Below are 57,509 nucleotides of genomic sequence, written 5' to 3'. Positions count from 1 at the left end.
TGCCGTTGGTCAGATGAAGGACCGGATGAAAGCGGAAGAGAAAGAAGGGCAGCTCTTTTACGTTGACGATCTAATCCGTCCGCCGCAACTTTTCACTGAACATTTGGCTGTGAAGGTGAGCTACCGTTGGCGTTCAACGATCGAGGATCAGTGGAATCGGGCGTGCATCACCTTCACTCACGATGTCGACTCGCGGACCGATTACACCACGCCCCCGTCAAAGCGAAAACCAAGCGCTGCCAAACAAGCGCTGGATCGACAGGAAAGACTGTATCGCGAATGGGGCCATCTAATGAAATTAGGGCTGCATTCGGTCAAGCAGTATTTTAGAGAAGGCGGTGACGGAACCGAAATCCCACAAACGTTTCAAGCCAAAGTCGATACATATACTAGACGTTTAAACAATTTTAGCGCGGATTTCTGGCAATAGTTTCCTAGCGACATGGACGTTGCCGCGCCCGATCGAGGTGACACGAATGGCTTTGCTGAGTTCTGATATGGCCGGGTCAAAAGCAAGGCGAAGCCGCACCGAGAGCTGGAAGACCTAACATCTCACAAGGACACTGGGGTTCACCATGAGGCATCCAGACATAGTGCTGAAGGACGATGAATTGGCACTCCTCTCACGAATCAACTTCAACTGGGGAAATCTTGGCGGCATCCGGGCCTCGTTAGAGCCAATGTACGAACTAACAATTCGCCTTCTCAAGAGGAAAGCGGTGCCCGAGGCGCGCATCGCTTACTTCACCAATCCCGATTTTAATCCCGGTGGGCGCGGCAAGTCGCGCGAGGACATCTTTAGGAAGAATGGAACGTCCGGCGATGAAATTCTCCGCCACCCAAACTTCCTCAGGTATCTCGAGTACTTCATCTTCGGACCCAAGCTGCCGCCCGCCGTGATAGACAAGTTCAGAAGCGAATCCTCCTTCTCAGGGTACTTAACTGGTGGCGACATCAATGATTTGACACCGTACGCCAGATCTTGCGTTCGGCTGTATGGTCTCGACCCGCAAGACGCCGCCGAAGAGTTCTATAAGTTGGCGACGGAACATGGCGCCATGCCTTCTTTCGCAGAGACAATGCGAAGGTCGGTTCGCGCAGTCAAAATTGGCTAGTTTGAGTGCGGTGCGTCTACCCGCTAAATCTTGCACTTTAGGCGGACACTGGACTATGGCGAATGGCCCGTGTTATCGGAGGTAGGGGAGGGGCTGCTCTCGACCGGAGGCGGACGTTAGGCCAGAGTGATTACTCGCGAGGCCACATCTTAGGCATCCATTGTTTGGACTGCATGCTCGATTCGTGTCCGGGCTTGGACCGAGACCCGCCTGATCCCGAAGATTCTTGCCACTTCCAGCGCCTGGTCGTCGGCCGAAATCGAGCGAGCGGCCGCCCGAAGCTCGTGCAGTGAGATCTCCTCAATCGAGCGCTGCTCCTCGTCCACTACAGGGATTCGGTAGCGATCCCAGCCTTTGAGATCTTCTGGGTTGATCCAAACAAAGGAGCCCTGGAGAGGGTCTGGCTCAATAAAGTGATTGCGTTCGGCAATCGCCAGGACGCGTTCACGAATGAGGCGCCCAGCTCGTTGGAATCCGTGCGCGCGTGCCACACGCTGGACTAAAAGCGTATCCAGAATCGGCGCCTCTTGGCGCAGGATGCAGTGGATCAGGGTCGCAAGCTTCACTTCATAGCTTGGCTCGTGAAAGTTGTCCGGATCCAGGCCGCTCTCCAGTTCGGTGTAAGAGGCCACACGATAGGGTTCACGCTGGGTGATTTTCGTCGCTGGAGCGGTGAAATCCGCGAAACGGGCGGTCTTTTCTTCAGCTGAATTGATGAGCATCCCGGCTTGATTTGGTACCGCGACCGAGGTCGCTCCTGTCACAGCTGCAACAAGATCAGCAGGAGCCGATTGCTCGAAGCTCGAGTTCGCCGAAGCTTCATTGGAGGCCTCGGCTTCCTTGGCTCGTGCGGCAGCCTCCAAAGCTCTTGACGCTTGTAGCAACGCTGTAATTTCCCCATGCAGACGCTCAAGAGCACCAAGGCGATCCACCCACCACTCGGTGGACCAAACCCTGACCAATTTCCAGCCTAGCCCATGCAGGATCGCGCTGCGCACTTTGTCACGATCACGCGCTGTGGCAGCGCTGTGATAGCTCGCGCCATCGCATTCGACGCCCACAAGATAGTCGCCCGGCCGGTCAGGATGGATGACACCAAGGTCGATTCGAAAACGGGAAACGCCAATCTGGGGAACAACATCCCAACCCTTTGCGCGGAGGCCGTCGGCGACAAACTGCTCAAATGGACTGTCATAGGAACCAACCGATCCGCGAATGGCCTCGCCCAAGGCCCGAGGGCCTCGCTGCGCGAAATCAATGAAATGGCGCAAGTCGCGAACTGCGCGCGCCGCAGTGCGGTTGAGATCGATCATCGACGGGTCAAACGATGTAAAGACAAGCAGCTCCTGACGAGCGCGCGTGACCGCCACATTGAGTCGTCGCCAACCACCTTCACGGTTGAGCGGGCCGAAGTTCATCGACATGACCTTCGCTCCTGGTGTCGTCGGACCATAACCCACTCCAAGGATGATCACGTCGCGCTCATCGCCCTGAACGGTCTCAAGGTTCTTCACGACAACCGGCTCTGTTCGTTCCAATTGAAAAAACGGCTCGATCTCGGGGTGTTCGGCACGGGCCTGGTCGAGCAGGTCACTCACGAGCTTTTGCTGCTCGCTGTTGAGCGTAATGATGCCAATGGACTTGCCCGAAGCGATGAAGGCTGGATCTCGTATGCGCGCGACCGTCGCCTCGACAACGGCCTTCGCCTCGATCTGGTTATGCCTACCTTTGCCTTGCGCGTACACGCCGTCCACCCGACACCATTCCACGGCGCTCGGGCGCGTTTCGGCCGCCGGGAACGTGATAAGTTCACTGTCGTAGTAATTATGGTTCGAGAAGGCAATAAGACTCTCGTGCCGACTGCGGTAGTGCCACGTCAGTCGATGGCTCGGAACGCCCGCACCCAAACACTCATCGAGGATGCTTTCCAGATCCTCTTCCGTATCATCATCGGCGGCCGATCCCCGGCTGAAGAAGCTGGTGGGCGGCATTTGGCGCGGGTCCCCCGCAACCACGACCTGCTTGCCCCGCGCTATGGAACCGATGGCATCCCATGGCGCGATTTGCGAGGCCTCGTCGAAGATTACCAAGTCGAAGGGTGCTTGATTGGCCGGCAGATACTGAGCAATGGAAAGCGGACTCATCAGCATGCAGGGCGCCAGTTTGGGCATGGCATCCCCCATCTCCATGGCAAGCTGCCTCACTGGCTTGTGGCGACGCGACTTCTGAAGCTCATGCTTGAGTACACCAAACCCGCCACTCTTCGGAGCCTCATTCTTGTCTGGGATAAGGCCACACAACTTGGCGCGAATATACCGACTCGTCAGCGAAGCAAGCTTCTCATCCACGCGTCGATAGGTCTCGATATCGCTCATGTGCTCGGCTGACACAAAGCCGCGCAGCAAGGGCTCACCATCGATCACATTGATCGCAAACCAGCGTGCGTAAGCGACCTCGAACAGATCGTCCACCGAATGGTGTTGTGCGCTGCCATCGGTGATCGCTTCCGCCAGCGACGACAGCCCCAGATCCACCGCTTCATCCCTGACACGACACCAGTCACACCAAGGCTTAAGCAGCGGCTCATGGCCCAGGACGTCCTGCGCGGCTTGCTTGATTTCCGTCAGCGAGGCGGGTGTCTCCTTTGTGCGCGATAACTCCGCGAACTCGCGAAGCGTCTGCTGCATGCTCTCGTGGGCTTTTGCAAGCGCACCAGCCGCGGTCGCGATATTTCCATCCGCACCCAGCAGGTCGTTGCCATCCACGAGCAATAGAGCCGCGGCGCGACGCAAGAGAACTAAGTGCTCGGGCGCCTTGGCCATGGTTGATAGGTTGGCGCGAAACTCGTCCGCCAATCGCAAAGCGTCCGCCAATTTCGCACTGTTCGTTGCGAGTCCCGCCCAGCCGGGCATGACTTTCAGCTCGCTTTCCAATGAATCGATCTGGTCGAGCAACTCACGCAACTGGCGCAACTTTGGAAGGTCAGCACCCACATCCGGCAAGCCCTGAGCACCGCTCGCGATGGCGAGTTCCAGGGTCACTTTCTTTTTGGCTATCTTCGCAAGGAACCAGAACTTCTGTGCGGCCTCGCCCCAGCGACGTTCCAGACCGTCAAGGTCGAGGCGGCGCAAGGCTGCTCTGTCGTAGCGGACGGACAGTCCACCTTCGACACCGCTGTAGTCCCGCACCAATCCGAGCCCTTTTTTGGCGGTCGCCTGTCGAGTGGCCACATCGGGCACAAAAGCAAAGCTCAGATCCATCCCGTACGCGTCCGGCAGCAAGCGGGCGAAAGTCAAAAGAGCAGCAATGGCCGCGTAGTCCTCGCGTTCGATCGGAAGCTTGGTGAGTTCCAGAACACGAACAAAGGCCGCATGGCACTCGTCCATGGTACGGGTGACCTCCCGCGCGTTCGTGGCCAACGCGGCTTGCCAGCTATTCGACCAGTCCGGTTGCTTGAGTGCCAAGAAATGGCTCGGCGCGGTTTCGGCTGCTCGCCGATTGAGCTCGAGGCGCCTGGCAATATCACGCAACCGGCTCATGTGCGTCGCGTCATGCGCCGTACCGGCGACCCAAGTGAGCCGAGGCGTGGTCGGTGACGCATCCCGAATGACCCGACCCATCGCCTGGTGCACGGTCAACCCGTTGGGCCAGCGCCTATGCAGTACGTTAACCACGCCATTGAGCTTCGCGCGAAGCTCGCTAATCCGCGCTGTCTCGGCGTGCCATTCTTCTACCGTCAGGGCGTCGCGCGAATCCCAGGCGCGCTCCAATTGTTTCAGCACCTCCACTTTGGAGGCCTTGCTCGAATGAAGCTCAAGACAAAACTCGCCAATGCCTTTCTCGTCCAGACGGCGCTTCACCACATCAAGCGCTGCCATCTTCTCTGCGACAAACAGAACACGACGTCCCAAGGCAAGGTTGTGAGCAATCATGTTCGCGATGGTTTGCGACTTGCCTGTGCCCGGAGGGCCATCCAACACGAAGCTGTGCCCGCTTGCTGACGCCACGACAGCTGCCAGCTGCGAGGAGTCGGCCGGTAGCGGCGTGAAGAGGTCGCGAGGCTCGACCAAGGCGTCGAGCTGCCCTGGACGAGGAAAGTCTCCAGGCGTCTGGAAGCTTTCGCCCCCGACCTTGCGCTCTAGCAGGTGGCGAACCATGGCGCTCTGCATGAGTTGCTCGGAACGATCCGTCAGGTCCTTCCACATGAGGTATTTGGAGAACGAGAACGTGCCCAATACAAGTTCGGGTGCGACCTCAAAGCCCGTCATGTCGCGTACTGCGCGTCGCACGGTGTTCCAGATGTCCGCCACATCGATACCTGCGTCGTCCGTAGGGAGGTCGCCATCGAGCCCCGGGATGCTCAGTTCAAAGTCGTGTCGAAGCAGCTCCAATAACGTCAGGTTGAATCGCGGCTCCTCATCCAACATGACCATCGTGACGCCCGACACGGCGCTCTTCCGCTCAAGCTTCACTGGCAGCAGAATCAAGGGTGCCGAGTAGGACTTAGGGTCGTCCGCCGCTTTCTTCCACTTAAGGAACCCGATCGCAAGAAATAGAGTGTTGGCACCGCCTTCGTCCAGGTCACTACGCGCCTTTCGGTACATGTCCACCAGTGCAGCATCGAGTTTGGCCTGGTCTTGCGCCACGAGGACTTCGCCACGCTTGAGGGCGTTGAGTGCATACGCTTCGCGCAGACTCTCCCGATTCTGTTGTTGGTAGAGCTCCGTATCGCGACCGCCGGCCTCAAGATTCGGCAGGGCGACGATGCGGATGCGCTTACCTTCCGCCAGTTGGTCCTCGAGGGCAGCAGGGTCAGGGCAGAGCAGTCGAATCGCCTTGGCACTCTCCGGCACGTGCAGCAATCGATTTCGAGTTGTCAGGTCCAAAAGCTTGCGCTGCCACAACTGCAGCTTTCCCGCCGGCGTCTCGGGCTCTACGGCCACTTCGACATCGAACCCCGGAAGGAGTGGCGCTTCCTCCAGCGCTTCTTGCCCGGTGGCGCTCATCGGCATCGCGGCCTCGCTGGGATGGGAGGGGGAGGCAGCCAACGCCAATGGACGAATGCGTTGCATGCGGGCGCGACGAATATCAATCGCCATCAGAAAGGCGTCGTCATTCACCTCGCGTCGCGCGAAGTCGACCGCATGGCTGAAGCCCGGCGGCGGCGACTGCGTCGCCAACGTGGTCTCAAACACGACCAACTCTTTGAGCTCAATACGCTTGCGTAGGGACGACGCGTCTTCGGTGATGAGTTGCGCGAACTCCTGAGGCTGCAGCCAGGCGCCCACCAAAGCGTGGCCCTTGGTCAGGATCAGCAACGGGTTGAGACCGGCTTGTTCCAAGGCTGCCGCAAACAGAAGCGCCGTGTCGAGGCAGGTACCAACCCCGCCGTCCACAACAGCGGAGGGTGTGCGAATCTTTTGCCCCTGCGTCTCAAAGCTCGCCGGTGGTAGGGCATAGCTGATACCCAGGTTGCAGACACTGGACCAAAGGGCCGAGACGAGTTCCCATGTTCGCGTGCGTGACTGTCCCGTATAGCCGTCCAGAGCATTCTTTTTGCTTGCGCGACGAAGCACCTCGGACGCGCCCTTCAAAATGCGATCCGTGGCGGGGTCATTCGGTAGGCAAAACGCCGCTAGGAGTTCGGGCATAGCATAAGCGCCGCCCCACTCATGCTTCGCCAGCAGCTCAACGGCGTAGCTCTTTTCTGCCACCGTTTGGCCATTGGCGTTGACGCGAATCGTCACGTCGGCCCGCACGCTCTCGGAGATATCCGCGAGGTACCCAGCTTGCAGCCTGATGTCGCGATCATCGATTCGAACGCTTGTTGCTGGCAGTAGCAGATCGATATGCCACCGTTTCGTTTCCAGAAACGGCAAGCTGCCGATCAATTCGACCGTGAATTCAGCGTAGGGTGCATCACCCTCATTGGAAATACTCAGTTCGCGAAGTAGGGAGGCGGCATTCTGATGCGACGCAAAGCCGATCTTGCTTGCGACGATTCCATCGATTGCAATTCCCATAATTTCCCTTTGACCTGATTCATTCCGCATCGGAAGGACTATTATTCTTGAGCTCAGCGAACTTGGCCGCCATCGTCGGGTTGCCCTTATTCAGCTTCTTTATCGTTACGTCTTGTGCTTTGTCGTTCGCAAGACGAAGGTTCCGATCTGTGCCAAGCAGGGCTTCCTTTGTCTTCTGTAGGTGATCGATCGACTTATCGATCTCATCGATTGCCGTTTGGAAGCGCCTGGAAGCGAGGTCGTAGTTCTTCGCGAAAGCGGTCTTGAACGTCTCGAGTTCGGTCTCGAAGTTCGTGATATCTATGTTCTGCGCCTTAACGAGTGCCAGCTCCGACTTGTACTTGAGCGAGTTCATCGCCGCATTCCGCAGAAGCGTAATCATTGGAAGAAAGAACTGCGGTCGGACGATGTACATCTTCGGGTAGCGGTGAAACATGTCGACAATCCCGGTGTTGTAGAGCTCACTGTCAGGTTCGAGCAGGGAGACCAACACCGCATACTCACATTCCTTCTCGGTACGATCCTTGTCTAGCTCCTTCAGGAAATCCTCGTTCTTGTTCTTCGTCGCGGTGCGATCGCTCTCGTTCTTCATTTCGAACATGATCGAGACGATTTCAGTGCCAGCCTCATCCGAGTCGCGAAAGATATAGTCGCCCTTACTGCCAGTCCGCGCGTCGTTGTCCTTCTCGAAATAGGCCCTCGGAAACGCTGTCGATCGAATGCGGTTGAACTCGGTCTCGCAGTGTTGCTCGAGAGTTTCACCAACCATCTTGGTCGACAGGCGAGCCTTCATATCTCGGAGGCGCTCGATCGCGTCATCGCGATCCTTGATCTGCGTCTCATACTTGTCCTTGAGCGACTTCTCTGCGAGCTGCTTCTCAAGCTCCGCTCGCTCGAGGCTGTTCTTCAGTTCGTCGCGCTCCTTCTCGACCGCACTCACGGCCTCGGTGATCGAGAGCTTCTGCGCAACCTCAATGGTATCGATCTTGGCGTTCAGTCCTTGGATCTCAGCGTCTTTTTTAGCCGTAGCTCTTTGCAGTTCGTTCACGAGCTTCGCCTCGGCTAGCTCGGAAGCAGCCTGCTTGTCTTGCTTCGCCTTCTCAAGTTCGTTGGCGAGCGCGTCCCGCTCTTTTTCGACGACGCTTAGGGCCTCGTTCACGGCGAGCTTCCGTTCGACCTCAACGGCATCGAGCCTAGCCTTCAGGTCCTGAATCTCCGCGTCCTTCTTAGCCGCAGTACTCTGTAGTTCGTTCACGAGCTTCGCCTCAGCTAGCTCAGAAGCGTCCTGCTTGTCTTGCTTCGCCTGCTCAAGTTCGTTGGCGAGCGCATCACGCTCCTTTTCAACGATGCTCATGGCCTCGTTCACGGCCAGCTTCCGCTCGACCTCGCCGGCATCAAGCTTGGCCTTCAGGTCCTGGATCTCGGAGTCCTTGGCTGCAGCAGCCCTCTGCAACTCGCTGGCGACCGTAGTCTTGGCGAGCTCGATAGCGTTCCGCTTGTCCTGCTCGGCTAGCTCAAGCCGCTCGTGCAACTGCAGCTCAAACTCGCTGTCGTGGACCTGTTTCAAGATGTCCGCATATCCGGCCTCATCAATCTTGAATGCTTTCTTGCAGTGCGGGCAGATAATTTCATGCATGACTACTTACCCTTCTACTTGGACAGAAAGTCCAATGGTTGTCATGACTTGCGCTCGAACGCTTTCTTACGCGCAGTATTGCGTTCCGCGCGCTGTGTGTTGTAGTCCTTTTTTCGGCGCGCCGCATTGGCAAGCAAGGTCTGAAACGTTGCAATATCCTTCAATAGTTCTGAGACTTCTGGTATGGCTAGCTGATGCTCACCATTGGTGTCATGTGCATCGGTGACCTCGCAGCAGCGTTCGTAGATCTCGTAGATGCTGTCCCATTCTGATTGGGGATGACCAATCACGGCCCCGAAGTTGTCTACTGAGACCTCGTCGGAATAGGGCTTGATGGTGCTATTGAGGAAGACCTCACGCACAGCGCGTTCGATAGTTCCGCGCAGCTTCGTGTAGGCAGCCTTCACCTTTTCCTGCGTCTGCGCATCCATGTGATCGCCGATCTGCTTCCTGAGCTCCGTCGCTGCGACCTCTAACTCTTGGGCGCGCGCGTTGACGTCCATCGTCTCCCAGGTCAGTCCGGGACTGACCAAGCCTGGATCGCTCGTGTCCCAGCCCACGGTTTGATAAGAGACAGATTGCTCATTTTTCCTCGCTGCGCGATCGATCTCAGTAAGTAAGACGGCATCGTGAGTTAACATCAGAACGGGACGCTCCTGAGCCAACTTTGCCAAGCGCTCAGCAATACGACGTCGGTTGCGATGATCCAAGGATGTCGCTGGGTCATCGAAGACTATTGTGGAAGCGTGACCGCTCAAGCGTGCTTCGGCGATAAAAAGCGCCAGGCCAACCGTGCGCTGTTCGCCTTCGGAAAGGACATCATTGGTGCCAAACCGGCAATCTTTCAGTCGCAGCGTCACCATCGTATTGCCAACATCCGTGCGTCCGGCAATGTGTGCCTCTTTCTTGCGATATCCCAACGCGATGAGTTCTGCGTTCAATGCCGAGGCCAGCGCTTCTGTTACGTGAGCCTTAGCCAGCTCTGTCATTTTCACGGAGACACGTCGCGGGTTGAGGGCAGTCGCGCAGGCATTGAGGTTGTGGTGCAGGCTGGAATCAGCGACGTATCGCTCAATATCACCCATACGTGACCCAAGCGCCTGCCTCGCCTTCAACTCCCGTTGCTCTTGCTCTAGTGCCGCCTTGGATCTGGGATCTTGGGACTTTAAGAGTTCTCCGGCCTGGTTGCGTAGCACTTGACTCTTGCTCAGCAGTCTAATTTCGAGCGTGTCACCCTCCGGCAACGAAGGCCGCGCGGTCGACCACTCGCCCGAGGTCACTGCCGCCTGTATCCATTCTCTGCGCGCTTTCCAACTGTCGATTGTCGTCTTGACGAAGGCGTGTAGGTCGGAATCGAGTGTAGCCAGCTCTTCCATCGTCGGCGCGTCTATTGGATTGAGATTGGCTTGCGCAATCTTTTCCATGGTCGTCGTTATCTGGTCGCTCGCATCGCTCGCTGCCTTCGACGCTTCGTTAGCCACGAATTCGCCAAACCGCACCATGCGGGCCTTGGCATCTGCTGCGAGCGGCGACTGGCACAGCACACACCGGGCGTGGTCATCGACGTTGGGATGTGCATGCCCGGGATACGCCTGCTCAGTGGAGAACTTCTCTGCAGCTTCAAACAGCGCCTTCCAGACATCGCTGCCCGTACCAGGGAGCAAGCCAGCATCTTCACCGGACTCGGATTGATGCAGTTTCTGTTGAGCGATGGCCCACACGCTCTGTGTGGTTTGTTGGCGATCCTTCCGCTTTTTCACCTCATCAAGGGCTACCTCACTGACCCATCGTTGAGCTTCGCGCGCCAGGTTGGCGATACCCTCGATGCGGTCAGCCAATAGGTTGGCAGTTCGCGCAGCGGGCGCGGGGTCCATGGTGTTTAGCGTGGTCGTGATCCCCTCAATTCGCTTCAATTCCACTGGTGTCAACGTGCTGAGCGCGCGCAATCGCTCGAGGTCGGTGGTCCTGCTGAGACTCGACAATAGGTTCCCGACTACAGTGTCGCCTTTGAGGTCGGCAAAAGCGTTCGGATCCACGCGGACCTGATTACGCTCTTTTTCGATTTCTTGCTGCATGTGCCTTTGAAGCGCCGCAAGCCGATTGAGATGTGGCAACCCATAAGGTTGGTAGTCGCTCGCGCCTTCCTTCGCGGTGTAGTCAGCCCCGCACGCGGTGTCGTAAACGGCAACGCTGGCCAAGGCACTACTGCTGTCGCCGCCTTGCTGCCACGCCACGGTCTGCGGGGTGCCGTTGTCCACGGAGAAAGTGACCTTGGCCGACGGAACAGGGGGTGGCTCAGTCGAATCGAACGCGTTGGGCAGCACAGGTTGCCGGGTGCGCGCTCGACACGCATTTTTGAGGACACGCGCGTAACCCGATTTGCCGGCCGCGTTCTCCCCAAAGAGAACGCTTAGTCCCGTCGCCGCGAAGTTCGCCTCTCGGCCGGTTGGGAAGCGGTTGACGTTTTGAAGTTCCGATAGCCCAAGCAAAGTGATGGTCGAGCGAATGCCCGCATGCGGGATGTGGCTGAGGTCAAGGGGCAGGGGCTGAACCTCGGCGACCGAGCCTTTGCCGTGCTCCTGTTTGACCATGGCGATCAGCTCTTGAATGTCATTTGCTGACAATTTTGCGCTTTGGAAGAGCCGCCGAAGGGCGTCGCGCTGCCATCCCGGCAGGTCCCTGGACCATTGATAGATATCGTCGAGCAACGTCATGCTCCCTCCCGTTTCCCTACGTAATGGAGTTACGGTCCTAACACGAGCTATCGGCTTGTGCGGAGCCATTTCGATGGCCAGCAGGGTTCGTGCCAAGGATGCGTCGGGCAATCGGCGCCTTGGGCTCCATCCGGGGAGGAGAGCGACGAATCACTACGTGCAATCAGCGCGGCAAGGGCGGCGGAAAACCCGCCAAAGGCAGCCACGGCACGACGAGGGTGGTGATGGACCAGGCATCTGTACCTTTCGAGTTGCTCTCCGGCGGCCAGGCTATCCGGCTACCGATTAGTTGTTGTCAAGCAGACGCGCTGCGGGATTATCCACCGCGCTGCCCGTTTGAAAATACCCCATCACGCTGGCCACCGCGCGGTGCTCGGTCATCGCCATGATCGCGGGCAGCGACACGCCCTGGCGACTGGCTTCGGTCACGAAGCCCGAGCGCAGGCTGTGCCCACCAAAGTCCCCCTCCAGGCCCGCCAACCGTGCCCGCCGCTGCACGATCTCACCCACCGCCGCCGGCGACAGGGCAGGACCCACGCGCTGCTTCCATAGCCGCCGAAACATCGCCCCCTCATTAATTCCGGCCGCGGCCAGCCACGCGTCCAACGCCTGGGCCGCGCGATCGAGCACCGGCTTGTCCGGCGTCGACGACGCCGTAACGCCGGCTTGCTGCGTCTTGCTGTGCTCCAGGCGATAAATGAAGCCCTGTGGACCGATCCGGCGCAGGTCGCGCAGGTCGGCGGCCGCGACCTCACTGCGTCGGCGGCCGCCACTGGCGAAGGCGAAGCAGAGCAGGGCGCGATCGCGCAGGCCTTCCAAGCTGTCGTCGCAGGTGGCCAACATCGCCTCGAGCTCGGCCAAGGTGATCGCGGTCTTCTTGCGCGGCCGCTCGCCGCGCTTGACTGCGGCGCGGGCGGCCCGACTCAGCACGGTGCGAATGGCCGGCTGCTCGCACGGATTGGCCACGTGCTTGAGCCGATGCGCCGTGGACAGCACGGCGACCCGATGCCGAACCGTCGCCAGCGTCCACGGGCCGGGCTTGGCTTTGAGCTCTGCGGCGACCAAGGCCTGATCGACCGCCGGCGGCAGTTCCCAGGCCAGTTCGCCGTCGGCGGAACGGCGCACCACGTGATCGACCACAAACTGCAACACGGTCGCTTCCGGTACCGGCAAGGTCAGGTCGATGCCGTAGCGCGCCGCGTGCCAGCCGGCCCAATAGCGCAGGGCGCTGGCGTAGCTGCGGGTGGTGTTGGCCGCCGCCGCTTCGGCGAGCAGTTCGCGCACCGCATCGGCCGCTTGCTGGGCCAACGAGATCGGCAACGCCAGGCTGGCCGCAGGCTGGGCGAGGGTCGGTATCATGGAAATATCTTTCATAATATGTAATGTATACTACGAAATAGGGCGCTTACCCACGATAATCATCACTTATCGCGAGTACGTCAAGGCAAGGGCAGGGCGCCGATCGAGGAGACCGATGTATGGCACGAGGCATCACTCAAGCGCAGGTCAACGCCGCGGCGGACGCCATTCTGGGCGCCGGCGAGAATCCCACTGTCGAAAAGGTGCGCGCCGCGCTGGGCACCGGCTCGCCGAACACCATCACCCGCATGCTCGAGACCTGGCGCGGCCAGTTGGGAGAGCGCTTGCGACAGTTGAGCGCCCTGCCGGAAGTGCCTGACGCGGTGGGGCAGGTGATGATCGAGCTATGGCGCTTGGCTACCGAGCAGGCCGAGCGCCTGATAGAAGGCCGCTTTGCCAACGAGCGCTCTGCCCTGGAAACCACGCAAGCTCAGCTGGCTCAGGAGCGTAAACATTGGGAAAGCCGCCTGCAGGTGGCCGAGGTCAACGTTGCTCAAGCACGAACGGCCCAGGGTCTGGCCGAGCACGCCTGCGCCACGCTCGATGGCCAATTGCAGGATAGCCATGCTCTACGAGCCGACTTGGTGCAACAGCGTGATCGACTGCAAGACCAATGCGTCCAGCAATCCGCGCAAATCCAGGCACTTCGTGCTCAGTTGGATGAAAACCAAGCTTCGTTGCAAACAGAGCGTGAGCGCCAAGAGGCTCACATTCGAGCCATTGAGGACCGGTCCCACCACGAGGTCGATCGCGCCCGGCAAGAGGCCAGACAATGGCAGCTGCGGAACGAGGCTACTGAACGCGCAAGCCGAGATGCCGTAACAGCGATACAAAACCGCCTTGATTTGGCAGTCGATCAGGCACGACGCTTGGAGCAAGAAGTCGCGCGCCAAACAGGCCAGATAGCCGCCTTGGACAAGGCGCTCTCACAGGCTTACCTAGCAAATGCGCCCGCTGCCGTTGCACCCAAGGTAATAGCCAAGCGTGCTCAACGAAAGAAGGCGCCGTCGGGTGGGCGTGTTCTCAAATAGGGTTGTCGGCCGCGGCACGAAGACTGCGGCATCAGGGGAAGCAGCAGCCGGAAAACGGCTATAGCCGATCCATCACCCATGCAGCATCGCTCCCGGCAAGCCCGATGACAGCATCGGGAGCGATCGGGAAAACTTCCGCCGGTGTCCGCGCTCTTTTATCTAACTGACCTTCTCGTTCTGCGATACCCGAGGAAGAAGCCGCCTCCACCAGGGATAGTTCACTGAGAGAGCCCCGGGGCTGATACATCCACCCGAGCCGCTCCCAGCCCCCGGGGTCTGCCGAATGGACGAGAGCTGGGTTTTGACTCAGTGCCTTTAGCAGCGCGTAAAGGCGCGGATGGACTGACCCATCGGATACGAACTGGAAAGGCGGGTGATAGAACGTCCGATCGGTCTGGGACCAGACACCCAGCAGCCGCTCGAGGGCGCGCTCTTTTGCAGCGATCTCCTTGCATGCGCAGGTCGTGTCGGCACCAAGCTGGCGACCGACCGTCTCCGAGGTAGGCCATGCCTCGGCATGAGCTTGCTCGAGCAGTCTGTCGCGGTATGCAGTTGCTGCGTTGACACTCGATCGCCGGTTCATAGGTGGAATGGTCTTTTAGGGGCGCAAGGACCAAGGACAGAGCACCGAAACTGGGGCTAGCCGTCAGGCGTAGGCGCCAGACCGCATCTGGCCAAGAAGTTGGATGAGAACTTGGCAGCCCTCGTCAGATTTCAGATATTCAGCAGGTAGATTGTTGCTCAACGCTGGAACTGGATGGCGCAACCAGTCGTCTAGCCACGCAGCAGCATCGAAGTCCTCGAGGTTGCCGCTTTCCAAAACAACCATCTGGACGATCTCTAGTAGTCGTAGCCGTCGCTCTGCCTGTAGAACCGACATTACCTGCGCCTCGCTAGAATGCTCGGGTTAGATTACAGGGAGCTGAGGTGGGTCGTAATCGTCGAGTTTGAACGGCGTTTTTTCAGTGATTGACCCGGACTTTCGCAATCAATAGCAGCGGAATTCGCAATCAATCACCACGTTTTCCACGGAACTAGTCGAGGCCCAGAACTGCCGGTGGAAAAGTGCGGCTAGGACTGAGCCAAGGTGAGCAGAGTCACCAATGTTTCATTGGCACAGCTTTAGGTGCCGATGTCATCGGCGGCCCAGCCTTAGGTGCAGCATTGGCACAGACCAGCTGCCGCTAGTGCGCAAACTTAAGTGTCGAAGTCAGAAGTAGGACAGCCTGACTTCGCCCGGTGATGAACAGCTTGGCAGCGGCAGACATGGCATGCGTTATCTGCTGCTGAGCTTTGCATGCGCGAAATGCGAAAGGTTTCTGCCGTGGTGGCGGAAGTTGAAAAGATGGCCCAAGTTTTAGGGCAGAACTGGCGCAAGCAGGAGTCGACGCCGTTGCATAGATTCGGCCGCGCTCGCGATGAAAACGCCAGCATTAGCTGCCGCCCGACAATCTTGATCAGCCTAAGCTGCCTGGATTGCACAGCGTTTCTGCCGCTACTGCACAACGTAAAGAGCCGATTGCAGGAACGAAGGAAAGCACGGAGCGTGCCGGCCGCCCGCCGAACCCATCTGCAATTGCGCATAATGTATATACGTGGCTATTTGAAAGACCGGTTTGAGCTGTCGTGATGGCCTCGGCGTGAGCCGGCACCAGGCCTACGGTTAGGGCGACTGCTGCAGCGATTTGAGCAAGCCGAAGCCATGCCTTTCGGACAGCAGGGGAGCGCGCGCGTTCGGCTTCGATGAGCGGCATCCATCGGGCGATTGATTCGCCTGTTGCTTCGCACATGCGCTCAACGAGGTCCGCGTCAGGGTGGCCTTCGCCGTTTCGCCACTTGCTGACAGCAGATCGCCCAACGCCTAGAGACTGCGCGCAAGCGTTGTCTGACGCTATGGCGCAGGCTTTCTTGTATTTGTCAAGTAGTGTGATTGACGCGCTCATGTCCCGAACCTGTTGACAGTGGATGTCCCGGACCACTATACATGCGCCCACTGTCCACGAGTTCGGGACATCAAGGGACCATTCATGTCCGCGCTAGCCGCTCTCCCGTTCGTTGCCTTGGCCTTCTGGGCCGGTTACCTCGTTCGCGGTCTCCGCGATCTCTCTGCCCAACAGCGGGCCACGCTGGAAGGCGTGCGGTCATGAGGACCACCCAGCCGTTGAATGCGGAAGAGCAGCGCATCGATACCGCGATGCGCGAACGCCGCCGGCCGCAAGCCGAGTGCGACGCCGCGCTGATCCAGTTTCGTCTTGCGGAGCTTCGCCCTCGCAAGAGCATCGAACACGCAGAGGCATTGGAGCGCTGTGCCGACCTTCTTACGGGGGTGCGGACATGAACCGCATCCTTCAAGCCGACGTAATCCTGACGCTGACGTTTCATGAGGCGGACGCTGTGCTTACTGCGGTGGACGGTATGGCTGAGGCGGAGCGTGCCGTTGGCAAGCTTGAACTTGCTGATGCCTGGGTTCGATTCGCGCAAGTGTTGCGCGAGGAGTGCGCCAGGCAGGGAGTGCAGCTCTGATGTTCTGTATCGACCGCGCTGGCTTTCTCTACCGGCTTTCTACTGAGCTGAGTCTTTTGGTGGTGTGCGCGACGCTGGCCTTTGTTGGTGGGCTGATTGTTTCCGACCGCCTCCGCTTCGCCCGCCTGCGAAACAAGCGCCGTGTTCGCGGCCTTTCGGTGCATGCCAAATGACGGCGCGCGAGTACACAGTAATCGAGGTTGACGCTGCCACTGTGTACGCCGAAGGCATGCTCGCTGGCTTGCGGACCGCCGCCAACATCATCGGCCGCACCGACCAAGGTGATATTCCGCCGCAGCTCCATGCCCAGGTTCGCGCTTGGCGTGCCACGGTCTATCACAACGAGTGGTTGGCACAGCAGGGCAGGGCGGCACCGATGCCAACGCTTCCGAATCGTGACGCGCTCATGGCGCGCATACACGCGTTCCTTTTGACCTTTCCGGACACAGACGATGCTCAGTGAATGCACAGGGCCGGTGACGGCCGCCGAACTTCAAGAGCTGGTCGTGCATGTGCGCGATCTTCGCGACCGCGCTGCTGAGCATGGGCAGACTTTCCTTTCGTTCGCGCTCGAGTTGGCCGCTGATTCGATGGCGGACAACGTCGAAACGACCATGGACATGGACGCTCCCAGCGATGACTGACGCAGCGCCAATGTTTGGTTCTACGTTGAGTGGCTATGAGGCCCAGCGCGCACGTGAGAGCGTTCGTCGCGCCCGTGTGTACGTGGCCCAGCAGAACGCGATGGATGCTCCTTTCGCCGAAATGGTAAAGGCCGGGGCCATGGCAAAAATGGGGCAGGGCGATAGCCCCCCCGGCGCGCCGTGCGCGCCGGGGGGGCTGGGGCTTGTCAACAATGCAACAAGTGACACGAAGGCGCTAACTGACACGGACAAGCGGCCGCTTCGCGAAAAGCTGCTCATCAACCGTGATGCACAGCGCGTCAAGCGCATGCGTACCGCGGTGGGTCACGCAGCTCGCTTGTTGCATTTCGATGCGCACAGTGAGCTGGCAGCGCAGCGTTGGAACAAAAAGTTCATCACGCTGACCTATGCCGATGTTCGAGGTTGGCGGCCCGGGCACTTCACTGGTTTTCGCAAGGCACTGCGCGAGTGGTGTGTACGTCGCAAGGTCAAGTGCCGTTTCGTTTGGGTGGCTGAACTGACGAAGAAAGGCGCGATGCACTACCACGTTGTTCTGTGGTTGCCGAAGGGCAAGTTTCTCCCGTTCGTGGACACGCAGGGCTGGTGGCCGCATGGGATGACGAAAGTGGAAACGGCTCGCGAGCCCGTCTCTTACATCATGAAGTACGCGAGCAAAACTACGGCTAATGACGCTGCTGGTTATCCGAAGGGCGCGCGTATGCACGGTTGTGGTGGCCTGGACGCTGATGCGCGTCGTCACCTTCGTTATTGGCAGGCCCCGTTTTGGGTGCGTGATGAGCTTTCAGGTCGCGCGGATATCCGCAAGGTGACGGGCGGCTACATGGACAAGATTACCGGCGAGTTCCTCCCCTCGCCTTGGCGTGTGTGTATTGGCCCCGGTGGTGAGGTGTGGGTCTATCGAATCGACCAAGAGGAAACCAAGCAATGAAAATCAAAGTTCTCGATCGCGCGCCGGAGCAGGTGCAGACCACGTGGGAAGGTGTGACACGTGATCGCGTCAAGCAGTGGTGCTTGCTGGAAATCGACGGTCTGCCCACCGCGTTTCAGATCACCGTCGATCCGGGCAAAGAACATCAGCCGGGTGAGTACGAGCTTCAGCCCGAATCCTTCGCAGTTTCTAACGGCCGCCTGACCATGAGCCGCGTGGTGCTGCGCCCGATCTCGCAGTCGGTGAAGTCGGTGAAGCCGGCAGCGGCTAACGGTTAATCGGGGGATACGGTGATGCCTGGACAGCTCGTTTACGTGGTGTGCGATCAAGCCAACATCGATGCAAACGGCGTATGCACGCAGGTGGCGTATGTCCAGGCGCCGATGTTGATCCCGCCGCTCTCGGTGAGCGACGGGACCGCAATAGGTCTGGCCATTTGGGGACTTTGGGCCTGCGCCTACGCATGGAAAGTCCTGCATTGAAACTCACACAGAGAGGGTACTGACATGACCATTAAGTTCGAACTGTCGAAGTTGGGTAATTGGGTTCGCAAGAGCGTTATCGCCGCCGTCGTGGGCGGTACGTTTGGCGGCGCTGCCATGGCGCAGACCACGACCTCCATGGACGTGACCGGTCCGCTTGCAGTGCTGGCGGCCGCCGTGGTGGCGGTGAATCTGATCGGTCCGGCGAAGGCGGGCATCCGTTTCCTGAAGTACGCCTGGAGCAAGATCGCCTAAGCGGGAGGGGGCGGAGCGCTACGCCCCTTCCTTTTAGTCGTCTGGTGTTCAGACGGCTAAACGGAAGAGGAGTCCTGTGATGACAATCGCTGATTTTGGCGGCTACTTCGTTTTGTTGGGCATGTGGGGGGCGGGATGGATACTTTTCGTTACTGCGGATTCACACGACGACTGATCGCACTCGCGTTGTCGCTGTGTGTTGCTTCAGTGCACGCAGCAACCATGCCGGTGGTGACGCCGATTGCGACGGTGCCGACCGGTGTTGCGCCGGGCGGTGGCATCGCGACAAAGGTGACGTATGAGATGCGTCTCGCCGCAAACGATGCAGGTGCGCTGGCGGCGTCCAATGACGCGGCGTATGTGACGCGAGCGGTGACGATTGCGGGCCCCACCATGGGCGGCATTCTTCGTGCAGGTGTTGCGGCGGGCTCGCGCTTGTTGCCGTGGGTTGGCGCGGCCTTGACGGCCTACCAGATTTACAAGTGGTACACCGATCCGGTGAGCGGTCAGCTGATGCAGCCGGGTCAAACGGTGCCGAGTCTGGCGTGCGCGGGTGGGCCGTATTTCGCCTCGGTGGGCGCGTTTGGTGGTAACGGCTGCTCGGTGCCGGGGCTTATGCTTCAGGAAAAGCAGACCATCTTGCAGGCGCGCGCCTACGAGAGCCCGTTCAATATCCAGTTGACGGGTTGTGTGCCGTCAAGTGTTGACTCTAGTTGCCAGTCCACTGGCACGTATCAGACGCTGAGATTCGGTCATCCGGCGATTACGCGGACGTTCGACACCAGCGTTTACTGGTATCCATCCGGCGGCCCGACGACCCCTGACCCTTCGTACACGACGGACCCGGCGCCGGTGAGTGATGGGCAGCTGAGCGACTTGGTTGATCAGAATCCAGACTGGTGGCCGCAGATGCTGACGGACCCGAACACGGGTGCGTCGATTATCACGCCCGAGATTGCGCACGACATGGATGCGCTCAAGCAGCAGCTTGCGCCGCGCTACGGTGTGGACCCGACCACGCTGCCGCAGACCCAGCCTGACCCGGATTATGTACACGGCAACGCGACGCCGCGTGAGCAGTCCTTGCCGGATTACTGCATGTGGGCGTCGTCGGCGTGCAACTACTACAAGTTCGTGGAAGACCACTGGCCGAACAAAGACCCGCAGTACACAGATTCGGCCTGTGGTTCGGTGGGTGCGCCTTCTGCGCCGCCGGCCTGCAGTGGCGATGTGGTGATGTGTGCCGTGGCGCGGAATACGTGGGCGGCGAAGTGTGGTGTTTCCGGCGACGGCAGTCAGCCGCCCGATGGGGGCAAGCATCTCGTTGGCGAGCTGGATTCACCGGATCAGACGGTAGGTGATACCTCGCAGCTGGACATGTCCGGTTTTGGTTTCGGCACGTCGTGTCCGTTCAACAGCACCGATGTGCCGCTGGGAGAAAGCGGCAGTTTTCATGCGGACGTGGGGCCGGTCTGCACGTACGGCCCGTGGTTTCGCATCCTTCTTCTCGCGCTAACGGCGTGGAAGTGTGCCGAGATTATCGGCGGCGTTCGTTCGAATAAGTGAGGGCGCAGACATGCCTGCAATCATCGCGTGGTTGGTTGGTGTGCTGGAATCACGCATAGGCAGCATCGTGATTTCTGCGTTGCTCTCGCTTGGCTTCAGCTTCACCACGTACAAGTTTGCAGTGGGACCTTTTCGCGATCTGATCCGGGGCATTCTCGGTGGTGCACCCAGTTATTACTTGGGCATCATCGGATTCACTGGCATGGATGCATGCGTGACGATGGTGCTTAGTGCCATCGCGGCGCGCTACGCGGTATCGAGTGTGTCCAACCTCGTTCGCAACAAGAAAGCGGCGTGATGGGTCGATGTGCCGATGCACGGACAGGGCTGACCGGGCAAGTTCCTATGGAACTTGTTCGGGCTGTCTTGCATGCGCAGCGTCAGCTACAGCGTGAAGTGGGGTGCAGGGGTTACCCCTGCGGATACGCCCTTGATCTCGGAGCCGGGCGAAAGCGCAGGGCTGTTGGGGCTAACTGTGTAGGGTGGGCTAACCCTCCCATCCCCCCTCCCGCCAACCTCGCTTTTAAGCCATTCGAAGCGACACTGTCCGGCGCAAGCTTGACCGGGCAAGTTCCACCGGAACTTGTTCGGGCGAGTTTGCATGCACGGCACCGCCAACAAGGTGAAGAGGGGTGTGGGGCGAAGCCCCGCGGCTACGCCTTTGACCTCGACGCAAGGCGAAAGCAGAACCATCTGCGGCCAGACATCTATTCGGATGTGATCAACATTCATGGCCCCCACGCCAACCCCGCTTTTTTCTATCTACAAGGCGAGTTGATCGGTGCAGGCTCGACCGGGCAAGTTCCATCGGAACTTGTTCGGGCGAGTTTGCGTGAGATCGTCCTGCCTACAGGGAGCAGCTATGCGCTTTGAACTTCGTAGTGGTCTACGTGGTGCGGGCAAGACGTTGGGTGTGGTGGAAGAGCTACTCGCTCGGAGCAAGGATGCGAACGATGTTCGCCCTCGCTATCAGCTCTACATCAAAGACCTCCGGCCCGATCTCGCGGAAGCGATCACCGTTGAGCAGCTGATGGACTGGAAGTCGTTTCCGCCGGGCTCCACCATCTATGTGGATGAGGCACACCGGTTTATTCCGGTGCGCACGGGTTCTTCGTCGTTGCCTGCGTGGATTCGTGACCTGAGCGAGAGCCGGCACTTAGCGATCGACTTTGTGTGGATCACGCAAGACCCGTCGATGATCGATGTGCACGTGCGTAAGCTGATCGACCGACACGTGCACACCGTGCGTAAGTTTCGCAGCACCATGGTGGAGCGCTACGAGTGGCCGGAGTATCAGGAGAAGCCGACCAGCAAGGGTTCTGTGCGCTCGGTGGAGAGCAAGACGCGCCACATCTATTCGAAAGAGGCGCAGGCCTGTTACACGTCGGCGGTCATGCATACCGCCGAAGCGCGCGTTCCTTCTTACGTCAAGAAAGGCGCGCTTGTTCTCCTGGCGGTGCCGGCACTGCTGTATGGCGGCTATGTCTACGTGAAGCATCGTGCTGAACCCGCCGCCCCTTCGGCCCAGGCTTCGGATAAAGCGGATGCCGGGAAGGGCGTGGGTATGTCGCTCGGTGGGGCCAGGTCAGATGGCAAGGCTGACGCGAAGGCACCAATGTCACCCGACGAGTGGGTGCGTCGCCAGATCCCGCGTGTGGCCGGTATTCCGTGGAGTGCGCCGATTTTTGATGAGCAGAAGGTGGTGTCTAAGCCGGACCTTCTTTGCGTGTCGTATCTGGATGACAACGGTGCGGAACGTTGTTTGTGCCACACAGAGCAGGGCACGCGCGCCGAAGTCCCGCACTCGATGTGCCTCCAGTTTTCCAAGGGTGGCGTCTACAACCCCTTCAAGGAGCCGCTCAGCTCGCAGAATCAAGCGGTGGCGTCTCGGGACAGGCCTGAGCCTGCGGTCGAGGCTCAAAAGCCGGTAGCGGACTCAGGGGGCGGTCCTGGCGGTCGTGTTCGTGACCGGGTGACCTCTAAGCCGTACACTCCGCCCACGTACGGTGAGTGGAACCCCGACCCTTTCGGAGCCTCTCGCCACAACTAGGGGGCGTCATGGATTCGACTTACGTTGAAGTGGTCGGCGGCATGCTGATCGTGTACGGCTTGTACCTTCTCGATGCGCGTCGCAAGGCGAAATCCTTTGTGGATTGGGCGGCTGAGGCTAGGCGGAAAGTGCGCGGGCGCTAACCTGCTTTTGCGACTGAGCCTGCTATCGGCTGTGCACGAGGCGCAAATGGGCGCGCTGTCGCTCGGGCTGCCGTGGCATCAGTGGCTCACTGTTGACCCAGCGGTTGAACGCAGCGGCGTTGTGCGGCGTGATGGCGGGACCGCGTGCTGATCCGTGCGGTGGGATCAGGCGCGAGCCGCGGATTCGCCATCCGGTCCAGGCTCCGACGAGATCAATGCGGCATTGCGCGTAATCGGCCAAGATCGCCGCGACGTCGCGGAGTCTGACCACGCCCGCAGGCGTGGTGAATTCTTGGCGTTCTTCGTTGTACTGCCAATTCAAGCGCTTGCGGGGCATTCCGGCGTTCCGTGCACGAGGGAACGAAGGAAAGCACGGAGCGTGCCGGCCGCCCGCCGTGCCCATCGAATTGCGCATAATGTATATTATGTCAAATTGGATTTGCAGGACGATCCGCAAACTACAGTCGCTGTTTCTAGTTAGTGTCTTCTCGCTTTAGTTCTCGCCATGGATTGTTTTGACTGAGTTTTCGGCCCGGTCTTCCGTGGCTCAACCCAAGTGAGTTAGCTACCCAGCAGCTCAGGCGGTCTTGGTGAAGTCTATCTGTTGGCAGCCTCCCTCGTTGAAATCTGGCAGCTAGCGGCCCGTGGGCTGTCTTCGGAAACGCCGCAGCGCACTCAACGAGCCGATTCCGGTTTGGGAGCGCACTGATTCCTTTCCAAATACTGCGAGCCCCAAAATCTCGCACGTCATCGAATCCATCCCACCGCAAATAGCGAACGATTGCCCGCGTACGGATTCCGCTTGCGCTTGCAGGCAATGGCGAGCTTGACCATTCAGAAATGATCGCCTCCGCAAACACATTGAGAACATGCTGCGTATACAAATCGAGTTCCGTGAAGCGACCAAGCGGCACCCTTGCTGTTACGCCGTCACGCGCCCTGCCCGCGTGTAATTGCTTGCGCTCCGGAAAGATCTCATAGACACCACCAAACAAATGCGCTAACTGGTTCCTACTAGGGCGCCTGAATAGTGCAATAGATGAATCGCTATCAAGTCCGGCGAAATCCATGCCAAATTGTTCTAGCAAGGCTCGAATTATCGCCGCATATGCGCGTCGTAGTGAGCTGACGCCGAAGCCTTTTGGGAACCAGTTTGCCGGGCCAGATCGGGCCAAGGGCGAAGCCAGGGCCTGCTCTAGGTGAATTGCCCTGCGATCACCAAAGATGTTTATGGCGGCGGCAACCTTCCGGCCTGTCTTCAAGCGAAGGATCGAGGGGCGGAAGCTCGTGAGTGCATCAATGAAGGAAATTTGATCACTGGAGTCGAAGAGTTCACTGTGTAACGGACAGCAGGTGCGCCAAGCCACAGTCCACGCTCTACGCATATACGGAGGCCTGCCTTTTGCCCAATCCTGAAATAAGCAGACCTGGCAAAAGCGAGTTCGCAGCTCGGGAGGCAAAAGCCAAGCATCAGGCGCAGCCCCCGCCTTTACAGCAGCCTTCTCAGGAAGGCCATGTTGCACAGCTGCTGCTATAGGCACACGGCCATAATCAGGATCCCTTGCCTTAGGGGGAAGATCCGAATCCTGAGTCCGGTTCCACCAGCTTGAAAGCGTTTCGTCCCGGAAGACCTTGAGATCTCCACAGGGCCAAGGTGGCGCCCCGAAAGGCAATGAAATGTCGGTGAGTTTGGGCATGAAATCTTCTGCCACCGTACTAGCGAAGTCAGCAAGTCCCTAAACGCGGCGCATCCGCTGGGATTTGCTCCCCAACGGATGTAGCCTTGTGCTATGTCCCACCGAAGCAATCAAGATTCAGTTCCGGCCTCCACTCACGATGGCCATTCATCGTTCATTGATGAGCTGGTGAAGCTAGTACAGACAATGGTCTACGAAAGCGGCGATCCTCACCATTTTGACGCAAAGCAGTGGGTGACCGAGTGGTTATCGACGCCGTTGCCGGCTCTTGGTGGGCGAAAACCTATTGAATTCACTAACACTCAAGATGATCGTGAGCTGTTGAAGAGCTTGCTTCGAAGAACGCAATCTGGCGCCTACAGCTAGATGCTCAGGTGTCACTATCAGTCGACATCGTGACGACTCATCCTTCAACAGAGCCTTACGAACAGTGAGGCCCTGATCAGTCCTCTACAAACCCAAATTGTGCTTGGCAGCCCCGAAGTTTGGCGCATAGTCCATTTTCACCGCCAGGAAATCGGCAGCAATGTCGGAAGGGAGTTGGGACCCGCCCGAAACGTAATACTCTTTCGTATTTGACGATGCAAAGACGATGGGGACGGTAAGTCCTGCCGTCCGAAGCTCTTGCGCAGCTTCAATGTATGTCTCAACCACCACACAATCCTTCATGGAATCCTTGCCTTTACGCGCCGGCGTTCGCGGTGCATTGACCCGAGCAAAGGCGCGCGCTGTGATGCCATCGTTCCCGGGTGCAGGTTTGGCAACAGCTACCCACCGGTCCAAAACAGCCCTGGCACGCACCACGTGACCGTGCAAGTGATGCGTTTGCAGCGCGCCGCTCGCACCGAATTCTGCGGCGATGTCGTGGATCCGTTGTGCTTGCGCCTGAAATTTCGTGAGCTTGGTACTCGCTTCCTGTTCTACTTCACTCAGGTGTACCGCCAATTCAGTCATCACTTGGTCTGCAACAAGCACCACGAGATCCGTGCGTGTCTCCGCCGATGCCAGCAACGAAAGGCCTGCCTTGACATCGTGCACCAGCACGGATTCGCGTGTGATATCGCGGATCACATCGAGAATCGTGCAGGTGTCGACGCACAGAATGGGGGCGCCCAGGCCAATTAGGTCAGTGATATCCCCAGAGGTAAGGCTCATGACTGTGAAGCGTCATACGTATGGAGCAGCGCGCTTGTAAACTCATATTCCACCGCGAGCTCGTGGGCGGTATCCTCTGGCCAGTTCTCTACCTCCTTAAGCCATCGCACAAGATCACCCGGACTCATCCGTGCGGAGGAGCGATGTGCGCTAATCAGAAATTGAAACCACCGCTCTTGGTCCAAAGGGTGCGATGCCCCTGTCGACTTATTGGCCGCTCTCGAGAAACGTCGCAAAGCCGCTGCCGTTTCAGAATCGAGCCAATCCTCGAGCGATTGCTGTGCCGAGGTCATCTCAACACGAAAGGCTCCGGTGCGCGAGGCTGGCTCTGCGATGCGCGCAAAAAAATCCTGGAGGATAGCGTTGTATTGCACAATGCTAAGTTGCCCAACCTTCTCAGGCACAATGTTGGAGACGTGATAGCCATCCACGTCCTCCCATAACACGAGGGCCGATCTATCGATGCCTTCGAACGAGTCCCGCACCAAAGCGACAACATCTTTGGGATGCGGTCCAGCGCTTCGAAGCATCCCTTCCCTCTCCGATTCGTGGTGCCATGGCCCGCGCACTTCATCCAGGATGGCATTACGGACGGACGCACCGGTGTGCAGGGTTCTCAAGCGTAGATCTTGGAAGACCTCGATGCTGGCTTCTGTCATGATGAAATTCCTAGTGACTTATCTAGTAGTGATAGCACTTGCTACACAACTTTATCGCTCAGGCCATGTGCCACGCCAGCGGGCGTGGACAGCGCCACCGCCCTGTTGGTGGCGATACCTAGGCTCCTGCTCTATCCCGGTGGTCAACCCACTCAGATCCGGGGGCCCCTAAATCTGGGCGAGCCCCGATGCAGCCACGACACGCGATAAGGCTGGAGACGCGGGGAATTCCGATATGGTAAAAATAGAACGTCAATGCTCGAAAAGGACCTTCCGTGTTCGATAGCCTGGCAAAAGACACAGTTTCCCTGATCAAGGCGGACGGCACTCGCCATGACAACATCAAAGCGAGCGTGCAGGATCGGCGCGTTTTCATTCACAGGGGCGACCTGCTGATCGAAGCCGGCGACATGCTGGTTCGCAAGATGTCCAATGGCGGAGAGGAAGCGTTACGCGTCGTTGATCCCGGTTTTTATGAGGGCATTGCTGGGATCGGCCCCCACTATCAGATGAGGGTCGAGAAGCTCAATAAGCTACCGCACACGTTCCCGGCATCCGCATCGCCGGCGTCGTCCGTCACCTACAATTTCCATGGCGCAAACGCGCGGGTCAACCACAATTCAGTCGATCAATCGACAAACATTGTCGGTGACGATGCCGTGGTTCACGAACGAATCTCAGGTCTTCGGCAAGCCATACAAGCTGCGGATCTTCCAGAAACCGATCGCGGCGAAGCCTTGGACGTGGTGGATACGATCGAGGAACAATTCAAGGCTGGGACGCCTAAGCGACCGGTGATAAAAGCACTGCTGGCCAGCTTGCCGCAGTTGGCGGACATCGCAAAGTTCGCTACGGACCTGATTGACAACTGCAGTTGATGTGAGTGCTAGGCCAGCAAAGCACCGTTTCTAGGACCGAGCGCCCTAAAGCAACCGCATGAGCTGCCACCGGCGAGTCGATGAAGCTCTCTGTGAACTCACGCGCGGCAAAGCCCCTCCACACCGAGATCGTGCTGGGATTGAATGAGCCTTCCGATACGCTTACGTGGTTACCTCATTTCTGAGGCTTAGCAAAACGCGATTTGCCCCTAGACATCGGTTCAATGCAACCGCAAGCAACGCCAAATCGATTTCCGAAGGGGCGTCATTGTCCCATTCGTAAAGAAGCCTGCCCGCATCATTCCGTGCCTCGAGTCGCGCCCCGTTGCAAGCCCAGACTATACTCATAGTGACACCTCTGCGTCGGGGGAAATCCCAGCATGAGGCTATCGTCACGACTTCCTGCGTCCATCATGGGGCGTCTGCTTTGGTCCTCGAAAGAGCACCACACCGGTAATATCACCGGCATCATTGATGGTATAGCCATAGCGCTCGGCGAGTGCCTTACGCTCTGCGCGGGCCTCATCCTCCCGGCCCTCGGCCGTTGCATTGATGAGCTGGATGTGGTGTTGGAACTCCTGTACACGGGCTTGAGCGGCGGCCATCCGAGCGGCCTCTTTCTCCTCGCGATGATCGAGATCGCGCTGCACGCACTCAAAGACGGTTTCCACCGCGTCATGGCCCAGAGGGGTCATACTAAACACGGAGGCGTCGAACATATAGTTGTAGCGATTGAGCAGCGTGCGTGCCCGCTCCAGCAGACGATCGATTTGTTCGTAAAGCAAGGTGGGCAGTTTCGCCGCGTCGCCTTGCAGCGACAGCTTCCTCCCGCGGTGGGCTAGAAGATTGTTGCGATAGCGCACGAGCGCCAGGACATCGGGATCGGCAATCGCGCAGAGCGCGATGTCGTCTTCCAGTTGTTGTGTATCTGGCGCAACCACTCCCTCGGGCAGCCACTTTGCGAACGGGTCGTCGCTGGGGCGATGGTGCACGGGATGGTTGCCGAAGAGACGAAGGTGGCTACGAATCGTCGTCAGCCACGCATATAGATGCAGTGAATTCTCTTCCTGGTCGAACACCCGGGCTAGTGCGGCCAAGGTGGTGCGCCGATGAGCCGTCAGGGTATAGCCCCAAAACGGCCACGCTTCCGCTTGAACCTGGGGCCATTTCTCGAGTTGTGCCTGAAGCGCATTGTGCTGGTCCCAGTGGATATGCGCGTCGACAACATCCTGTGCAAGAGCACGGACCAAGGCGCCAAACTGGACTTCATTGAGCAGGTCACTATTTTGGGAGGCCATAGACTGTTGCCCTTCTCGTGAACTACGGGTCGCCGCTCAATACGCCTTAGAGCATCGCCCTGTGGCCGCCCAAAACATCAGCGGTCCGGTGGGCACGTCGCTGTGCTCATCCGGTACGGGGAATACGTCAGCACGGCGGATGAACTCTTCCGTATAAGGCGCCGCGTGGGTGCCGTGGATGCTGCCGAGATCGCAAGGCAGCTTTCCGGTTGCGGTGCCTTCGATCTGCAGGCCATACACCACGTCACCCGGCATATCACCATCTTGAGGGCCTAAGGACTCCACGGTGTTCACCTGCACGTACATGATGCGCAGGCCATGCCCGCGTAAAAGCGCGAGAAGAGACGTGCCATTGAACGTCCTGAAGCCGCTCATGGCGTCGAAGATGTCGCTCTGCGAATCGTAGCTGCCGGGCGTATAGGCCGGCGTGGCTGCTTGCGCACAACCAACGACCACCCAGCCTGCCATCAGGCTGACCGTTAAGGTGGCACTTCGAAGGGATCGCATATCCGTGGCTCCTTACTGTTAATCGATTTCTTGGACACCGTCGCGTTGCGCTGAAGCGATATTGTCCCAGTTCATGAGGTAACCGTCTTCGAGATCACGCACCATAAAGTCGGTGCTCGGAACCGGCGCGAATCCGAGGCAAGCGTAGTGTGAGCGCAGCTTGCGCATGGCCTGTGATGGTGTAAGGGTAAAGCGTTCCAACTGCAAACGTTGATGCCACGATCTATCTACGCCCATGGCACCAGGTACTTCGAGTTGCAACGGATAGGGCTTGATCGCTGCAAGACGACAACCCAGCGAAAGATGCGTCAGCATCAGGTGCATCGCCTGCAATCCGTAATCGTGCCCGCGGTAGCGCGGCAGAATGTCCACCCGGTCAATGATCAGAAGATTCTGGTTAAAGACCTCATCGGTCCCCAGAATACGGTTGACTGCTGCGGAGAAAGCGCCGGCTTCGCGGCGCGACAGTAGGACGTGATAAGGCCAGACATCGCCATCTACATCCAGGAAGTCAAGCGCCTGATGACCGTGGTCTCGTGCTTGTTCGATCGGCACCACGTAGGCGCGCGCACGCCCCACCACGCGATGCGGCAAGCTCCGATAAATCGTGCCGGTGTACTTGGCCAACAACGCCTCGGGGCCAAATTCCGCCGGCGACAGTGTGCGGCGGATGTCGATATGAATATCCATGTGTCCTTTTCACTTCAGACGACGCAACTGTTCCTTGTTCCGGTAGTTCACCACGTGGACTTTGCGTGGCCGCTTGGCATTCACGTTTTCGATGGTCCCGTCTTTGATCAGTTCACCAAGGGCCTTCTGCAAATCGGATAGCAGGCCATCGGTCGCCTCGATTAGGTCGGCCATGACAATGGTGTCGACCACCAGTACATCGTCTACATTGGGCAGCCGCGCTAACCAGGCTTGCTTGAGGTCGTAGGACGGCAGATGCGGTTCATCTTGATGCGCGTCGGCATTGAACAAGTCATTTTGTCCATGCTGCTTCGCCACGTGATCAAGACGGTGTTGAAGTTTCAATCGGGATTGCTGGGCAACCACATGTTCGGCTTGCTCCCAAAACACCACCAATCCGGTGGCGTTATGCGTGGCGTAGACCAGATTGAAGATCACTTTCTTCTTGTTGGCGTATTCAACGGGTAGCACTGCCGTGCGTAATCGATTCAGTCCGCTGCCATCGCAGGCTGTGGTGAGCTGTTGGCGGTAGCGCCTCATGAGCTGCCGATGTTTGGCATCCCCGCTATAGGCATTGGCTGCCTGCCAGTCCTTGCCAAAGACGGCCGTGAGATTGGCCTCCTGCTCGGTATGGCCCGTGGCCAGATTGATGAAGTTCCACATGAAGGTAATCAACAGCTCGGTGCGATCGCGCTTCAGGAATGGCGCAAGTACGGACGATTCAATGACATCCTTCCAGCCGAAGGGATCAACGAACACAAAGGCAAATTCGTCCGGTTCCAGCCAGGCGAGAATTTCCGGAATAGCGTCTTGAAATGACTTGCGCCAAATCTCCGGCCGCACGATGTTGGTGGGTGCTTGTTGAACGTGTGCATCGAGCAGGTCCGCACGCTGGGCGTCCGATTCGACGAAGACCGAACGCACGCGTACCTGCTTGTGGTGCTTTTCCTGCAAGGTGGCCTGGCAATCGGCCATCAGGTGAATAGCGATCCCGGGTGACGTGTCGGAAAGATCGGACATCTGGGATTTCCAGGGGCCCGCAAAGCAGTCGATGTAGGCGATCTTGGACGACCATTGTCCGACAATCATCAAGCATCGTTGCAGGTACGAGGCCAGGATGGCGTGTTTGACTAACGAGTGCTCGCGATCTTCGTAATGTTCCAGCGCTTGCTGCGTGACTCCCTTCATACCCATCCCCCTGATGGTGTTCGCGCGGTAGATCTCTCTCAGGCCATGGCGGCGCTGGCCGTCTCCGGCATGCCGTTCCATTGGCGCCCATCTAGCTCTCGGCCATTGGCTTTCTTTGAGCGACGCTTGCCGTCGGCCCCCCAGCCACCCCATTGCTTGAAGAAGAATGTGGCGCCCTGGGTTTGGCATTGGGCGCGAATGGCACGCGCCCAATCGGGATGCATCGGCCGAGCCCCATGGCCAGACTCACCCCCGACAATGACCCAGTGAATGCCAGAGAGATCGAGTGCACCCAGATCTTCCAATAGCGGCTCGCAGGATAGAAACCGAATGCGCGCTGGAATGGTGCGCAACACGTCGATCCGCGGAACACCGTGGCGCCGATTTTCCACCGAGACACCGAGCCAGACGTTGCCCGGAACCGCCCGATGTTTAAAGTATTGACCCAACCGCTCGTGACGTTTGGTCAGAATCTGGTAGCGGTGCTGCGGCGTATCGGCAATGACCGCCATCACGGCATCCAAAAACGCATCCGGGATCCGTTCGTGGAACAGGTCGCTCATCGAATTGACAAAGTAGATCGTCGGCTTCTTGCGCAACCGTGGCTCATCCAGCCGATCAGGAAGCTGCTTGAGTCGAAAGCCCTGGCGATAGGCGTCCACCCCCATCGCCTGAAGGCGTTTGGCCAGGGTTTCCGCATAGCAATGCTTGCAACCGGCTGACACCTTGGTGCACCCGATCGTTGGGTTCCAGGTCTGCTCGGTCCATTCGATCCGTGAGGTCGTAGTCATGGTGTTCCCCTTCCGTGAAAGCATAACGAGGTTGGGTCTCACCGCGTAAGCGCTAGGTCAATGCGCCTGCGGGCGTGATCGCGGGCGGCGTCCGCTGGCTTTGAGCGTGGCTTCCAACGTAGCAATGATCCGATTGGCGGCCTCGTACTGCGCGGTCACGCTTACCAGCGCGCGATCACGCTCGGTCGCATGCGTTTCCAGTTGAGCAATGCGCTCCTGTGCCGACGCCAGGGCATGGCGCGATGCCGTCAGCTCTTGCTGGTCGCGCAGTGCACGCTGACGCACCTCGGCCAGCTCGGTTCGTGCCGTGGTGTGTTGTTCCTGCAGGCGGGTCAATTGCGTCTCGGTGCGCCGGTGGGCAACACGGGCATCGTCCACCTGCTTGAGCATCTGGGCCTCAGTACGTTGAAGTCGGTCAGTAGCCTGGTCCAATTCCTGGCGAAAGGCCTGGTCATGTTCGACTAACGCGGCGTGATAGGACGCCCGCGCTTCCGAGCGTTCAAGGGCCGCGTCGTGACGGAGCTGTTCCAATTCGGTACGCAGCGTGGTGGCCTCGGCCATCGCCACCGCATGTGCGGTTTCGATGCGAGCGAGCGACTGGCGCAACGCATCCAGTCTCTCAGTAAGCGAGGCTATTTCCTGATCAAGAGTCGTGCTCCGCACGACCTGCGCATCACGCTCGAGGGTGAGCTCGTGGACCTGCGCCTGTACGGTGGTCAGCGCAGCGGTGAGGTGCTCGCGCTCCGCCGCAAATTGCTCGGCGGCCTGCTCAACGGCACTGGCCCACAGGGAGCACATCGCATCGGCCAAGGGAGGCGGCAATGTGTCTGCCAGGGCATCGGACTTCGCCCGCTCGGCTTTCCACTGTTTGAGCTCGTCATTGATCGTGGTGCGACTGCCTTGGCGGATGACCTCGTAGATCTGGTCCACGGTCAACGTGTGCGGCAGCCGACCCTGTGTGGCCAATTGGGCAGCAGCTTTGCGGGTCAACGTGCGGGTATCGCTCGTGCGCGCCATGAGATTTCCAGCTCCCGGGCGGCTCCAATTCAGCCACCGCACGACATGTATATCACAGTATTACGTTATATGTATAACGATTACTCTGATAAATTTATGATAATTGCTATAATCAGAAAATATTTGCCGTGTACCCTACCCTAGGGTGTGCACGGCAGTGAGGAAAGCCCGATGTCCGATATGACCGTGACCATTGCAGTCGGCGTAGAGCTGCCACCTGCGCTATCCGGCACCCACGGAGTCAATCGCGCCCCGGCTGGGGTGCCTCGCCAAATCGCCGCAGACACCGATGTTGCCGCCATCAGCGTCTGGTTGGCCGAATACATGGCCTCCCCCCACACCTTCCGCAGCTACCGTAAAGAAGCCGAACGGCTGCTGGCCTGGGCGACACAGGTGCGGGGCAAGGCAATTTCCAGCCTGACCCGCGAGGACGTGCTGGCTTATGAGATCTTCTTGACTAGCCCGCCCGCCGACTGGTGCGACGACGCGCTAGCACGTAGGGGGGATCACCGTCGCCTGTTTGCCGGGCCGCTATCCGATCGAAGTCGGCGTCAAGCAATCGGTATCTTGGCGGGCCTATTCAATTACCTGGTGCGCGCGGGCTACCTAGCCGGCTCGCCATTCGCATTGCAGCCCCGTCGCCGCAGCGCGCGCAAAGCGCCCCTCCGAATCGAGCGCTTCCTGGATCGCCCTCTATGGACCGATGCGCTGGCCCAGTTGGATTGTTTGCCGCGCCTGACGCCACGCGAATACCAACGGTACGAACGTTCACGCTGGACGCTTCGCCTGCTGTACGAAACGGCATTGAGAGTGTCGGAGGCCGCCCAGGCACAGGAGACGGACTTGCAAATGGTCCGTGGCCGATGGTGGCTTCGGGTCATTGGCAAAGGCGGTATCGAGGGCCGCATCCCTTTGGGTGACGCTCTGATTCAAGATTTCGCGCGCTACCGCTCTTTTCTTGGATTATCGCCCACGCCAGAGGTCGGCAGTCGACGCCCACTTATCCTTGGCATTGCGGGACGCGATGATGCACTCACGCCGACGGCGGTCTACCTCATCGTCAAAGACACCTTCAGTCGCATCGCTGACCATTGGGACGCTAAGGATCCGGTGCGCGCCACCCAACTCCGGCGCGTGTCGACGCATTGGCTCAGACACACGGCCGCCTCGCACCAAGCGGACGACGGCACCCCCATTCACCACATCCAGCAGAACTTGCGCCACAGTTCCGTTGCCACCACGTCGATCTATCTGCATGCGGAAGACGACGCCAGGCATGCTATGACCACGGAGCGACACCAGCGAGCGGGGACGAGATGGGATTTGTAAAAACCGAATGGATGGAGGCCCAAGCGCGCGGCTGGTCGGCGCCGGAAACCTTCGTGTGCGCGGACTGTGTCGACGATCCGTATCTGAAAGATTTGATCAACGGCGCCGCTTGCGCTGACACCTGCGATTACTGTGGTCAAAGCGACGTGGTGGATATCGCGGCCGAGTCCCATGTCGTGGTAGAGGCTGTCTACGACGCCATCCATATGTACTACTGCGAGCCGGCCTTGGGCGGCGTCCCTTACGACGGAGGCTTCGTCGTGCAGCCGATTGATGTGCATGAGGTCCTATACAACCTGGATTTCGGGGGCAATCCGGACTTTTTCCAGGCGGTAGTCGATGCTGAAACGAACGGGGATTTCTTTGTTCCTGCCGCTAACGGCCATTGGGCAGGCAGCCATCCGCACGAAGTGCTCTCGGCAGGCTGGCGTATGTTCGCTCATACCGTTAAGCACGAAACCCGCTTCCATTTTGCGGCCACCCCGCGCTCTGAATCCACATCGCCTTATGACGTCGATACGGCTGATGTGTTACCTGTGATCGCAGAGAACCTCCGTCCACTAATTCGCACTCTTCCGGCCGGGATTGAAGTCTTCCGCTCTCGCATACGCCCTCGTGGCCAGATCTGGTTGCCGGACGCGAATCAGCTAGGGCCACCTCCCAAAGAGATTACGTCTGCCGGCCGGATGAATCCAGCCGGCATTCCCTACCTCTATACCGCTTTCGACAAGCCTACTGCTCGCCGTGAAATTGGGATCACCGGCCGAACGAGCCGAACGGTATTCACCGCAGCATTCACGTTGACGAAGCCGCTGGAAGTCATTGACTTGACTCAGTTGCCGGTCGTGCCGTCACTGTTTGACGTCGCCAATAAAGACGGTCGCGAGCATGCTCTATTCATTCGGGCTTTTGTCGACGCCATCAGCATGCCGGTGACCAAGGATGGCCATGAGCACATCGACTATGTGCCTTCCCAGGTAGTCTGTGAGTACTTGGCTCAGGTCTTTGAACCTGCTCCGGGTGCCAAGCTCGGCGGCTTGATCTATCCGAGCGCCGTGCACTCTGATGGCAAGAATCTCGTGGTTTTTCCCGATGATCGTTACCTAGGAACCTATCACGGCGTAACTTTTGTTGGCGCCGTAAAATGAAACCTTCAAACTTTGGAAGCCATGAGACGGGCCACCATCGCTCACCCTGAGTACGATCGATATGACATGCCATCGAGCAACCAATCCGTCTTCAGTCAATCATCTGGAATGAAGACAAGTGGCAGTCGGTCCATCAAGTGGGGCCATGAACTGCGCAGGGTTTCCTGTAGGCGGAAAAAACTGGTCCGCTCAATGAGCAGTGGCGGCCAAGCGTGCTCTTTCTCAAAGACTAGGTACGACCAAACCCTTTGAACCGCACCGACAAGGGCGAGTCGGTCCGCTTGGCGCGCAATCAAGCCTACCTGGAATGCAGGGCATGTATGGGGTGCCAACGGCAATGGCCACCCCTCAGCTCGTAATCGCCAGTGGGAAAGCCAGAACGCTTGTATCGAAGCTTTCGGCGCATATGCCTGCCCGGAAAACGCCAAAAGGATCTGATCCTCAAGGCAGTCATCTTGGCAAATCAACCAACCTCCTGGCGTACACGGGCTGCGCTGCTTCCAGGCGTCAACCCAATTACTAATGCATTTGGCTTCGCTGCGAAACGCTTGAGAAAGCACAGGAGTCCGCAATCTGGTCAGTGATCTGCTGCATCTAACGAGTGGCAGCCCATGTTCAGAGCAGATAACGTAGCGCGGATCGATCCATTCTGTCTTGGTATACCACCGCTTGCGACCGTGTTCCGAGAAACAGCACTTAGCGCAATACGCCGCATCTTGTAGAACGAGTCCGCCGATCCTCCCTGGATTGCTGACCCATGGCTCAGCGCCAAGTGGGCCAGCTTTGAGCCATGATGTCAGCGACTCTCCCTGTCCATGTCGAACGCCCAGTCCGGCCATGGATTTCAGGTTCACGCTGCCGCACCAAGTGCGATAGGAGGCGGTAGCTCCGCCGTTCTGGCCAATTCGAAATCGGCCATGCCTACAAACGGCGCATCACGCCCGAGTGCAAATAGTGCCGCGAGGCGAATGAGCTCTACCACGTTCTCGGTGTTTCCCTTCCCATGACGTAGAAGCCAGTGAATTACCTCTGGGCGATCCAAATAAGATCGCTCGGGGAACGGCAAGTACTGTTCCAAGCCGAATACGAAATTGCGGAAGTCTTGAGACTCGGTCCAGGGCCTAATCGCAAGCGTTTTCTTGAACCTCGATCGTAGCTGAATGTCGGCGTGCAACGCATGGTCCAAGCCTTCGACCGTAGCGCACGCGATATTGATTTGGTGTTCGCTCGATAGCCGCTTCAGTTCGGACAAAACACGGAGGTGTGCCGATGGTCCACACTTGAGTAGCTCGCCTGCCTCATCGAGAAGAAGCATTTTCACCCCCTGACACTTCAAGGTCGCGTCACACTCATCCTTTGTGCAGTGGTTTTCGATTGCCCTTGCCTCGGGCCACGCCGCTCTCATCAGTGCATGGCGTAATCCTGCAACCCCTGCATCGCCTAGAGTTACATTGGCCAGTAAAAGTGGGCGACTAAGGCGCAACGGATCTGTCGTAGGTGCCACAGGATGGAGTTTGCCAAAGGCTTCCAGAAGCGCCGTTTTACCCATCCCTGGCTCAGCTACCACTTGCAAGCAGCTCGGCCGACTGCGTCGCGCACTGCGAAGAAGGTATTCCATCCATTGGATCGCTGCCCGCGTGGCTGGAGTGTTGACCCAATGGTCGCTCTGGATCCATTGCACCCGATCGTTCAGGCCGCGAAAGAGCACGCTCAGTGTATCGCTTTCCAGATGTGCCTCGGTGTTCATCGCAGGCTGTCCATCGGGTTGAGTGAGGCGACCGAGGCTTTCGTGTAGTCGATATCCGACGACACCTTGGACAAGGGGGCGGGACCACCCCTGGGGCGGCGAGCTTTGATGCGTCGTTGTTCACGCGTCAGTGAATCTGCTACATCCTCGATTCGCCGCATCTCTTTGATGTGCTCGAACACTTCCGCTTCACTTGAAGCGCAATTATGTTCACGCTTCAAAGCCTTCTTAGCCATTGTCAATTCGAACAGAGCAATCGGGCGACGCGTCCGGTCACGCCATGGGATATCGATGTAGGCATCACCGAGACGAAAATATACGCAACTCACATCGAGGGGATTGTGAGCCACCCAATACTTCTTCCCGTCGCCAATGAAGGGGACAAGCGCGTCATCCCAGTACTTCAAATTGAAGCGATGCAAGCCCTCTCGAGTGACAGGACGGTAGACTCCGGGGAGCAGTGAGAGAAGGAACGCGCGACGATCTGCGGGAAACGGCGGGAGCTCATATTGACCACTTCTTGTCCAGGCCGAATTCCAAGCTTCGAGTGGTGTTTTTCCAAGCCCTTTGTGGAGCGTGTTGTGATAGACGCCATTGATCTGGTGTGCCGTCCATTTGATTAGCTCTGCCAAGCTCATGACTGCTTTCTTCTGACTGTCGTAGTCTTCGCGATCTTTGGTATTTGAGAATGTCGTTCCCTTAAGGAGATGAACTTTTCCCATGTAGGTGCCAATGTATCGCTCGATATAGCAGCCATGAACTGGGGTACGTACCTGGCGAAACCTTGGCTCAATGCCTGCCATTTTGCACGCAGTGCAGAGGGACGTAGCACGGAAGGTTTTGGCGTTATCCCATCCAATTGTCTTCATTAGGCCGAACGGCAGCCACTCACCCTCGTAGCCAATTTCTCTCAGCCAGTCGTCTTTGGGGCAGCAGCAGTGTTCCAAGGCCAGCGCGACGCTGGTTTGGGACGGGGCCTCAAATGATAGATAGAAGCCGACCACGCATCGGGTCGCCACGTCGATGGCCAATGTGATCCATGGACGCCCAATTTCCTCGCGAGACTCTGGATCGACGACAATAACGTCGACAATGGCATGATCCATTTGCACAAGGGCCAGTGATTCGCGAACTTTGATGCCATTTCCAGCGGGCCCTGCCAATGCATTGCCACGAACACGTCCGTGACGCTTTCGCTCCGCTCTCCAGCGATCCCGCCTTCTAACGCGGGATCGCACAGCGGTATATGACGGTGGGCTAATGCCTGCTGCTGCGGCCAATTGCCCGGCGCGATCGGTTGTGGCCCGGATACTGGAGCGCTGCTCACTTTCGTACAGCTCTTCAATCGCCTTTTCTATAAGAGCATTCTTTACTGGCGAAAATAGTTCGGATCCTCTCGCTGGCCCTGGCTTATCCGGAAGTTGATTTGCAGGTGTTTGATCGAAGAGGTAGCGATCCAGATGCCGCAGGACGGTGCGTGTAGAAACGCCCATCTCTTTAGCGATCCGATTCCTTTGGTCGACTCCGAGCTGACCTTCCTGGACGCTCTCTTCTAAGAATTTCGCCCAGCGCTGCGCGCGAGTCAGCTCCTCGTCGGTTGGGTTCCTGAAACAGGATTTCTGCTGCCCACTAGCGACGTCAACAGTGACGGCGTGTCCGCTAAGTTCGCCTGCAGTTACCCACACCGTTTTATCTGTACCGACGATGCTGATAACAATGCGGGATGGTGAGCACACGCCCAGCACTCTCGCTGAACATCCCTGGTAGACAACTAGGGAGCCCTTCTTAAGAGTTAGGACGGTAGGCGAACGGGACGCAGCTACCCCTTCAGTGTGGGATCGTGTGTCCATCGATAACGATCCAGGCGGCGACTTATCGTGGAACCTTGCGCCGCTACAAGTTTATGCCACGTCAATCTGATGCCAGAAAAGAGTGAGGTATGGCGAAAACAAGTCAATGGCAGGTCGTTTAAGGATCGTGTCTGAAAGCATGGATCATCTTCAGATCGTGTCAGAAAGCGCCAAGCTGCCTCTCATGACGATGACTCAAGATCTCAGAGAAGTCATGTATGGCTTTGTTTTTGAACGAAATAACTGAAATGACGATCATGGAAGACACTGACTAAAGTTCTCCACGCCTACTGTGCTGTGGTGGCTCACACCGAGCGTGACCTTCTACGAGCAGTTGCAAGGCATCGACTGCGAGATCCGTGGCCCCGTGGGCAGCGCCACCATATCGCCGGGAATGATGTCCTGCGCGCGAAAGCCGGCGTCGCAACCCTCGCGGACGATGCGGATAGCGCCGCATGTACGGGACTCGCGTTGCCGCACGTATCGACGCCGGCCAGGTTATGGTCAACACGCTTGCCCACGAACCCAAGGCGCCGTTCGGTGGCTTCAAGCAATCGGGGCTTGGTCGCGAATACGGGGTTTTCGGCTTGGAGGCTTACCTGGAGCCGAAGACCATCATCGGGCTATAGGCAATCCAGGCTTCATCGATTCTTGGCACGACCCCATGTTTGTACGGCTGCGCCAACGTATCGACGAGATGGAGGATTTCCATCAGGCCTGTAGTCGGCGGCGCTGCTAAGCATTGGGATTTAGCCAGGCGTAGCTGCGCTGCAGCGGCTGAGGTGTCGATAACGCCATGGGCGTACGCCTTTTAGAAGCGGAGCTCAACAGCAAAAAGCCGTCCAGCTCGCGTCCAAAAGGCCATGAAACCAACAACATGCATCGCCTTCTCGCAGCCAGCTTTTCGGTGTCCAGCCATGAGCGATGCAAACAAGCCGTCGTGCGTCTTCGCTTAGGCATCACCCTGCCCGACGCTACACTCGCTTTTCTGCCGACACCATGACACGCGGCTATGGCCGCAATAGGGATTGCTGTCTTGTTCCTCAAGATCAAACGGGGGAATGGCGATGAAAATTGGGGCGGGATGTCATCCGTTAGCCGCCTGGTTTGAACTGCGGATGGGCGCCAAACACATCCACGGCTGCACGACCTGGGCGGATCGGCTTGTCCGAGGATTTCAACGCAACAGCCTTTTCCGACGAAACGGCCGCCAGCAAGCTTTTAGCGAACCGGCCCGCGCATGAACGCGACGGGAGCTGTGCTGGCGGCTTCGCTCGGGTTGCATGGCTCAAGTCCGGCCATGATCGACCTGCGCCGCTATCTCACAAAGGTGGCTCAGAGCGATACCACGGTGCTTATCACCGGCGAAACCGGTACCGGTAAGGAACGTGTCGCCACCGCTGTCCATCAGCTCAGCCCTCGAACCGACAAGCCGTTCATCACGGTCAATTGCGCCGCCGTGCCCGACAGTCTTTTCGAATCCGAGATGTTCGGCCACGAGCGCGGTGCCTTCACTGGCGCGGACCACGCCCTGCCCGGCCGCTTCGTCGAAGCGGACGGCGGCACCATCTTTCTGGATGAGGTCAGCGAGATGCTGCCCGCCACCCAGGCCAAGCTGTTACGCCTGCTCGAAGACCGCACGGTGACACCGATTGGCTCGCTGCGCCGACGTCCGATTGACGTCCGGATCGTCGCCGCCAGCAACGAAAGACTGGAGGATTTGGTCGCCGAGCGGCGTTTCCGTCCCGATCTGTTCTATCGCCTGAATGTTGCGAGGGTCGAGATACCGCCGCTGCGGGAGCGGCGGCAGGACATCGGCTCGATCGCCGATCACTTCATCGATGAACATAACCAGCGGCGTGCAATGCGGGTGGGTCGCCCCGATCCAGCCTTGCTCAAATGCATGTGCCACTACCAATGGCCGGGTAACGTCCGCGAATTGCGCAACATGATCGAGGCGCTGTTCATTGATCCACCCGAAGGGCGTCCATTAGGCCTGGGCGACCTGCCGCCCTCGTTCCGCCGCCTGTTCGAGCAGGACTTCTCCGCCGGCGAACTTGAGCGCGACCGGCTGATCTCGGTACTGAGCCGGACCAACTGGAACAAGATGGAAGCTGCGCGCCAGATGAAGTGGTCGCGAATGACGCTGTATCGCAAGCTGGCTAAATACAACTTGGCCGGCGGCGACAATGTCTCAGTGTGACGGTGCCACTGTCACATGGTACAGACCGGCAGCCTCTGCAAATCCCCTGCTGCCCGAGTAAATCCGCAGTAAATCACGCTGTTGCGTCAACGACGACGCGTTGGCCCGCTACTTGCCAGAAGGCAGACCGATAGCAACCTGTCGGAATGCAAGAAGGCCCTCGTGCACCTCATCGAGCCACTCCAGGATTTACCCCCGGACCCGGCGCAGCCGACTGGCCCGCACCGGCCGCTGCTGGCGAGCTATGCGAACTATTTCGAGGTCGGACATAACGCCTTCGAGTTCCTGATCGATGTCGGGCAGGTAGAGCCTCAGTCCGGCGGTGTGCAGTTGATGAATCGCATCGCGGCCAGCCCGGTCCACGCCAAGCTGCTGGCCCAATTGCTCGTGCGCTCGATCGCGCAGTTCGAAGCGGCGCACCACGAAATTCCGGACATCGCCGAACCGGAAACGGATCTGGCGATCCTCCCCCCGCAGGAATTCGAACAGCGTGCGATCGATGCGCGCAACAAACCAACGCTGGGCGGTCAGCGCGACGAACCCGGTCCAAATCAAAGGTGAGGTGAAGACATGGCAGCGCAACTCCGTCCCAACCGCATGGCAGTAACCGACCGCTTTCCGATGCTGGGCTTCACCATCCGCGTCGGTCGTGCCCCAAGCGTCGCCGAAGTGGCGATCGCCACCGACCCTGCCCTGTTCACGCGGAAGGAAGGCCGCACGTCCTCGACCTTCTACACCAGCCGCGAAGACGGCCTGCTGTCGATCCCGCGCGATGAAACGGTGTTCATGGTGCCGCCGGTGGTGCTGGCGCGCTTCGTGGGCGCGCAACGGCTGTGGTTTGGCCTGGCTACCGCGGCGTCGCCAGCGGCCGACAACTGGACGGTCGACGTGCTGCCGAACACCAACAGTCCGTATATCTCGCTCTCGGGGCTCAGTGATCGGGCGCTGCGGAGAGTGCGCATGTTCCCGGCTCGCGGGAGCGCGCGTGCCAAAGGCCCCCTATTGAACTGGGCCGGCGACAGTAGCCAGCCGGGCGCCACGGCCATGCCAGCGCCGGCTGCACCTGGAGCCACCGCAGCTGCTCCGCAACCCGCAGTCCAACCCGCTTCGCCGCATAACGACACCCATTACGACGACGGCTTCGGCCCGCTTCCGCCGCTGCACGCTGCACCGCCTGCGAATCCCGTGAATGCTGCAACTTCCGCCATTCCTGCAGCGCCTGCTCCAGTCGCGGCTACGCCTCTTGTGCCGGCAACGGCAGCGCGCCCGGCTGTCTCCCAAGGGATGGGGGCCAATTCCAACACTTGGTCGCGAGGCCTGAGCGCCGATCCCGAAGCGTATGGCATCGATACGCCGCCCTACAGCGACGATGACGGCTCAGCCGCCGCGCCGACTGCAGCCGCCAGTGCACTAGCGCTCGGGGCGCGCGAGAACAGCCTGGTCACCCGCACTGAAGCCAGCCCGAATTTCGACGAGGGGCGCGGCGGCACGACGATCGACCGCATCATCATCCACATCGCCGACGTACCCACCGTCCAGCGGGTGGTCAATACCTTCACCAACGCCGCTTCCAAGGTGAGCTCGCATTACCTGGTCGGGCCGGCGGGTGAAGTCGTCCAGTTCGTCTCCGAGGCCGACACAGCCTGGCATTGCAAGGGCTCAAACAAACGAAGCATCGGCATCGAGCACATCGCGGTGAAGCGCGGCGGCGCCGACTACCCGCGCCCCAACGGTACCGTCCAGCATTTCGACGCGCAGGCGCCGACCCAGCTCGAGTACGAAACCTCGGCGGCGCTGGTCTCGTCGCTGTGCGACAAATATCAGCTGCCGGTCAACCGCAGCGCCATCATGGGCCATCGCGAGGCCGACACCTCCACCGGCCATACCTCGTGCCCCGACGGCAACTGGGACTGGGATTACTTCATGCGGCTGGTCACCAGCCGCACCTGCCAGCCGCAGGGTGCCAGCCAGGCGCTTGCTTTCCGCGCGCGCGCGCTCAGTGACGACATTCCGCTCGACCCCGGCGTCGGCGGCTTATCGATCGGCACCAGCGCCCTGGAAATCGGCGACATCATCCTCAGTACCACCGGCCATGCGAGCTCCGCCGTCATTCGTGCCGGCTCTGGCGCCGAAATCAGTCATGCGATGCTCTACGTCGGGCAAGGCGGACAAGTGATCGAGTCGACCGGCGCCGGCGTCCAGTTGCGCCCGCTCGCGGATGCGCTCGCCGATTCACGCCTCGCGGTCGCTTTCCGGGTACCCAACCTGACCGATACGCAGAAGCAGCAGGTTGCCGATGCCGCCGCGCGCTATCTCGATCGCAGTTACAACTATGTCGGCTTGATCCGCATCGCCAGCTACCAGATCGACCGTCACGCCTGCGATCTGCTTTCGGGCGACGCCGCCGAGCGCTGCCGCCGTTTCATCGGCCGCATCGAGCTTGGCGATGGCGCCGACACCGAAACCCTCTTCTGCTCGCAACTGGTCGCCCAGGCCTTCCAGGATGCAGGCAGACCGATTGTCAGCGTGCCGCCGAACTGGGTGGCGCCGGGCGACCTTGCCAATCTCTCGACCGGCACGATGGCCTCGGGAACGCTCGCGTATGTCGGCCATCTGAAGGCGCCGATCCCGAGCCGCGGCTTCTTCGGCATCGGTCAGGCCCTATCGGTCGCACAGGGCGTATCGCGCGCGCTGGACGCCGACGACTGGACCGTGAACTGGGACGAGGTGCAACAGATCCCGCAACCCACCGACATGGGCTGCTGGTCGACCGCCGCTTCGATGGTGCTCGGCTGGCGCGACAACCAGAGTGTCGACCCCACGCGGCTGGCGCAGTGCGTCAGCCTCGAACAGCAGATGCAAGATGGCCTGAAACCGGCCGAGGTGTCGGTCTTCGCGAATGCCTCGACCCTCACGATCCAACCCAATGCCTGCTACACGCCCGAAGGCTTTCGCCAGTTACTTGAAGCCAACGGTCCGATCTGGGTGGCCGAAGTCGTTCGCGCGCCGGTCCGTTTCTTCCATGCCGTGGTGGTGACGGGCATGTACCGCAGCGGCGGTGCCTATTTCGTGCGGATCACCGATCCACTGGACCGTGTAGTGGGAACGCCGGGCCATCCCGGCGCGCGGACTATCCCACCCACCCACACCACCGGCAGCCGCTACATCATGACTTACGAGGACTTTGTCTCGGAGTACGAGGCGGCAGCCGGCATCGGCGTGATCCAGCTGATGCATTCGGGCGGCGCCTTCGGCCATACGATCAACCGAGGCAGTGCGGCGGGCGTCGGCTATGCGCTCGGCACCGGGACGCCGGCCCCGGGGGGCAAAGTCGGCTACGGCGTAAACCCGAAACGACGCACCGGGAGCAGTTACGACGTATCGCGCGCTCTGGACGCCGACGACTGGACGATCAACTGGGACGAGATCGAGATGATCCCGCAGCCCACCGACAAGAGCTGCTGGGCGACGGCCGCAGCGATGGTGGTCGGCTGGCGGGACAGACAGTCGGTCGATCCGACATTGCTGGCGCGTTGCGCCCGTATGGACAGTTCGTTGAGCGGCGGGCTGATGCCAGCGGACAAGCGGGCCTTCGTCAACGGCCTCGGCCTCGTGATCCATCCCAACGCTTGCTACACACCCGATGGCTTCCGCCAGATTGTCGAGGCCAACGGGCCGGTCTGGGTAACCGCCGATGTCTCGGCAACCCCCGGTGCGCAGGCCATCCACGCCGTCGTCGTTACCGGCATGTATCGCCAGGACGGACAGTACTACGTGCGCATCACCGATCCTTGGGACCGGGTGGTGGGCACGCCGGGTGCGGCGGGCAGCTACCTCACCACACACAACACCGGCAGCCGCTACATCATGAGCTGGGATGCCTTTACCGGGGAGTTTGAGGCCGCCGGCAACATCGACCGCATCCAGCTCGTCTACGCGGGCAGCACCTCCGGCCACACCATCAACCGAGGCAGCGCGGCGGGCGTCGGCTACGCGCTTGCTGCCGCGCCGCCGCTTCCGGGAGGCGAATTCGGCATCGGCGTGACGCTTACCCGGCGAACCGAGAACAGCACTGGGCGCAGCTACGATCTTGCCCAACTGACAGGCTTGGTCCAGCCCGCCAATGCATTAGCGGGCGGCGCCGGCCAGCCGCGCATGGCCGGCCAGCGCATCGTCCTCGACGACTGGCCCTACATCGATGGGCCGAGCGGACGAACGGCGGCACCGGTGACGATCGACTGGGCCTGGCAAGGCGGCGCCGTGGGCGACGTGGCGATCTCGCCAGGCCAGGGTCAAATGCTCGACGGCTGGACTGCGCAGGTCCGCGCCGACATCAGCCGCGCTTCCGGAGCCCCCGAACGGGCAAGCCTCAATGTGCGAATCACCACAACGTTCCGCCACGCAGGCGAGGAGGATCAGGTCGCGGTGACCGATGTGGCGCTGAGCGGCGACGGCAGGTTCAAGACCGTTCACGGCGCCGATAGCGCGCCCCCGCTTCCGGTTAGCGACACGCGGCCCGCAGCGCGTGAAGTGCAACCCGCCTGATCCTGAGGGAAACGCGCAATGGCCCGCCACATTCCCCCTCCTCCAACTGGCGATGCGTTGACGCCCGCCATGGCGTTTGCTCGCGACGCGTTCGGCCGCGACATCGTCGATACCTCGGGATCGACCGACACAACCAGGCAGGACGGCGCCAACCAGCAAGTGGTTCCGGTTGGCAACGGAAATGTTGACAGCGGAAATGCCGGCGGCTCCGGTGCCTCGACAACACCCAAGGAGAAAGCGACCGACGCCATCGGCCGGCGTGCGTCGGCGCTGGCCGAGGCGATCGACTTTCCGACCTTTGTCGCGAGCCTCGTGCATGGCACTTACGATGCGATCGTCGACAGCTCGATCAAGCAGGTGGAAAGCTTCGCCGATCTCGTCGGCGCGGTCGCCAAGCCGATTGAGCAGTTCGCGCAGGAGAACGTCACCGACGGGCAAGCACGCGCCTGGCTGGTCGAGCAATACCCGCATGACGTAACGCTGACGCAAGACGGTAGCGATTACCGGCTCGCGCCGTTGACCAAGCCCGGCGACGACGGCCAGACCCCCGCTCCCGCATGGCTCGCTGATTTCGGTGCCGCCGATGGCGAGTTCAACACGGAGACGCTCGAGTCCGTGGTGCTGCCCAAGGCGCGCGAGCGAGTCGCCCAGCATCGGCTCTCGACGCTTTCGACCATGGTGCTGCTGGGCATGCAGCGTGTGGTGGTCAAGGACGGCACGATTGCCGCCAGCCTCAATTTCCAGGCCAAGGCGCGCGACCGGGCCGCCGTGCAATATGCAACGTCGAACGACCCCAACTCTGGACAGACGACCTGGGGTGGAAGAGGAACGACCAGCGATGTCGTCACCACGGTGTCGACGGTTGCCGTCAATGCGCAAACCGATTCCGACCTCAGGGCAACGCTGACCGGAAAGGTGAGCATCAATTTCGCGTCGGAGACGCTGCCGCTCGACCGTTTCGTCGATGAGGCTTCACGCAATTTGCTGGAGCGACATAGCCGGCCCGGATCGCGCATCGCACCGCCAGTGCCGACGGCCGCGGTCGCCGCCGTCCAGCCAGCAGCTTCTGTGCCCGCGCCTGCTCCCGCGGCGACGCCTGCACCTGTCACTGCGCCCTCGGTGCCAGCCGCCACGGCGGCGCCTGCCACACCGTCCACACCGGCTCCCGCGTCCGCTCGAGGAGCGCGGGCCCCAGGAGCGCAAGCATGACCTCGCGGCGGCCACTGGGCGAGACACTCGGTGCGTTTGCCGACTTGACCGGACTGCTGGCCGCAGGTGCGTCGCAGGGCTTGCAGGTGCAATCGCTGGCGTTGGAGCTGCCGCTCGACCTGCATGTCGCGCGTGGGGCTGACGGCGTCGAGCTGGCCGGCAACCTGCCGCAATTCCTCACTCGCACAGACTTCGATCCGGAGCCGGCGAGATTGGCGATCACCCTGCAAGCCGTGCCGACCGCCGGAGAGGCGCCGTGAGCAGCAACGCCACTCTGCGCCTTGAGGACTTCATCCAGGCCGTGCAGAGCCAGCTCGACAATGCGCAGGCGGCGATGGCGATCAAGGCGCGCAACCTCAACCTGCCACTGACCTTCGCCATCAAGGACATCAATCTTGATTTGCGCGCCCATGTCGAATTCGTCGAGAGCGAGGTCCGGATTCGTCCCGCCGGACCCGGTGAAGCCGATACCAGCACCTTCCACTTAGTCTTCACCACCATTACGCGTCCGGCGATCGAAGAGAACGCGATCGCGCTTTCCGAAGACAGCAAGGACCAGCCGCTCGACTCACTAGGCGACGAACTTTCGCCCGAAGACCGCAAGCGGCTGGAGTGGGCCGGCGTGCGCACGGTCAAGCAGTTTCAGCAGGCCGAACAGCGCGACATGGTGCATACCATCGGCCGCGTCACCAATTTGTCCGTGGACCGGCTGCGCAAGGCGCTCGACCGGGCTTCCGCGCCGCGGGTCGACCGGATCGAACCCGTGGCGCCGGCCGCCGATGCTTCGCCCGATGCACCGCTGCTGCTGCGCGTGGTCGGCCGCAATCTCGTCAATGGCGGACAGGCGCCGCAGGTACGGATCGGCAATCGCCCGGTCTCGGTGCTGCAATCGGCGGACGACGAGCTATTGCTCGCGCCTGGTCATGACCAGTGGGCCGGCGAACTCGCCGTGTCGCCGACCAGTCGGCACCGTTCCGCCATGGCCTTCGACCTGAGCGCCTTCGTACCGTCACCGGTGGAGCCCGCCACCGAGCCCACGCCTGTTCCCGCCCCCAGGTCCATGACCCTGGCCGCCATCCCTGATCAGGAGGAGACGAGGCCATGACGATCAGCGTACTCGGCACTCCCTGGGCCGCGCCCGGCGAACAGCAGTTCAGTCTGCCGACCAGTTTGATGCTCAAGCTGGCGCTCGGCGAAGCGCCCGAGCACGTGCCATCGATCCGCGACGTGACGCGCGGCGCGCTGGCCGCGGCGCAATACATTGACGGCGGTCCCGTCGACCGCATCCTCGCCGCTTTCGCCGGCTGCTTCCGTGCGGTGCGCCCCTTCAGCGCGGTGGCCAACCGCTGGATATCGGGGCAGGCACATTGCGGATATGACGCGGTCGAGCACGCCACCGGCATGTCCCGCACGCTGCTGGTGCGCGTGCCGGCGGGTGTGTCGATTGCTGCCTTGTGCGACTCGCTCGCCCAGCTCGTCTCGGTGGAAAGCGTGACACCCAACTACGTCGCGGTGGTGCCGATGGACGCGCCCGGTCGGCTGGCGCCCGTGCCGCAAGCCGCGCCATCCGCGCAGGATGCCCGTGCCATGGTGCGCATGGCCGAGGCCCATGCCATCGAGCCGGGCGACAGCGGTGTCGTGGTCGGCCTCATCGATAGCGGCATCGCTCGCCAGCATCCCGAATTCGCCCATGCGTTCCGCGCGGGCGCCGACACGGTGCGGATGGAGCCCGGCGATCTCTCGCCGGGGGTGCAACTGCTGAGTGGCCACGGCCATCGCGGCGATTTTCCCGAGGACCGCTTCGTCGGCCACGGCATGGGTTGTGCCGGCATCATCGCTGCCGAGGGTGTTGCCATGCCGCGCGGTCTCGGCGGCGACTGCCGCATCCTGCCAATGCGCGCGCTGGCGGCTGCCCGCCTGCCCGGCAAGCCGCATGCGGTCGGGCTCGGCGCGATTGCCGACCTCGACCGCGCGCTCAAGCTGGCGGTCGACCTCGGCGCCAAGGTCATCAACATGAGCTTTGGCACCGACGATTCAGCGGTCGCCGCGCACCGCCCGAAACCGCATGCCGATACGGTCGCCTATGCCTCTGCCCGCGGCTGCATCCTCGTTGCCGCGAGCGGCAACAACGGCAGCGTTACTCGCTATTGGCCCGCCGCCTATCCGCAGGTGATCGCGGTCGGCGCGGTGGACGACAACGGCCGACCGACCTCTTTCTCGACGCGGGGCGAGCACGTCGCGCTTTGCGCACCGGGTGAAAAGGTGCTGACCAGTGCGATAGATGCCTATCAGCTTGCGACCGGGACCAGCTTCGCCGCGCCGTTCGTCGCAGGCGCAGCGGCGCTACTCGTCGCCTATGCCCAACGCCGCGCCTATCCGCTGGACGGAGAGACAGTGCGCGATCTGCTCGTCACCACCGCGCGCCCCTTTGCGCCCGGCGCAGCCGAGGGCTGCGGCGCCGGCATTCTCGACGCCGCGGCGGCGCTGCAGGCGCTGTCCCAGCGCATCGATACCTACGTAGCGGCGGGCGACGACGGTGGCACGCCAGAGATTTCCAAGGAGGGACGCGCCGATGACGGCTGACTTGCACGCCTGATCCTGCCCCTCCCTAACTGACCGGATTTCCAGGAGAAGCAATATGTTCAACGTCAATGATCAAGTGCGCTTTCTCGACCTCGCCGTCCTCGAGACCCGGGCCCGTGACGGGCTGGTCGATATCGTCAACCGGCTCTCTTCACTGAAGCGGCCACTCGTTGCCGCCGAGAAGCAGCAGCTCGAACTTTGCAAAACCATCCTCGGTCTTGTGGGCAATGGCGGCACGGAGGTCTGCGACCCGCTGTTCGTCGCCACGCGCGAACTTCTCAATAGCAACTCGCTGATCACTCCGCCATTGCTCTCCGAGCAAGACGGCCAGCTTTTCTTTGGTACCGATAGCCAGACCCCAGCGGACGCTACGGCTACATCGATCACGCAGGTCGCCCTGGTGCTGGGCATCCTCGCTGTAGACGGCGCTACACCACCACCCGTGAAGGTCAGAAAGTCCAATGCAACGGCGTCCCGAATCGCCCCGGATGCCAACGATGCGCTCATGAACCCCTTCACCCGCGAGTTCTACGCCGCGGTGGGCGAAGCCAATGCCTATGGCGATCTGGCCGAGAAGGTGCTGGCACTGCTATGCATCGAAGGCGATTCAGATGGCAGCGATGGCGAGAACCCGGGCGTGGTCACCACGGAATTCGCCCGAGTCATGCGCGGCCTGCTGGCCCGCGGGATCAGCACCGACGAGCCGCAGTTGCGCCGTCGAGTCAACGAGGAACTGAACACGGTCCAGAACGTCGGCACCGAGGATTCGGTCGCCGATGGCGGTATCGATCTGCCGAACCTCGAAGATCTGGAGGATGCAAACATCGTCTCCGAAAACGTGCGCGTCATGGGCCCCATGATCGTCGCCGCGATGTTCGACGAACTCAAGGCGTTCCAGGTAGTGGACCGCATCGTCGAACAGTTCCAGCACGGGACGCTTCCCATCGGCCCTGGCAATGCCGGCAAGCTGCTCTATCGCTACTGGCGCGAGACACCGAACCGCATTTCCGAGCAGGAGCGCAAGAACTTCGCGGCCATCACGCTGGGCATCCCGGGCGGAGATCCCAACACCGCGGTCAACCGCGAGTTCAACGACCTGTGGATCCGTTTCGTCTCCTCGGTTTCGTCATTCGTGCGCCAGACCGAAGTCGACGCATTGCTGCGCGCCACCGTTCCCAATCCGATCAACCACCAGCAGGTACGCAAGGCCGCGCGGGATCTCGCCGGCAACCTCTCGCTGCATGGCTACGGCATGGCGCATTACGCCGCACGCGAGATCCAGTCGCAGGTCAAGTTCATGATCGAGCTGTTGCAGGACCCCGAGATCCGCGGCTGCTACGCCTCCAAGGACATGTGGCAGGTGATCGACCAGGTCGCGACCTATGAACTGGGTGGCGCGCGGACCAGCTCGCGCTATCGCACGCTAGCGACCTGCGGCACGATCATCACCGCCTGGCTGGCCAATAACGTCGCGCGCATCAACAAGGCGACCGGTCCGCTGCTCAACATCGACCAGATCGCCAATCCCGACGTCTCGTCGAACCACAAGTCGACCGTCGATCCGACCGACTACGATCTGGTCAATGCGTGCGAGCTGTGGCTGGCCGATACCGCCACCTCCGATACGCAGATCGAACAGTTCTCGCAGCCGCGCGAGGCGCCGCAGATGACCTCGAAGCCGGTGCAGATCCCGCAGATGGCACGCGAGATGCTGGACGGCATCGGCGATATCGGCGGCAGCATCGGCCTGGGCACGGGCATACCGGTGAAGGCGGGCAACGGCATCGGCTCGAACAACGGCGCCAGCTACTACACGAACCGCCGGCACTAAGCCGGTGGTTCGTGCGCTGCGCCATTCCCGAATACTGACGGAGCCGAACCATGCCCATGACCTCACCCCGCGAATCGGTCGTCAACCGGGTCGAACGCCGCTTGAAGAGCGCGGCACGAAGCCTTGGCACGACCGATCCTTTCGCGCCCTCGCGCGACCTCTTCCTGCGCACCTTCGGCGAGGGCACTGACGACCTGCGGTTTCGCGACAATGCGCTGATGCCGATGGCGGTACCGTTTGAACCCAGCTTCTCGGAAAACCAGCCGGGCAAGCTGCGCTTCACGATCGAACCGCTGCCGCCGGAGGCTTCCTCCATCGACCGCCGCGACGAATCAACGCGCGAAATGCGCAGGCTGATCCGCCACTTCATCGGCCGTGAAGCGCTGCACTGGTTCGACCGGTCGAGCGAACCCTTTCGTGGCTTCGCGCGACCGGGCGGCGGCCTCAACTACGGCGCCTTCTTCGGCTCCAGTTACGACCGCGATGGGCTCTACGCATCCAAGGTGTTCTACGAACTTCCCGGCGGCGCCGGAATGATCGACAACCTGCCCTACGATCTGGCCGGCATCGTCCAGACCGCGCTGCAGATGGTGCCCGGCCTCAAGCCGCTGTTCACCACCATGGCCGCCCAGCGCGACATGGGTGGCCAGCGACTCACCTTCGCCTGCACCCGTGAGCTGCGGCTCGCAGATCTCCAGCCGGTGATGGATGCGCTTGGCATCGGCCATCGGCTGCCCAGCATCATGCAGCTCCTGGGGCTGGTGCTCGGGGGACGGTTCGAACTGCCGCCGCATGGCGCGCTGCTCGCGTTCGGAATGGGGCCGGACGGGCCCGATGTCGAGATCTATGTGCTGCTCTCGGCCATCCCCGACGTGCCGCCCTCGTTCCTGAGCCTGCTGACCATGGGGCTCGCTGAGCGTCCGCGCGGACTGCAGGCGCTGGAGCAATGGATGGGCGCTTTCACGCCGGAGGACGCCCATTGGCCGGGCCGCTTCTCGATCATCAGCCTGCGCACGGATGCGGTCTCGCCGGCGCGGGTGAGCCTTTACTTGCGCCCGATCGAGTTTGAACTGCCTGCGGACGCTTTCGGCCAAGCTCATGAATCGGCCCACTGAACAAGCCAACTGAACAAGCCAACTCCATTGGCTCACTGAATCGCTTCGTTCCGCGTTCCCCACGAGGTCGCCATGTTTCCGCAAGCTGCCCGTCCCACGATGATCGCGCCGCCCCCGCGTCACACGCCGCCGGTGCCAGTCGACGAAGTGCGTCATGGCGTCGCGCAGATGCTGACGAAGTCGCAGGCATTCAACGCCATGCCCGAGGACGATCGTCGCGAAATCGCCCGCAACACCGCGCTGATCGCCGATTACCTGGCCCGGCCCGAAGGGGTTGCCGGCAACGAAATCCCGGGCGGGCTGGGCACCGCCACAGCGCACGCACTGGACGATACGACTCAGCCGGTGCAGGAGGCGGATTTTGCGACCCATAAACAGGCGGTCGACGACATCGGCAAGTCCGAGTTCAAGGCATCGGCCGCGCGCGAAGGTGCCGCGGTGGCGGGCGAACTGCTGAACCAGGTCCAGTTCCCGACCTTCGTCGCCGGTCTGATCACCGGTGTCTTCCAATCGATTACGCACAGCTCGATCGAGCAGATGAAGGCCTATCAGGACATGATCGCGCAGGTGGCGAAATCGCTCAGCCAGTTCGCCGACGAGCATGTGACGGAGAACCAGGCGCGCGACAACATGGTCGACCAGTTTCCCGACATGCTCCAGATCGGCATGGACGACAGCGGCGATACGCCCACCCCGCGCGTGCAGGTCCGCGACGGTGTCGATCCCGATACGGCGGCGAAGACCGTGCGCGCCCGCCTGCAGATGGGCGACGGCGACACCTTCGATCTTTCGGACGAGGCCTCGGAACTGGCCATCGTCAATCGCTTCAAGATGCAGCTCGCCAAACAGCGCCAGCAGATGCTGGCCTCGATCGTGCTGATGGGCATTAACCGCATCGTCGTCACCGACGGCAAGATCTCCGCCAAGATCATCTACGACGTGCGCGCGCAGGACACGCTCTCCAAGCAGCGCAACGCCAGCGCAGTCGACCTTGCCCGCGACAAGTACGGCAACGTCCAGTCGACCTATGCCGGCAAGGGAACCTACGACAGCGGCGGCAAGTACGACTCCAGCAATGACAAGAGCAACGGTAACCAGTACAGCGCCGATTACTACGCCAAAGGCGACTACCAATACGAGAACAAGCCGATCATCACCGCGTCGACCGCCGCGTCCGAAACCAACAACGCGGCGATGCAGACCAAGATCCAGCTCTCCGGCGAAGTCGACGTCAATTTCAAGAGCGATTACCTGCCGCTCGACAAGATGGCGACGCCGCAGATGATCGCCACCATCACCGGCAACGCGACACCCGCCGATCCCAACGTGCTCCCCGGCGCGAAAGCGGCGCCGGCCGCCGCACCCGCGCCCGCGCCTGCGCCGGCCGCCACTCCGGCTCCAGCCAGGGGAGGCTGAGCCATGCGCCTGCCCGCTCCCCCCGCGGCATTTGACCCGAAGCAGCCGCTCACGAGCGCCGCCGCATTTGATGCGACGCGGCCCGAAGTACGCCGCTTGCTCACCGCCATACCGTCCTTTCTCGACCTGCCCGACGACGAACGCCGCCGCATCGCCGCCGATACGGTGCGCGTGCTCGCCTATATGACTGATCCCAACGGCGTGCACGCAGAGATCGCCGAGCGCGAGGCGAAGGGCGAGCTGCCCTCTACCGGCCTCGCTCGTCCCACTGAGGGGCAGCATTCTTCGCCGGTTGCCGATTCAGCGTCGGTCCGTGCGCAGCAACTGGCTGCCGAGGCCATGGCCGACGAAGATCCCGTGACCGCCACCAAGCGCCAGCTCTCGAAGGACCCCGGCTTCGCCGGCAAGGACTTCCAGGCCGGCGCGGTCAAGCAAGGTGTTGAGCAGTTCGGCCAAATGGTCCAGAAGGTCGATTTTCCGAAATTCGTGGGCGGCCTCATCAAGAACGTTTTCCAGGCGATTGTCGAAAGCTCAATCGAGCAGATGCGCGCCTATGGCGAACTGATCGCCAATGTCGCCAAGACCACCGCTCAGTTCATGAGCGACAACATCAGCGAGGGGGCCGGCCGCGACTATCTCGCCGGCTCGTGCCCGGACGTGCTGTCGGTGCAGGCGCAGGAAGGCTCCGAGGGGTTCGACGCCGGCAGCAGCGGCGCGGCAGCTGCCGCCGCCCCGGCGCGGCTGGTAGCGCAGGGCGATAACGCAGAGCAGCGGCTCGCCGAGATCAGCCGCAACTACAACCTCGACCCGCCGGTGACCGACCTGTCCGACGACAAGTCCGAGCTGCGCCTTGTCACCGCCGCACGACTGCAGATGGCTAAACAGCGTCAGCAGCTGCTGTCGTCGATGGTGATGCTCGGCATCAATCGCATCGTCATCACCGACGGCTCGATCAACGCCAAGGTGATATTCGACATGCGCGCCACCGACACTGCGAAACGCAACCACACCGCGTCGATGCAAGATCGCGAGAGCCAGAAATCCAAGGAAACGCTCAACGCCCACTACGGCGGCTGGTACTCGCCCATCTCCGCCGACGCCTCCTTCGAGGCGGAGCAGGAACATGTGGCCACCGTGGGATCGGCGCTCGACGAGACCAGCGAATCCAAGGCCGAGGTAAAAGCGAAACTCTCGGGCGAGGTCCGAGTGAACTTCAAGAGCGACTACCTGCCGCTGGACAAGATGGCAACGCCCGAAATGATGTCGGTCATCCAGGGCAATTCCACGCCCTACAACCCCAACAAGCCTGCCCCCGCCCCGGGTGCGCCGGCCGGGCAGCACTGAGCCATGGCGCGCACGCACATAGCCCCATTGGCGGATGCCGGGCTCGCCGCCGCCATCCGGTCGGGTGCAAGCCTGATCGAACGCGCGACGGCGCGAGGTCTGGCGTTCGCGCTTGACGAGCTGGGCGACATCGCCCTTCCCGACCCGGTTTCCGCGCATGTCGACAAGGCGCAGCTGCGCGCGCTGGCCTCGCTCTATCTGGCCGCCGATCTCGAACCCGCGGGCGTCATCCCCGCGGTCGAGATCCTCGCCGGCCTGTCCACCGACGGTGCCGCAAGCCTCGATCTCGGCGGTGCAGAACCATTGGTGGCTCAGTGGTGGCGGCACCGCGCAGAGAAGCTCGCAGCCAGCGAACGCGCAGCGTTCTTCTCGCGGCTGTTCGGCACTTCGTATGGCCCTGCCGCGGCGGACGCCGACCGAAATGTCCAGTTCGAGGATCGCATGCTCGAGCTCTGCGAGGAACTCTACAAACTCGACGAAACGCCCAGTGCCGACCCGCATGGAACGTTCGATCACCAGGCACGGGTGCGGAACGCCGCCCGTTCGCTCGCGGAAAACCTTGGGGCCGCCTGCACCGGGGTGACCGCGTTTATGGCCAGCGAAATCGCCGTCATGCTCAGGGACGCCTTCTCCATACTGAGCCATGCCGACTTGCGCCACTGCTTCGGTGCGCGCGACGTTTGGGGCGTGGTGGCGGGCATCGGGCGGCTTTCACACCAACAGCCGCGCCAGCCAACCGCCTATGTCCGACGCGGCAAAGCCGGGATGACGGTGATCGCCTGGCTCGCCGACACTGCGGATGCCATGGTTGCCGCCTCGCCGCTGGTAACGACCGACAACCCGGTGATTGCCTCGGCGGGCGAATGGCTAGAAGCAACGCTCAGCCTTGGCGAGAAGCCTGACGACCAGACGCCTTCCGCCCCGAACACGGGTCTCAGCAACCAACCCGCTTCACCGCCCCCATCGTCGGAGAACGCCTGGGCGGCGCTCGGACGCTGAGATGAAACATCGTCGCTCAGTCCGTGGTGATGCGATGCGACCCGAGGTTCGCCACAATGTTCGCGACCTGCTGTCCGCGCAGCAGGGCTTCAGCACCCTCGATCCGGCCACCCGACGCGATCTCGCGTCCGGACTGGTACGAATCGGTTCGATCGCGCTCAATAACGAGGAAGCCGCCTCTCGTCCTCGCCCGACGCTCGCATTCGCACAAAACGCAGGTACGGAATATTCCGGCACAGCCATCGACCGCATGGCCGGCACCACCCAGGCCGTGCTCAACGCGGTTTCCTTCCCACGCTTCGTGACCGAGCTGATCACCGGCGTATTCAAGGCAATGAACGATTCGAACCAGCAGCAGCTGACCGCGTTCGTCGGCTTGATCCGCAACGTCGCCCAGACCACCGAAGGCTTCGCCGACAGCAATGTCGGCATCGCCGGCGCACGGCAGTGGCTCGCCGAGCATTTCCCCACCGCCTATCAGGTCTCCGGCGGCGATGATGCCTCCGATGACGCGGAGGAGTTGGCGGGATTGCCACCCGAGGAGCGCCAACAGCGCCAACAGGAATTGCAGGCCGAACGCGATGCCGCGACGCGGCTGGAGCTGCGCCCGAGCGCGACCCCTCCGACCGAAGCGGCGCTGCGCACTGCACTGGGAATGGGGCCGAACGACGCAGTCTCGCCCTCCAATCCCGAGGGCATGGTGCCGCTCGCCCAGCAGGTGCTTGCCCGCAACCGCCAGCAATTGCTCGCAACCATGGTGCAGATGGGCTTGCAACGCATCGTCATCGAGAGCGGACGGCTCAATGCGGCCATGAATTTCCATATAGACGCGAGCAGCGTCGCGGCCAACGACCGTGGCTCGCAATTCGATACGCGCACCTCGATGGACGTGAGCGGGGGAGCAAAATTCGGGCCGTGGGGCATGGAGGCCAGAGTCCAGAGCACGATCGGCTACGTGTCGACCGACCGGACCCAGACGACCGAGAGCACGCACGCCGATCTCAACTTGAGCAGCGGCGTGGAACTGGTGTTTCGCACGGACTACGTGCCGTTGAGCCGGCTGGCCGGCGTGGGCGACGTGGAACGCATCCGGGTCAACACGATCAATCCGGATGCCGAGGCGGCGCGCCTTTCCACCGATCGCACCGCACAGCGCAGCGCTGAACAAGCCGACATGGCCGCTCGTTCGAACAATCTCAACGGCGCCCTGCGCCCGCCGCCCGGCGCATCGCCTGCAACTTCGGGATCCGGAGGGGCATCAGGCGCAGGTCAACAAACCGCGTCGTCACCTGGTGCGCAATCCGGTTCGCAACCTGGTTCGCAACCTGCTTCGCCGCAAGCACCCGCGCAGCAAGCCCATGCCGGATCAGGTTCCGCAACGGCATCCCCGCCCGCGCACCCGGCAGCGGAAGGCCCCCAATTGCCCGCCAGCGCAGGAGCAGCGAGACACGGCGCAGCTCCATGAGTATTGAAGAGGGGGTATACGCAACGACAGAGTCAGAGACATTTTCTGGGATAAACGCGGCGATCTAGGCCGAACTCAAACGGACGGCCGTCACTCGACCACGCGGTCGACTGTCGACCAACAAAGATCATCCAGACATAGATCGAGATGGCTGATAAATGTCTCTGATCCCTTCTTACTCCTTTTTACTTATTCCCTCCCAGTCTCACCACCCGAAATGTCCGCATTGGGTTGCGGATTCAGCCGGTCGTTGCAACACCCATAGACTGCTTGAGCAGGAGGCGTGTTGCCAATGGCCCAACGACCCCGGATCCATTACACGGACACCCAGAAGGCGCTGATGTGGGATCGCTGG

Annotated in this window: 51 protein-coding genes and 1 pseudogene (1 of these 52 running past the window's edge); 35 read left to right on the top strand and 17 right to left on the bottom strand. The window is 60.6% G+C overall.

Annotated features, from left to right (window positions below; translation table 11 throughout):
- Together OUZ45_RS14165 and OUZ45_RS14160 are read left to right on the top strand one after the other, a co-directional pair.
- On the top strand, positions 1-430 hold the 3' portion of the coding sequence (locus OUZ45_RS14165) for a hypothetical protein (RefSeq protein WP_266170774.1). Its footprint begins 266 nt before the window's first position; the window shows 430 of its 696 coding nt (coding positions 267-696); the start codon falls outside the window, past its left edge; it ends in the stop codon at positions 428-430.
- Between the two features lie 145 nt (positions 431-575).
- Positions 576-1,115, top strand: a complete 540-nt coding sequence (locus tag OUZ45_RS14160) for a hypothetical protein (protein WP_266170773.1) — start codon at positions 576-578, stop codon at positions 1,113-1,115.
- 149 nt (positions 1,116-1,264) lie between these two features.
- On the opposite strand, the gene proA is transcribed toward OUZ45_RS14160, so the two are convergent.
- From proA to OUZ45_RS14140, 4 genes are all read right to left on the bottom strand, one after another.
- Positions 1,265-7,168: an anti-phage protein ProA gene (gene proA / locus OUZ45_RS14155; protein WP_266170772.1), complete on the bottom strand. Its 5,904-nt coding sequence runs from the start codon at positions 7,166-7,168 to the stop codon at positions 1,265-1,267.
- On the bottom strand, positions 7,158-8,774 hold the full coding sequence (locus tag OUZ45_RS14150; protein ID WP_266170771.1) for a DUF2130 domain-containing protein: 1,617 nt from the start codon (positions 8,772-8,774) through the stop codon (positions 7,158-7,160). The genes proA and OUZ45_RS14150 overlap by 11 nt, the downstream gene beginning before the upstream one ends.
- A gap of 41 nt (positions 8,775-8,815) precedes the next feature.
- Positions 8,816-11,488: an AAA family ATPase gene (locus OUZ45_RS14145; protein WP_266170770.1), complete on the bottom strand. Its 2,673-nt coding sequence runs from the start codon at positions 11,486-11,488 to the stop codon at positions 8,816-8,818.
- A 285-nt stretch (positions 11,489-11,773) separates the two neighbouring features.
- Positions 11,774-12,847 (bottom strand): site-specific integrase, encoded by a 1,074-nt coding sequence (locus OUZ45_RS14140; protein WP_266170769.1) that lies wholly within the window; start codon positions 12,845-12,847, stop codon positions 11,774-11,776.
- Between the two features lie 119 nt (positions 12,848-12,966).
- Between OUZ45_RS14140 and OUZ45_RS14135 the strand changes: the two genes are divergently transcribed.
- Positions 12,967-13,878, top strand: a complete 912-nt coding sequence (locus OUZ45_RS14135; protein WP_266170768.1) for a DNA-binding protein — start codon at positions 12,967-12,969, stop codon at positions 13,876-13,878.
- Positions 13,879-14,524: 646 nt separating this feature from the next.
- Here OUZ45_RS14135 and OUZ45_RS14130 read toward each other — a convergent pair.
- On the bottom strand, positions 14,525-14,758 hold the full coding sequence (locus OUZ45_RS14130; RefSeq protein ID WP_266170767.1) for an MbcA/ParS/Xre antitoxin family protein: 234 nt from the start codon (positions 14,756-14,758) through the stop codon (positions 14,525-14,527).
- Between the two features lie 417 nt (positions 14,759-15,175).
- Between OUZ45_RS14130 and OUZ45_RS14125 the strand changes: the two genes are divergently transcribed.
- Positions 15,176-15,508 carry a hypothetical protein gene (locus OUZ45_RS14125; protein ID WP_266170766.1) on the top strand — a complete coding sequence of 111 codons (333 nt, stop codon included), beginning with the start codon at positions 15,176-15,178 and terminating at the stop codon, positions 15,506-15,508.
- Positions 15,509-15,530: 22 nt separating this feature from the next.
- Here the strand turns inward: OUZ45_RS14125 and OUZ45_RS20875 are convergent.
- Positions 15,531-15,821, bottom strand: a pseudogene (locus OUZ45_RS20875) (helix-turn-helix domain-containing protein); the annotation flags it as partial.
- Between the two features lie 200 nt (positions 15,822-16,021).
- Here OUZ45_RS20875 and OUZ45_RS14120 point away from each other — a divergent pair.
- From OUZ45_RS14120 to OUZ45_RS14065, 12 genes are all read left to right on the top strand, one after another.
- Entirely contained in the window at positions 16,022-16,216 is a 195-nt protein-coding gene (locus tag OUZ45_RS14120) for a hypothetical protein (RefSeq protein ID WP_266170765.1), read from the top strand.
- A complete protein-coding gene (locus OUZ45_RS14115; protein WP_266170764.1) occupies positions 16,213-16,401 on the top strand; it encodes a hypothetical protein in 189 nt (62 codons plus the stop codon). Before OUZ45_RS14120 ends, OUZ45_RS14115 begins: the two co-directional genes overlap by 4 nt.
- Entirely contained in the window at positions 16,401-16,574 is a 174-nt protein-coding gene (locus OUZ45_RS14110) for a hypothetical protein (protein WP_266170763.1), read from the top strand. The genes OUZ45_RS14115 and OUZ45_RS14110 overlap by 1 nt, the downstream gene beginning before the upstream one ends.
- On the top strand, positions 16,571-16,864 hold the full coding sequence (locus OUZ45_RS14105) for a hypothetical protein (protein WP_266170762.1): 294 nt from the start codon (positions 16,571-16,573) through the stop codon (positions 16,862-16,864). The genes OUZ45_RS14110 and OUZ45_RS14105 overlap by 4 nt, the downstream gene beginning before the upstream one ends.
- Positions 16,854-17,045 carry a hypothetical protein gene (locus OUZ45_RS14100; RefSeq protein ID WP_266170761.1) on the top strand — a complete coding sequence of 64 codons (192 nt, stop codon included), beginning with the start codon at positions 16,854-16,856 and terminating at the stop codon, positions 17,043-17,045. Before OUZ45_RS14105 ends, OUZ45_RS14100 begins: the two co-directional genes overlap by 11 nt.
- A gap of 100 nt (positions 17,046-17,145) precedes the next feature.
- Positions 17,146-17,994: a rolling circle replication-associated protein gene (locus tag OUZ45_RS14095; RefSeq protein ID WP_266170760.1), complete on the top strand. Its 849-nt coding sequence runs from the start codon at positions 17,146-17,148 to the stop codon at positions 17,992-17,994.
- The gene (locus tag OUZ45_RS14090; protein ID WP_266170759.1) at positions 17,991-18,272 is read left to right on the top strand and encodes a hypothetical protein; all 282 of its coding nucleotides are present in this window, start codon (positions 17,991-17,993) and stop codon (positions 18,270-18,272) included. Before OUZ45_RS14095 ends, OUZ45_RS14090 begins: the two co-directional genes overlap by 4 nt.
- Before the next feature lie 228 nt (positions 18,273-18,500).
- A complete protein-coding gene (locus OUZ45_RS14085) occupies positions 18,501-18,731 on the top strand; it encodes a hypothetical protein (RefSeq protein ID WP_266170758.1) in 231 nt (76 codons plus the stop codon).
- A 135-nt stretch (positions 18,732-18,866) separates the two neighbouring features.
- Positions 18,867-20,297 (top strand): hypothetical protein, encoded by a 1,431-nt coding sequence (locus tag OUZ45_RS14080; RefSeq protein WP_266170757.1) that lies wholly within the window; start codon positions 18,867-18,869, stop codon positions 20,295-20,297.
- A gap of 10 nt (positions 20,298-20,307) precedes the next feature.
- Positions 20,308-20,595 carry a DUF2523 family protein gene (locus OUZ45_RS14075; RefSeq protein WP_266170756.1) on the top strand — a complete coding sequence of 96 codons (288 nt, stop codon included), beginning with the start codon at positions 20,308-20,310 and terminating at the stop codon, positions 20,593-20,595.
- Positions 20,596-21,159: 564 nt separating this feature from the next.
- On the top strand, positions 21,160-22,347 hold the full coding sequence (locus tag OUZ45_RS14070) for a zonular occludens toxin domain-containing protein (RefSeq protein WP_266170755.1): 1,188 nt from the start codon (positions 21,160-21,162) through the stop codon (positions 22,345-22,347).
- A gap of 8 nt (positions 22,348-22,355) precedes the next feature.
- Positions 22,356-22,490 (top strand): hypothetical protein, encoded by a 135-nt coding sequence (locus tag OUZ45_RS14065; RefSeq protein ID WP_266170754.1) that lies wholly within the window; start codon positions 22,356-22,358, stop codon positions 22,488-22,490.
- A 22-nt stretch (positions 22,491-22,512) separates the two neighbouring features.
- Here the strand turns inward: OUZ45_RS14065 and OUZ45_RS14060 are convergent, their stop codons facing one another.
- Entirely contained in the window at positions 22,513-22,827 is a 315-nt protein-coding gene (locus OUZ45_RS14060) for a hypothetical protein (RefSeq protein WP_266170753.1), read from the bottom strand.
- Positions 22,828-24,280: 1,453 nt separating this feature from the next.
- Between OUZ45_RS14060 and OUZ45_RS20870 the strand changes: the two genes are divergently transcribed.
- Complete coding sequence (locus OUZ45_RS20870; protein ID WP_425601694.1) at positions 24,281-24,553, top strand: antitoxin Xre/MbcA/ParS toxin-binding domain-containing protein; 273 nt, start codon at positions 24,281-24,283, stop codon at positions 24,551-24,553.
- Positions 24,554-24,637: 84 nt separating this feature from the next.
- Here OUZ45_RS20870 and OUZ45_RS14055 read toward each other — a convergent pair whose 3' ends face one another.
- Both OUZ45_RS14055 and OUZ45_RS14050 read right to left on the bottom strand, forming a co-directional pair.
- Entirely contained in the window at positions 24,638-25,342 is a 705-nt protein-coding gene (locus OUZ45_RS14055) for a PIN domain-containing protein (RefSeq protein ID WP_266170752.1), read from the bottom strand.
- The gene (locus OUZ45_RS14050) at positions 25,339-26,001 is read right to left on the bottom strand and encodes a hypothetical protein (protein WP_266170751.1); all 663 of its coding nucleotides are present in this window, start codon (positions 25,999-26,001) and stop codon (positions 25,339-25,341) included. Before OUZ45_RS14050 ends, OUZ45_RS14055 begins: the two co-directional genes overlap by 4 nt.
- A 275-nt stretch (positions 26,002-26,276) precedes the next feature.
- Between OUZ45_RS14050 and OUZ45_RS14045 the strand changes: the two genes are divergently transcribed.
- Complete coding sequence (locus tag OUZ45_RS14045; RefSeq protein ID WP_266170750.1) at positions 26,277-26,879, top strand: hypothetical protein; 603 nt, start codon at positions 26,277-26,279, stop codon at positions 26,877-26,879.
- 392 nt (positions 26,880-27,271) lie between these two features.
- Here OUZ45_RS14045 and OUZ45_RS14040 read toward each other — a convergent pair whose 3' ends face one another.
- The 6 genes from OUZ45_RS14040 to OUZ45_RS14015 are packed head-to-tail and all read right to left on the bottom strand — an operon-like array spanning position 27,272 to position 32,370.
- The gene (locus OUZ45_RS14040) at positions 27,272-28,177 is read right to left on the bottom strand and encodes an AbiU2 domain-containing protein (RefSeq protein WP_266170749.1); all 906 of its coding nucleotides are present in this window, start codon (positions 28,175-28,177) and stop codon (positions 27,272-27,274) included.
- A 36-nt stretch (positions 28,178-28,213) separates the two neighbouring features.
- Positions 28,214-28,684: a hypothetical protein gene (locus OUZ45_RS14035; RefSeq protein ID WP_266170748.1), complete on the bottom strand. Its 471-nt coding sequence runs from the start codon at positions 28,682-28,684 to the stop codon at positions 28,214-28,216.
- 18 nt (positions 28,685-28,702) lie between these two features.
- Complete coding sequence (locus OUZ45_RS14030) at positions 28,703-29,374, bottom strand: hypothetical protein (RefSeq protein ID WP_266170747.1); 672 nt, start codon at positions 29,372-29,374, stop codon at positions 28,703-28,705.
- A 9-nt stretch (positions 29,375-29,383) separates the two neighbouring features.
- On the bottom strand, positions 29,384-30,643 hold the full coding sequence (gene tcmP / locus OUZ45_RS14025; RefSeq protein ID WP_266170746.1) for a three-Cys-motif partner protein TcmP: 1,260 nt from the start codon (positions 30,641-30,643) through the stop codon (positions 29,384-29,386).
- Positions 30,601-31,353, bottom strand: a complete 753-nt coding sequence (locus tag OUZ45_RS14020; protein WP_266170745.1) for a DUF5131 family protein — start codon at positions 31,351-31,353, stop codon at positions 30,601-30,603. The genes tcmP and OUZ45_RS14020 overlap by 43 nt, the downstream gene beginning before the upstream one ends.
- A gap of 57 nt (positions 31,354-31,410) precedes the next feature.
- Positions 31,411-32,370, bottom strand: coding sequence for a DNA-binding protein (locus tag OUZ45_RS14015; protein ID WP_266170744.1), 960 nt, complete (start codon positions 32,368-32,370; stop codon positions 31,411-31,413).
- Between the two features lie 171 nt (positions 32,371-32,541).
- Between OUZ45_RS14015 and OUZ45_RS14010 the strand changes: the two genes are divergently transcribed.
- Positions 32,542-33,699: a tyrosine-type recombinase/integrase gene (locus tag OUZ45_RS14010; RefSeq protein ID WP_266170743.1), complete on the top strand. Its 1,158-nt coding sequence runs from the start codon at positions 32,542-32,544 to the stop codon at positions 33,697-33,699.
- Positions 33,687-34,847, top strand: a complete 1,161-nt coding sequence (locus OUZ45_RS14005) for a HEPN-associated N-terminal domain-containing protein (protein ID WP_266170742.1) — start codon at positions 33,687-33,689, stop codon at positions 34,845-34,847. Before OUZ45_RS14010 ends, OUZ45_RS14005 begins: the two co-directional genes overlap by 13 nt.
- An 850-nt stretch (positions 34,848-35,697) precedes the next feature.
- Here the strand turns inward: OUZ45_RS14005 and OUZ45_RS14000 are convergent.
- Positions 35,698-36,594, bottom strand: a complete 897-nt coding sequence (locus tag OUZ45_RS14000) for a TniB family NTP-binding protein (protein WP_266170741.1) — start codon at positions 36,592-36,594, stop codon at positions 35,698-35,700.
- Complete coding sequence (locus OUZ45_RS13995; RefSeq protein WP_266170740.1) at positions 36,591-38,330, bottom strand: Mu transposase C-terminal domain-containing protein; 1,740 nt, start codon at positions 38,328-38,330, stop codon at positions 36,591-36,593. Before OUZ45_RS13995 ends, OUZ45_RS14000 begins: the two co-directional genes overlap by 4 nt.
- A 569-nt stretch (positions 38,331-38,899) precedes the next feature.
- On the opposite strand from OUZ45_RS13995, the gene OUZ45_RS13990 reads away from it, so the two are divergent.
- From OUZ45_RS13990 to OUZ45_RS13920, 15 genes are all read left to right on the top strand, one after another.
- Positions 38,900-39,073, top strand: a complete 174-nt coding sequence (locus tag OUZ45_RS13990) for an aldehyde dehydrogenase family protein (protein ID WP_266170739.1) — start codon at positions 38,900-38,902, stop codon at positions 39,071-39,073.
- 167 nt (positions 39,074-39,240) lie between these two features.
- Entirely contained in the window at positions 39,241-39,447 is a 207-nt protein-coding gene (locus tag OUZ45_RS13985) for a hypothetical protein (protein ID WP_266170738.1), read from the top strand.
- A 237-nt stretch (positions 39,448-39,684) separates the two neighbouring features.
- Positions 39,685-40,647 carry a sigma-54 interaction domain-containing protein gene (locus tag OUZ45_RS13980; protein ID WP_266170737.1) on the top strand — a complete coding sequence of 321 codons (963 nt, stop codon included), beginning with the start codon at positions 39,685-39,687 and terminating at the stop codon, positions 40,645-40,647.
- A 162-nt stretch (positions 40,648-40,809) separates the two neighbouring features.
- Complete coding sequence (locus OUZ45_RS13975) at positions 40,810-41,208, top strand: DUF3467 domain-containing protein (RefSeq protein WP_266170736.1); 399 nt, start codon at positions 40,810-40,812, stop codon at positions 41,206-41,208.
- Positions 41,209-41,217: 9 nt separating this feature from the next.
- Complete coding sequence (locus OUZ45_RS13970) at positions 41,218-45,192, top strand: papain-like cysteine protease family protein (protein WP_266170735.1); 3,975 nt, start codon at positions 41,218-41,220, stop codon at positions 45,190-45,192.
- Positions 45,193-45,210: 18 nt separating this feature from the next.
- Positions 45,211-46,401, top strand: a complete 1,191-nt coding sequence (locus tag OUZ45_RS13965) for a hypothetical protein (RefSeq protein WP_266170734.1) — start codon at positions 45,211-45,213, stop codon at positions 46,399-46,401.
- Complete coding sequence (locus tag OUZ45_RS13960) at positions 46,398-46,661, top strand: hypothetical protein (protein ID WP_266170733.1); 264 nt, start codon at positions 46,398-46,400, stop codon at positions 46,659-46,661. The genes OUZ45_RS13965 and OUZ45_RS13960 overlap by 4 nt, the downstream gene beginning before the upstream one ends.
- Positions 46,658-47,506, top strand: a complete 849-nt coding sequence (locus OUZ45_RS13955; protein ID WP_266170732.1) for a hypothetical protein — start codon at positions 46,658-46,660, stop codon at positions 47,504-47,506. The genes OUZ45_RS13960 and OUZ45_RS13955 overlap by 4 nt, the downstream gene beginning before the upstream one ends.
- Positions 47,503-48,984, top strand: a complete 1,482-nt coding sequence (locus tag OUZ45_RS13950) for a S8 family peptidase (RefSeq protein ID WP_266170731.1) — start codon at positions 47,503-47,505, stop codon at positions 48,982-48,984. The genes OUZ45_RS13955 and OUZ45_RS13950 overlap by 4 nt, the downstream gene beginning before the upstream one ends.
- Positions 48,985-49,039: 55 nt before the next feature.
- A complete protein-coding gene (locus OUZ45_RS13945) occupies positions 49,040-50,815 on the top strand; it encodes a hypothetical protein (protein WP_266170730.1) in 1,776 nt (591 codons plus the stop codon).
- 50 nt (positions 50,816-50,865) lie between these two features.
- A complete protein-coding gene (locus OUZ45_RS13940) occupies positions 50,866-51,930 on the top strand; it encodes a hypothetical protein (protein WP_266170729.1) in 1,065 nt (354 codons plus the stop codon).
- A gap of 72 nt (positions 51,931-52,002) precedes the next feature.
- On the top strand, positions 52,003-53,346 hold the full coding sequence (locus OUZ45_RS13935) for a hypothetical protein (protein ID WP_266170728.1): 1,344 nt from the start codon (positions 52,003-52,005) through the stop codon (positions 53,344-53,346).
- Positions 53,347-53,349: 3 nt separating this feature from the next.
- On the top strand, positions 53,350-54,690 hold the full coding sequence (locus OUZ45_RS13930) for a hypothetical protein (protein WP_266170727.1): 1,341 nt from the start codon (positions 53,350-53,352) through the stop codon (positions 54,688-54,690).
- 3 nt (positions 54,691-54,693) lie between these two features.
- Positions 54,694-55,689 carry a hypothetical protein gene (locus OUZ45_RS13925; RefSeq protein ID WP_266170726.1) on the top strand — a complete coding sequence of 332 codons (996 nt, stop codon included), beginning with the start codon at positions 54,694-54,696 and terminating at the stop codon, positions 55,687-55,689.
- Position 55,690: 1 nt separating this feature from the next.
- Positions 55,691-57,154: a hypothetical protein gene (locus tag OUZ45_RS13920; protein WP_266170725.1), complete on the top strand. Its 1,464-nt coding sequence runs from the start codon at positions 55,691-55,693 to the stop codon at positions 57,152-57,154.
- The last annotated feature ends 355 nt before the right edge of the window (positions 57,155-57,509 follow it).

This window comes from Dyella subtropica (assembly GCF_026283965.1).
Lineage (GTDB): Bacteria > Pseudomonadota > Gammaproteobacteria > Xanthomonadales > Rhodanobacteraceae > Dyella_D > Dyella_D subtropica.
The sequence above is the reverse complement of the archived record's forward strand: the minus strand, read 5'-3'. Positions and strand labels throughout refer to the sequence as shown.

Excerpts from the sequence above, each read along its gene's own strand:
- OUZ45_RS14080 (WP_266170757.1), top strand. The coding sequence starts at position 18,867 with ATGGATACTTTTCGTTACTGCGGATTCACACGACGACTGATCGCACTC.
- OUZ45_RS20870 (WP_425601694.1), top strand. The coding sequence starts at position 24,281 with ATGTCCCACCGAAGCAATCAAGATTCAGTTCCGGCCTCCACTCACGAT.
- OUZ45_RS14090 (WP_266170759.1), top strand. The coding sequence starts at position 17,991 with ATGAAAATCAAAGTTCTCGATCGCGCGCCGGAGCAGGTGCAGACCACG.
- OUZ45_RS14005 (WP_266170742.1), top strand. The coding sequence starts at position 33,687 with ATGGGATTTGTAAAAACCGAATGGATGGAGGCCCAAGCGCGCGGCTGG.
- tcmP (WP_266170746.1), bottom strand. The coding sequence starts at position 30,643 with ATGGAACGGCATGCCGGAGACGGCCAGCGCCGCCATGGCCTGAGAGAG.
- OUZ45_RS14050 (WP_266170751.1), bottom strand. The coding sequence starts at position 26,001 with ATGACAGAAGCCAGCATCGAGGTCTTCCAAGATCTACGCTTGAGAACC.
- OUZ45_RS14060 (WP_266170753.1), bottom strand. The coding sequence starts at position 22,827 with ATGCCCCGCAAGCGCTTGAATTGGCAGTACAACGAAGAACGCCAAGAA.
- OUZ45_RS13930 (WP_266170727.1), top strand. The coding sequence starts at position 53,350 with ATGCGCCTGCCCGCTCCCCCCGCGGCATTTGACCCGAAGCAGCCGCTC.
- OUZ45_RS14085 (WP_266170758.1), top strand. The coding sequence starts at position 18,501 with ATGACCATTAAGTTCGAACTGTCGAAGTTGGGTAATTGGGTTCGCAAG.
- OUZ45_RS14015 (WP_266170744.1), bottom strand. The coding sequence starts at position 32,370 with ATGGCGCGCACGAGCGATACCCGCACGTTGACCCGCAAAGCTGCTGCC.
- OUZ45_RS14115 (WP_266170764.1), top strand. The coding sequence starts at position 16,213 with ATGAACCGCATCCTTCAAGCCGACGTAATCCTGACGCTGACGTTTCAT.
- OUZ45_RS14010 (WP_266170743.1), top strand. The coding sequence starts at position 32,542 with ATGTCCGATATGACCGTGACCATTGCAGTCGGCGTAGAGCTGCCACCT.
- OUZ45_RS14130 (WP_266170767.1), bottom strand. The coding sequence starts at position 14,758 with ATGTCGGTTCTACAGGCAGAGCGACGGCTACGACTACTAGAGATCGTC.
- OUZ45_RS13925 (WP_266170726.1), top strand. The coding sequence starts at position 54,694 with ATGGCGCGCACGCACATAGCCCCATTGGCGGATGCCGGGCTCGCCGCC.
- OUZ45_RS13985 (WP_266170738.1), top strand. The coding sequence starts at position 39,241 with ATGGGCGTACGCCTTTTAGAAGCGGAGCTCAACAGCAAAAAGCCGTCC.
- OUZ45_RS13935 (WP_266170728.1), top strand. The coding sequence starts at position 52,003 with ATGTTTCCGCAAGCTGCCCGTCCCACGATGATCGCGCCGCCCCCGCGT.
- OUZ45_RS14100 (WP_266170761.1), top strand. The coding sequence starts at position 16,854 with ATGCTCAGTGAATGCACAGGGCCGGTGACGGCCGCCGAACTTCAAGAG.
- OUZ45_RS13950 (WP_266170731.1), top strand. The coding sequence starts at position 47,503 with ATGACGATCAGCGTACTCGGCACTCCCTGGGCCGCGCCCGGCGAACAG.
- proA (WP_266170772.1), bottom strand. The coding sequence starts at position 7,168 with ATGCGGAATGAATCAGGTCAAAGGGAAATTATGGGAATTGCAATCGAT.
- OUZ45_RS14030 (WP_266170747.1), bottom strand. The coding sequence starts at position 29,374 with ATGGATATTCATATCGACATCCGCCGCACACTGTCGCCGGCGGAATTT.
- OUZ45_RS14145 (WP_266170770.1), bottom strand. The coding sequence starts at position 11,488 with ATGACGTTGCTCGACGATATCTATCAATGGTCCAGGGACCTGCCGGGA.
- OUZ45_RS14000 (WP_266170741.1), bottom strand. The coding sequence starts at position 36,594 with ATGAACACCGAGGCACATCTGGAAAGCGATACACTGAGCGTGCTCTTT.
- OUZ45_RS14160 (WP_266170773.1), top strand. The coding sequence starts at position 576 with ATGAGGCATCCAGACATAGTGCTGAAGGACGATGAATTGGCACTCCTC.
- OUZ45_RS13920 (WP_266170725.1), top strand. The coding sequence starts at position 55,691 with ATGAAACATCGTCGCTCAGTCCGTGGTGATGCGATGCGACCCGAGGTT.
- OUZ45_RS14070 (WP_266170755.1), top strand. The coding sequence starts at position 21,160 with ATGCGCTTTGAACTTCGTAGTGGTCTACGTGGTGCGGGCAAGACGTTG.
- OUZ45_RS13980 (WP_266170737.1), top strand. The coding sequence starts at position 39,685 with ATGAACGCGACGGGAGCTGTGCTGGCGGCTTCGCTCGGGTTGCATGGC.
- OUZ45_RS13970 (WP_266170735.1), top strand. The coding sequence starts at position 41,218 with ATGGCAGCGCAACTCCGTCCCAACCGCATGGCAGTAACCGACCGCTTT.
- OUZ45_RS14055 (WP_266170752.1), bottom strand. The coding sequence starts at position 25,342 with ATGAGCCTTACCTCTGGGGATATCACTGACCTAATTGGCCTGGGCGCC.
- OUZ45_RS14095 (WP_266170760.1), top strand. The coding sequence starts at position 17,146 with ATGGATGCTCCTTTCGCCGAAATGGTAAAGGCCGGGGCCATGGCAAAA.
- OUZ45_RS13965 (WP_266170734.1), top strand. The coding sequence starts at position 45,211 with ATGGCCCGCCACATTCCCCCTCCTCCAACTGGCGATGCGTTGACGCCC.
- OUZ45_RS14075 (WP_266170756.1), top strand. The coding sequence starts at position 20,308 with ATGCCTGCAATCATCGCGTGGTTGGTTGGTGTGCTGGAATCACGCATA.
- OUZ45_RS14020 (WP_266170745.1), bottom strand. The coding sequence starts at position 31,353 with ATGACTACGACCTCACGGATCGAATGGACCGAGCAGACCTGGAACCCA.
- OUZ45_RS14110 (WP_266170763.1), top strand. The coding sequence starts at position 16,401 with ATGTTCTGTATCGACCGCGCTGGCTTTCTCTACCGGCTTTCTACTGAG.
- OUZ45_RS13960 (WP_266170733.1), top strand. The coding sequence starts at position 46,398 with ATGACCTCGCGGCGGCCACTGGGCGAGACACTCGGTGCGTTTGCCGAC.
- OUZ45_RS14150 (WP_266170771.1), bottom strand. The coding sequence starts at position 8,774 with ATGCATGAAATTATCTGCCCGCACTGCAAGAAAGCATTCAAGATTGAT.
- OUZ45_RS14105 (WP_266170762.1), top strand. The coding sequence starts at position 16,571 with ATGACGGCGCGCGAGTACACAGTAATCGAGGTTGACGCTGCCACTGTG.
- OUZ45_RS14135 (WP_266170768.1), top strand. The coding sequence starts at position 12,967 with ATGGCACGAGGCATCACTCAAGCGCAGGTCAACGCCGCGGCGGACGCC.
- OUZ45_RS14140 (WP_266170769.1), bottom strand. The coding sequence starts at position 12,847 with ATGATACCGACCCTCGCCCAGCCTGCGGCCAGCCTGGCGTTGCCGATC.
- OUZ45_RS14065 (WP_266170754.1), top strand. The coding sequence starts at position 22,356 with ATGGATTCGACTTACGTTGAAGTGGTCGGCGGCATGCTGATCGTGTAC.
- OUZ45_RS14125 (WP_266170766.1), top strand. The coding sequence starts at position 15,176 with ATGCGCGAAATGCGAAAGGTTTCTGCCGTGGTGGCGGAAGTTGAAAAG.
- OUZ45_RS13940 (WP_266170729.1), top strand. The coding sequence starts at position 50,866 with ATGCCCATGACCTCACCCCGCGAATCGGTCGTCAACCGGGTCGAACGC.
- OUZ45_RS14040 (WP_266170749.1), bottom strand. The coding sequence starts at position 28,177 with ATGGCCTCCCAAAATAGTGACCTGCTCAATGAAGTCCAGTTTGGCGCC.
- OUZ45_RS13945 (WP_266170730.1), top strand. The coding sequence starts at position 49,040 with ATGTTCAACGTCAATGATCAAGTGCGCTTTCTCGACCTCGCCGTCCTC.
- OUZ45_RS14035 (WP_266170748.1), bottom strand. The coding sequence starts at position 28,684 with ATGCGATCCCTTCGAAGTGCCACCTTAACGGTCAGCCTGATGGCAGGC.
- OUZ45_RS14120 (WP_266170765.1), top strand. The coding sequence starts at position 16,022 with ATGAGGACCACCCAGCCGTTGAATGCGGAAGAGCAGCGCATCGATACC.
- OUZ45_RS13990 (WP_266170739.1), top strand. The coding sequence starts at position 38,900 with ATGTACGGGACTCGCGTTGCCGCACGTATCGACGCCGGCCAGGTTATG.